This is a genomic window from Roseateles albus (assembly GCF_028595345.1).
GTDB lineage: Bacteria > Pseudomonadota > Gammaproteobacteria > Burkholderiales > Burkholderiaceae_C > Paucibacter_A > Paucibacter_A albus.
This window is the reverse complement of sequence record NZ_JAQQXT010000011.1, coordinates 56,876-113,646: the sequence shown is the minus strand read 5'-3', so window position 1 is coordinate 113,646 and position 56,771 is coordinate 56,876. Positions and strand designations below refer to the sequence as shown.

At 58.3% G+C, this 56,771-nt stretch carries 50 protein-coding genes, 2 tRNA genes and 4 pseudogenes (2 of these 56 running past the window's edge); 9 read left to right on the top strand and 47 right to left on the bottom strand.

Going from position 1 to position 56,771, the window contains the following annotated elements; genetic code table 11:
• Positions 1–155, top strand: partial view of a hypothetical protein gene (locus PRZ03_RS17390; protein WP_263534862.1) — the final stretch only. Its footprint begins 397 nt before the window's first position; the window shows 155 of its 552 coding nt (coding positions 398–552); the start codon falls outside the window, past its left edge; its stop codon occupies positions 153–155.
• 418 nt (positions 156–573) lie between these two features.
• Complete coding sequence (gene truD, locus PRZ03_RS17385) at positions 574–1,593, top strand: tRNA pseudouridine(13) synthase TruD (RefSeq protein WP_273601495.1); 1,020 nt, start codon at positions 574–576, stop codon at positions 1,591–1,593.
• A 5-nt stretch (positions 1,594–1,598) separates the two neighbouring features.
• Here the strand turns inward: truD (PRZ03_RS17385) and PRZ03_RS17380 are convergent, their stop codons facing one another.
• The 3 genes from PRZ03_RS17380 to PRZ03_RS17370 are packed head-to-tail and all read right to left on the bottom strand — an operon-like array spanning position 1,599 to position 4,208.
• A complete protein-coding gene (locus tag PRZ03_RS17380) occupies positions 1,599–2,126 on the bottom strand; it encodes a DUF2894 domain-containing protein (protein ID WP_273601494.1) in 528 nt (175 codons plus the stop codon).
• Positions 2,123–2,779 carry an OmpA family protein gene (locus PRZ03_RS17375; RefSeq protein ID WP_273601493.1) on the bottom strand — a complete coding sequence of 219 codons (657 nt, stop codon included), beginning with the start codon at positions 2,777–2,779 and terminating at the stop codon, positions 2,123–2,125. Before PRZ03_RS17375 ends, PRZ03_RS17380 begins: the two co-directional genes overlap by 4 nt.
• Positions 2,772–4,208 (bottom strand): coiled-coil domain-containing protein, encoded by a 1,437-nt coding sequence (locus PRZ03_RS17370; protein ID WP_273601492.1) that lies wholly within the window; start codon positions 4,206–4,208, stop codon positions 2,772–2,774. The genes PRZ03_RS17375 and PRZ03_RS17370 overlap by 8 nt, the downstream gene beginning before the upstream one ends.
• Positions 4,209–4,380: 172 nt before the next feature.
• Here PRZ03_RS17370 and PRZ03_RS17365 point away from each other — a divergent pair, with 172 nt between their 5' ends.
• The gene (locus PRZ03_RS17365; protein ID WP_273601491.1) at positions 4,381–9,897 is read left to right on the top strand and encodes a site-specific integrase; all 5,517 of its coding nucleotides are present in this window, start codon (positions 4,381–4,383) and stop codon (positions 9,895–9,897) included.
• On the opposite strand, the gene PRZ03_RS17360 is transcribed toward PRZ03_RS17365, so the two are convergent.
• The 22 genes and pseudogenes from PRZ03_RS17360 to PRZ03_RS17260 form a co-directional block, all read right to left on the bottom strand.
• A complete protein-coding gene (locus tag PRZ03_RS17360) occupies positions 9,891–10,679 on the bottom strand; it encodes a hypothetical protein (protein WP_273601490.1) in 789 nt (262 codons plus the stop codon). The genes PRZ03_RS17365 and PRZ03_RS17360 overlap by 7 nt on opposite strands.
• Before the next feature lie 937 nt (positions 10,680–11,616).
• A pseudogene (locus tag PRZ03_RS24120) lies at positions 11,617–12,603 on the bottom strand (DUF3387 domain-containing protein); the annotation flags it as partial.
• Between the two features lie 66 nt (positions 12,604–12,669).
• Positions 12,670–14,820, bottom strand: a pseudogene (locus PRZ03_RS17355) (type I restriction endonuclease subunit R); the annotation flags it as partial.
• A gap of 35 nt (positions 14,821–14,855) precedes the next feature.
• Entirely contained in the window at positions 14,856–16,013 is a 1,158-nt protein-coding gene (locus PRZ03_RS17350) for a Fic family protein (protein ID WP_273601488.1), read from the bottom strand.
• Between the two features lie 168 nt (positions 16,014–16,181).
• A complete protein-coding gene (locus PRZ03_RS17345) occupies positions 16,182–17,540 on the bottom strand; it encodes an McrC family protein (RefSeq protein WP_273601487.1) in 1,359 nt (452 codons plus the stop codon).
• A gap of 11 nt (positions 17,541–17,551) precedes the next feature.
• Positions 17,552–20,161 carry an AAA family ATPase gene (locus PRZ03_RS17340; RefSeq protein ID WP_273601486.1) on the bottom strand — a complete coding sequence of 870 codons (2,610 nt, stop codon included), beginning with the start codon at positions 20,159–20,161 and terminating at the stop codon, positions 17,552–17,554.
• Positions 20,162–20,330: 169 nt separating this feature from the next.
• Positions 20,331–21,560, bottom strand: coding sequence for a restriction endonuclease subunit S (locus PRZ03_RS17335; protein WP_273601485.1), 1,230 nt, complete (start codon positions 21,558–21,560; stop codon positions 20,331–20,333).
• Positions 21,550–23,121 carry a class I SAM-dependent DNA methyltransferase gene (locus tag PRZ03_RS17330; RefSeq protein ID WP_273601484.1) on the bottom strand — a complete coding sequence of 524 codons (1,572 nt, stop codon included), beginning with the start codon at positions 23,119–23,121 and terminating at the stop codon, positions 21,550–21,552. Before PRZ03_RS17330 ends, PRZ03_RS17335 begins: the two co-directional genes overlap by 11 nt.
• A gap of 62 nt (positions 23,122–23,183) precedes the next feature.
• Positions 23,184–23,939: an NYN domain-containing protein gene (locus PRZ03_RS17325; protein ID WP_273601483.1), complete on the bottom strand. Its 756-nt coding sequence runs from the start codon at positions 23,937–23,939 to the stop codon at positions 23,184–23,186.
• Positions 23,940–24,028: 89 nt separating this feature from the next.
• On the bottom strand, positions 24,029–24,226 hold the full coding sequence (locus PRZ03_RS17320) for a hypothetical protein (RefSeq protein ID WP_273601482.1): 198 nt from the start codon (positions 24,224–24,226) through the stop codon (positions 24,029–24,031).
• Positions 24,227–24,806: 580 nt separating this feature from the next.
• Positions 24,807–25,667: pseudogene (locus PRZ03_RS24115) on the bottom strand (restriction endonuclease).
• Positions 25,668–25,926: 259 nt separating this feature from the next.
• Positions 25,927–26,280 (bottom strand): hypothetical protein, encoded by a 354-nt coding sequence (locus tag PRZ03_RS17310; protein WP_273601481.1) that lies wholly within the window; start codon positions 26,278–26,280, stop codon positions 25,927–25,929.
• A 62-nt stretch (positions 26,281–26,342) separates the two neighbouring features.
• Positions 26,343–26,720, bottom strand: a complete 378-nt coding sequence (locus PRZ03_RS17305) for an antitoxin Xre/MbcA/ParS toxin-binding domain-containing protein (RefSeq protein WP_273601480.1) — start codon at positions 26,718–26,720, stop codon at positions 26,343–26,345.
• Between the two features lie 109 nt (positions 26,721–26,829).
• Positions 26,830–27,204 (bottom strand): BPSL0761 family protein, encoded by a 375-nt coding sequence (locus PRZ03_RS17300; protein WP_273601479.1) that lies wholly within the window; start codon positions 27,202–27,204, stop codon positions 26,830–26,832.
• 420 nt (positions 27,205–27,624) lie between these two features.
• Entirely contained in the window at positions 27,625–28,446 is an 822-nt protein-coding gene (locus tag PRZ03_RS17295) for a hypothetical protein (protein ID WP_273601478.1), read from the bottom strand.
• Positions 28,447–28,897: 451 nt separating this feature from the next.
• Complete coding sequence (locus PRZ03_RS17290) at positions 28,898–29,218, bottom strand: hypothetical protein (protein WP_273601477.1); 321 nt, start codon at positions 29,216–29,218, stop codon at positions 28,898–28,900.
• A 510-nt stretch (positions 29,219–29,728) separates the two neighbouring features.
• Positions 29,729–30,322, bottom strand: coding sequence for a hypothetical protein (locus PRZ03_RS17285; protein WP_273601475.1), 594 nt, complete (start codon positions 30,320–30,322; stop codon positions 29,729–29,731).
• An 8-nt stretch (positions 30,323–30,330) separates the two neighbouring features.
• Complete coding sequence (locus tag PRZ03_RS17280; RefSeq protein ID WP_273601474.1) at positions 30,331–30,774, bottom strand: hypothetical protein; 444 nt, start codon at positions 30,772–30,774, stop codon at positions 30,331–30,333.
• Positions 30,767–31,312, bottom strand: a complete 546-nt coding sequence (locus tag PRZ03_RS17275; RefSeq protein ID WP_273601472.1) for a hypothetical protein — start codon at positions 31,310–31,312, stop codon at positions 30,767–30,769. Before PRZ03_RS17275 ends, PRZ03_RS17280 begins: the two co-directional genes overlap by 8 nt.
• Before the next feature lie 220 nt (positions 31,313–31,532).
• Positions 31,533–31,991, bottom strand: coding sequence for a hypothetical protein (locus PRZ03_RS17270; protein ID WP_273601471.1), 459 nt, complete (start codon positions 31,989–31,991; stop codon positions 31,533–31,535).
• Positions 31,992–32,081: 90 nt separating this feature from the next.
• Positions 32,082–33,383, bottom strand: a complete 1,302-nt coding sequence (locus PRZ03_RS17265; protein WP_273601563.1) for an Arm DNA-binding domain-containing protein — start codon at positions 33,381–33,383, stop codon at positions 32,082–32,084.
• On the bottom strand, positions 33,376–33,615 hold the full coding sequence (locus tag PRZ03_RS17260) for a hypothetical protein (protein WP_273601470.1): 240 nt from the start codon (positions 33,613–33,615) through the stop codon (positions 33,376–33,378). Before PRZ03_RS17260 ends, PRZ03_RS17265 begins: the two co-directional genes overlap by 8 nt.
• A gap of 99 nt (positions 33,616–33,714) precedes the next feature.
• On the opposite strand from PRZ03_RS17260, the gene PRZ03_RS17255 reads away from it, so the two are divergent.
• Together PRZ03_RS17255 and PRZ03_RS17250 are read left to right on the top strand one after the other, a co-directional pair.
• On the top strand, positions 33,715–34,002 hold the full coding sequence (locus PRZ03_RS17255; protein ID WP_338109621.1) for a helix-turn-helix transcriptional regulator: 288 nt from the start codon (positions 33,715–33,717) through the stop codon (positions 34,000–34,002).
• A gap of 90 nt (positions 34,003–34,092) precedes the next feature.
• Positions 34,093–34,533, top strand: a complete 441-nt coding sequence (locus tag PRZ03_RS17250) for a hypothetical protein (protein ID WP_273601468.1) — start codon at positions 34,093–34,095, stop codon at positions 34,531–34,533.
• Positions 34,534–35,024: 491 nt separating this feature from the next.
• Here PRZ03_RS17250 and PRZ03_RS17245 read toward each other — a convergent pair whose 3' ends face one another.
• From PRZ03_RS17245 to PRZ03_RS17225, 5 genes and pseudogenes are all read right to left on the bottom strand, one after another.
• On the bottom strand, positions 35,025–35,822 hold the full coding sequence (locus tag PRZ03_RS17245; protein WP_273601466.1) for a hypothetical protein: 798 nt from the start codon (positions 35,820–35,822) through the stop codon (positions 35,025–35,027).
• A gap of 111 nt (positions 35,823–35,933) precedes the next feature.
• A complete protein-coding gene (locus PRZ03_RS17240; protein ID WP_273601465.1) occupies positions 35,934–37,742 on the bottom strand; it encodes an amidohydrolase in 1,809 nt (602 codons plus the stop codon).
• Positions 37,743–38,318: 576 nt separating this feature from the next.
• Positions 38,319–39,653: an amidohydrolase gene (locus PRZ03_RS17235; RefSeq protein WP_273601561.1), complete on the bottom strand. Its 1,335-nt coding sequence runs from the start codon at positions 39,651–39,653 to the stop codon at positions 38,319–38,321.
• A gap of 11 nt (positions 39,654–39,664) precedes the next feature.
• Positions 39,665–40,219 (bottom strand): imidazolonepropionase-like domain-containing protein, encoded by a 555-nt coding sequence (locus tag PRZ03_RS17230; RefSeq protein WP_273601463.1) that lies wholly within the window; start codon positions 40,217–40,219, stop codon positions 39,665–39,667.
• Between the two features lie 318 nt (positions 40,220–40,537).
• Positions 40,538–40,885 (bottom strand): annotated as a pseudogene (locus PRZ03_RS17225) (integrase core domain-containing protein); the annotation flags it as partial.
• Positions 40,886–41,617: 732 nt separating this feature from the next.
• On the opposite strand from PRZ03_RS17225, the gene PRZ03_RS17220 reads away from it, so the two are divergent.
• The 4 genes from PRZ03_RS17220 to PRZ03_RS17205 are packed head-to-tail and all read left to right on the top strand — an operon-like array spanning position 41,618 to position 45,876.
• A complete protein-coding gene (locus PRZ03_RS17220) occupies positions 41,618–42,382 on the top strand; it encodes a DUF3348 family protein (protein ID WP_338109620.1) in 765 nt (254 codons plus the stop codon).
• A complete protein-coding gene (locus PRZ03_RS17215) occupies positions 42,379–44,703 on the top strand; it encodes a coiled-coil domain-containing protein (protein ID WP_273601461.1) in 2,325 nt (774 codons plus the stop codon). The genes PRZ03_RS17220 and PRZ03_RS17215 overlap by 4 nt, the downstream gene beginning before the upstream one ends.
• Positions 44,696–45,352: an OmpA family protein gene (locus tag PRZ03_RS17210; RefSeq protein WP_273601460.1), complete on the top strand. Its 657-nt coding sequence runs from the start codon at positions 44,696–44,698 to the stop codon at positions 45,350–45,352. The genes PRZ03_RS17215 and PRZ03_RS17210 overlap by 8 nt, the downstream gene beginning before the upstream one ends.
• Positions 45,349–45,876 (top strand): DUF2894 domain-containing protein, encoded by a 528-nt coding sequence (locus PRZ03_RS17205; RefSeq protein ID WP_273601458.1) that lies wholly within the window; start codon positions 45,349–45,351, stop codon positions 45,874–45,876. The genes PRZ03_RS17210 and PRZ03_RS17205 overlap by 4 nt, the downstream gene beginning before the upstream one ends.
• Positions 45,877–45,881: 5 nt before the next feature.
• Here PRZ03_RS17205 and truD (PRZ03_RS17200) read toward each other — a convergent pair whose 3' ends face one another.
• From truD (PRZ03_RS17200) to rplF, 17 genes are all read right to left on the bottom strand, one after another.
• Complete coding sequence (gene truD / locus PRZ03_RS17200) at positions 45,882–46,748, bottom strand: tRNA pseudouridine(13) synthase TruD (protein WP_273601457.1); 867 nt, start codon at positions 46,746–46,748, stop codon at positions 45,882–45,884.
• Positions 46,749–47,408: 660 nt separating this feature from the next.
• A tRNA-Met gene (locus PRZ03_RS17195) sits at positions 47,409–47,485 on the bottom strand.
• Between the two features lie 85 nt (positions 47,486–47,570).
• A tRNA-Met gene (locus PRZ03_RS17190) sits at positions 47,571–47,647 on the bottom strand.
• A 38-nt stretch (positions 47,648–47,685) separates the two neighbouring features.
• Entirely contained in the window at positions 47,686–49,563 is a 1,878-nt protein-coding gene (gene dsbD, locus PRZ03_RS17185) for a protein-disulfide reductase DsbD (protein ID WP_273601456.1), read from the bottom strand.
• A gap of 217 nt (positions 49,564–49,780) precedes the next feature.
• Positions 49,781–50,170, bottom strand: coding sequence for a 50S ribosomal protein L17 (gene rplQ / locus PRZ03_RS17180; RefSeq protein WP_263535968.1), 390 nt, complete (start codon positions 50,168–50,170; stop codon positions 49,781–49,783).
• A gap of 104 nt (positions 50,171–50,274) precedes the next feature.
• Positions 50,275–51,270 (bottom strand): DNA-directed RNA polymerase subunit alpha, encoded by a 996-nt coding sequence (locus PRZ03_RS17175; protein WP_263535969.1) that lies wholly within the window; start codon positions 51,268–51,270, stop codon positions 50,275–50,277.
• A 139-nt stretch (positions 51,271–51,409) separates the two neighbouring features.
• A complete protein-coding gene (gene rpsD / locus PRZ03_RS17170; RefSeq protein ID WP_263535970.1) occupies positions 51,410–52,033 on the bottom strand; it encodes a 30S ribosomal protein S4 in 624 nt (207 codons plus the stop codon).
• A 203-nt stretch (positions 52,034–52,236) separates the two neighbouring features.
• Positions 52,237–52,641 carry a 30S ribosomal protein S11 gene (gene rpsK, locus PRZ03_RS17165; protein ID WP_058721926.1) on the bottom strand — a complete coding sequence of 135 codons (405 nt, stop codon included), beginning with the start codon at positions 52,639–52,641 and terminating at the stop codon, positions 52,237–52,239.
• Between the two features lie 29 nt (positions 52,642–52,670).
• Positions 52,671–53,036: a 30S ribosomal protein S13 gene (gene rpsM, locus PRZ03_RS17160; RefSeq protein ID WP_263535971.1), complete on the bottom strand. Its 366-nt coding sequence runs from the start codon at positions 53,034–53,036 to the stop codon at positions 52,671–52,673.
• Positions 53,037–53,070: 34 nt separating this feature from the next.
• A complete protein-coding gene (gene rpmJ, locus PRZ03_RS17155) occupies positions 53,071–53,184 on the bottom strand; it encodes a 50S ribosomal protein L36 (RefSeq protein WP_056194202.1) in 114 nt (37 codons plus the stop codon).
• A 59-nt stretch (positions 53,185–53,243) separates the two neighbouring features.
• Positions 53,244–53,462 carry a translation initiation factor IF-1 gene (gene infA, locus PRZ03_RS17150; RefSeq protein ID WP_009855680.1) on the bottom strand — a complete coding sequence of 73 codons (219 nt, stop codon included), beginning with the start codon at positions 53,460–53,462 and terminating at the stop codon, positions 53,244–53,246.
• 49 nt (positions 53,463–53,511) lie between these two features.
• Positions 53,512–54,822 carry a preprotein translocase subunit SecY gene (gene secY, locus PRZ03_RS17145; RefSeq protein ID WP_263535972.1) on the bottom strand — a complete coding sequence of 437 codons (1,311 nt, stop codon included), beginning with the start codon at positions 54,820–54,822 and terminating at the stop codon, positions 53,512–53,514.
• Positions 54,823–54,841: 19 nt separating this feature from the next.
• Entirely contained in the window at positions 54,842–55,273 is a 432-nt protein-coding gene (gene rplO, locus PRZ03_RS17140) for a 50S ribosomal protein L15 (protein WP_263535973.1), read from the bottom strand.
• 27 nt (positions 55,274–55,300) lie between these two features.
• A complete protein-coding gene (rpmD, locus tag PRZ03_RS17135; protein WP_263535974.1) occupies positions 55,301–55,483 on the bottom strand; it encodes a 50S ribosomal protein L30 in 183 nt (60 codons plus the stop codon).
• Between the two features lie 19 nt (positions 55,484–55,502).
• Positions 55,503–56,021, bottom strand: a complete 519-nt coding sequence (rpsE, locus tag PRZ03_RS17130; protein ID WP_263535975.1) for a 30S ribosomal protein S5 — start codon at positions 56,019–56,021, stop codon at positions 55,503–55,505.
• An 18-nt stretch (positions 56,022–56,039) separates the two neighbouring features.
• Positions 56,040–56,405, bottom strand: coding sequence for a 50S ribosomal protein L18 (gene rplR / locus PRZ03_RS17125; protein ID WP_263535976.1), 366 nt, complete (start codon positions 56,403–56,405; stop codon positions 56,040–56,042).
• A gap of 11 nt (positions 56,406–56,416) precedes the next feature.
• A protein-coding gene (gene rplF, locus PRZ03_RS17120; RefSeq protein ID WP_273601454.1) for a 50S ribosomal protein L6 crosses the window boundary here: on the bottom strand, positions 56,417–56,771 show its 3' portion. 179 nt of this gene lie beyond the right edge of the window; 355 of the gene's 534 nt are visible here — the last part of the coding sequence; the start codon falls outside the window, past its right edge — the gene reads right to left on this strand; it ends in the stop codon at positions 56,417–56,419.

Here is a 56,771-nt window from a genome sequence, read left to right as displayed (position 1 = left end):
AGTTGAGCAAGAAGATCAACAGCGCCGTCAAGGACGATGTGCAGACCAAGCGCGACGCCGACTACAAAGTCAGCATCGAAAAATGCGACTCCATGTCGGGCGACGCCAAGAGCAACTGTGTGGCCAGCGCCAAAGCAACTTTTGGCAAGAGTTGATGTGTAGCGGGGGCGGCAACTCGCTGCCCCAGCACGATTGACTGCATGACTCGCGCCTGCCTCGATGCAGGCGCTCTTGTTTGAGCACCAACAAGCCGCACTCGGCACTGCGCGGATCACATGCGCAGATTCAACCCCTCGGTGCACCGTGCGTGATAGGGCACGAAGACGTCGGCCGCCTGCGCCGATCGCGCTGCCGCCAGACTCGAAGCCGAACACCCGCCCGGTGCGGAGCAGGCTGGCCAAGCTGGCCGCGCCGCCGACTTGGTGTTCGTTTAGCAAACGGTCCACGATCTCGGCCCACGCGCTTGGCGCCTAGTTTTTCAAGTAAGGTTCAATAGTTTTCAGCTGCCAGCGTCCTGCCACTGGTCGGCGAGACAGCCCGACCCTCTCTACACTTGCTGCCATCAGACCGCTCATGACCAACGCTTCCCAGTACACGACCTTGCCGCAGTGGCCCACCGCTTATCCGGCCAGCGGCGCCAGCGCCACCCTGAAAAGCCTCAACGAGGATTTCATCGTGACCGAACTGCCGCTGCAACTGCCCTCCGGTGCGGGCGAACACATCTGGCTGGACATCGAAAAGAACGGCGCCAACACCGCCTTCGTCGCTAAAGCGCTGGCCTTGGCCGCTGGCGTGCAGGAATGGGACGTGGGCTATGCCGGCCTGAAGGACCGCTACGCCATCACCCGTCAGTGGTTCAGCATCTATTTCCCGAAAGGCGAGACGCCCGATCTGACCCAGCTTCAGCACCCGGAGTTCAAGGTGCTGAGTCAGAGCCGCCACGTGAAGAAGCTGCGCCCCGGTGATCTGCAGGGCAACCGATTCCGCATCGTGCTGCGCGAGCTAGCCGGCAATCGCGATGCCGTCGAGGCCAATCTGCAGGCCGCTGCCTCACAGGGCGTGCCCAACTACTTCGGCGCTCAGCGTTTCGGCCATGACGGGGGCAACGTGGAACAGGGCCGCGCCATGCTGGCGCGCGAAATCCGCGTACGCCACCCGAAGAAAAAGGGCATCTACCTGTCGGCGGTGCGCTCCTTTGTCTTCAATGAGGTGCTGGGGCTGCGCATTCAGCAGGGACTCTGGGGCAAGACTCTGCCCGGTGACGCGATGACTGATGCGGGCCAGCCCACCGGACCACTCTGGGGACGGGGCCGGGTGAGCACTACAGATGAGGCGCATGCCCTGGAAATGGGCGTGGCTGAGCGCCACGCCACCTTGTGCGACGGCATGGAGCACGCCGGTCTGGATCAGCAGCGCCGCGCCCTGGTGGCCAGGCCGATGGACATGTCATGGGAATGGCCGCTAGCCGATCAACTGGTGCTCACCTTCTCTTTGCCCGCCGGGAATTACGCCACGTCCGTGCTGAACGAAATCCTCCGCACCACGGAGCCTGAGCGGCTCACAGAGAACAACGAGCCTGCGGCGGGCGAATGACGCTGTCACCGACGCCGCTCGGTTGCCTTCTTCTTGCTTGTTCGCGCTGGTGCCTCACCGGCAGCCTGCACCAGCTCCAATGCGGCGATCGCGTCCATCTGCGTGAGCAGCCTGTGTAAATAGGCCGGAGCCAGCCCCTGAATTTGCTGGAGCATGCGCGTCGCCAGCGCCTGGCCATTGAGTGGCCCCAGATGCCCGGTGACCGGCGCATGGAGCTCGGCAATGTTTCGCGCCACGCGCAGCTGCCGCCAAGTGCTTTCGTGGAGGCGCACCTGGCGCAACTCTTGGCTCGCATCAAGCTGCAGCAAGGCGTGCAATTCGGCCAAGGGATTGCCGAGGGCAGGATAGGTCTGCTTCTGCTGCGCCAGCGGCTCTCGCGACGCGCGCTCCCTCAGTCTCGCAATCAGTTTGTCTCGCAGAGCGCCCGCTGGCTGAGCTGCCGCACGCAGGGCGAGTGCGTGCAGCATGCGCCGGCGCACCGGGTCAGCACGCTGCGCAGCGACCCAATTGACAGGATCGTCAATGCTGCTCACGGTGCGGACGCTGCAGAAGCTGCAGCCGCTCGCCGTGGCCGCGGTGTGGGTGCGATTTCTACGCGGCGATTGAGCGCACGCCCTGCCGCGGTGTCGTTGGGTGCTACCGGCTGCTGCGCGCCGAATGCAGCAGAAAAGATCGCATCCGGTGGCAGACCGTCCGCCAACAAGGCCCGCGTCACGTTCAGCGCCCGCCTGGCAGACAGATCCCAGTTGTCGGCGAACTGCATGCCCGCCACGACCCCCCGGTCATCGGTGAAGCCGCTGACCATCAGGATTTCGTCGCGTTGCGCGAGGTAGGTGCGCAGCGGCGTTGCCAATGCGCCGAGCAGCGTGCGGCCCTCGGCAAGCAGCTGGTCCGAGCCGGTCGCAAAGAGCACCGCACTGTTGATGCCAATTCGACCTTCCACCAGCGTGATGCGACCATCCGCCAGTGGGCCGGCCAAGGCGCGCTCCAAGGCTTCCCGGCGACTCTGCTCGGCCATGCGCTGCTGCACTTCGGCTTGCAATTGGGTGGCGAGATCCAGCTGCCCAACCAGGGCCGCGGCAAGCACCAGCACAAAGGCGCCCAGCACGCCGGCCATCAAGTCGCCAAAAGCTGCCCAAGCGGGAGCGGCAGTGCTTTCGTGCTCAATCTCCAGCTGGTCATCCATTTGTCGCTGCGCCTTGCAGCGCATCCAGGATTTGCTTTTGCGAGCCCAGGCAGAGGTCGATGACTTCGCGCGCCTGGGCCACGTAGTAACCCAGTTGGTCGTCGCTTCGCGTGATCGATGCCGACAGGCGTTCCTCAAGCGCAGCCAGATGCTGCACGAGTTGGGCATTAGCCCCCTGGAATTGCTCAATGGCCTCGCCAAACCCTTCGCCCACGCTGGCGACGTCGGCGGCGCTGGCCGCCAAATTGGTGGCCGCATCGGCAAGGGCGTGACCAGAGGCTTCTGCAAGCGATGTGAATCGCTGGCCCAAGGCTTCGATCTGAATGGCCGATCTATCCACCAGCGAATCAATCGCGACGCGCTGCTCGCCAGCGGCTTGCTGCAACGAGGCGAGCAGCGTCGATACCGTCCCCATCAGCTCGGCCCGCTCAAGCAGAGCCGCGCGGTCCTGGGCCTGGCTTTGGGCGAGCTGCTCGCGCAGTGCGACGACGACCTCGACGGCAGCGCGTGGCGCTTCACCAGCGGCTTGCAGAACTGCGCCGGCCTCAGCCAGCGTCCGTTGAGAAGTGGCCTCGGCCTGGGTTACCAGACTGCGCGTGTTCGCCAACAGGTCATCGGCCAGCACTTGCTGCTGCTGCAACTGCGTGGCTCCAATCGAGGCCAGCTCATTGCGCCATGCCGCCAGCTGCTGCGCGTCATGGGCTTGCTGGTTTGCCTGCAAGCGCGTGAATGCATCGGCCAGGCAGGTGACGCCGGCCTGCGTCTGCTCGGCGCACAGGCTGGTGATCTCGGTCAGGGCCTGCTGTGCGCGGCTTGCGCTGTCGCGCTGCAATTGCAGGGCTTCTTCGCGCTGCGTGGCCAGCACCTGCTCGACGCCTTCTCGCCGTTGGCTCATGGCATTCGCATCGGCCAAGGCCTCGGCGCGGCGCTGCGCGTCGCGCTCAGCCAGCAAGCTGAGATGATGGGTATGGCCATCCGAGACTCGGTCCAGCAGGGCCTGCGTCTGCGTGGCGAACTGCTGGGCGGCGTGCGCAACAAGCTCTCGTGCGGCAGCCTGTTGCTCGGCGAGCGCACCGAGGTGATCTTGCAGCGAGGCCCAGCGTGCTTGATCGGCATGGGCCTGGGCAGCTTGGTGGCGGGTGGCCATCGTGTCCAGTGCCGTGAGCATCGCTTGCGAATCCGAGGCCCAGCGCTGCCCCTGGAGTTCCACGGCGCGCTGCGACGCCGCGCCGGCGTCTTCCAGCAGCTGCAGCGCGAGCTCTCGCTGCTGGTGCAGTGCCGCGGATTGCGCCTGGGCGGCTTCGACATGCTGATGTGCTATGCGCTCGGCACCCGCCTCGAAGCGGCTGCTGAGTGCGCTCAGTTGATCGCTCACCGTGTTGCCGACCCGCTCATGCAGGGATGCGGCCTCGCGTGCAATGGCTGCCATCGCCGCCGTTGCGGCGGGTTGAATTGCGGCGCCCGCCTCCCGCGCCGCTTCTGCAAGGCTGTTTTATGAGCCCAGCCAAAATCTTAGAACTTAATTAGTTTTAACTGGCGTCGAAAGCGCATTATTTGTTGTCTATCATGCACTTAGGGTAAAAAACGCGACAGGCATTTGGATGACAGAAATTTCTCTCGACCCCAACAAAGGCCAAACAAGCCCGGTCGACATCGACACCGGTTTTTTGACCATTGGGCAGCCTGGGCTAAAAATACCTCCCGAGTTAGTTAGGGTGGCCAAGTCTACAAATTCGGAGCGCGCGCTCGAATCGCTGCTCCAACTGACAGGACACAAAAATAGCCTCACCCATCTTGGTTCGATCGTTAGCCTTCTCTCACAAAAAGAAATAATTCTTATTCTTAGCCGCTGGTCGGATTGCGACCCATACGCCGCGGCCTTAGAGATCTTTGGCCGAGGTACCTGGATGTACCCCGGCCTCGCAGATCAACTTCGCCCATTCGAAGACGACCAAAAGGCAACTCGCCGCCTTCAAGGCGACCTAACCGAACAGTACCTCGCGGCAATGGCTGCAGCGCGCCGTCCGGTCCAAAAGGACCAAGCCATGGTTCTATTCATCCAACGGTTGCGCTCACTTTGTGTCGTCCGCGCATTCTCCGCGCAGGATCAATTTCAGATTTCCCGAGAAAAGTCGCTCCAGCAAGTTTGCGCGGCCCTCAGGTTAGCCTGCGACCACCCGGTCAGCGACCAACTCGACTGGCTAAGGTCAATATTGAGTTTGGAGACTCAACTAGATGATCTAGCTTCAGACGTCCAAATTCGCTGTACCGAAAGACTAAAGCAGACGACGGGGACCAGCAGCCAAAAACAGTTCTACAGGGCACTAATCAAGGTAGCGGCCGATGGTCCCTGGCGCTCCACACATGATTTTGATTCGTCTTCCAGTTTGCCGGCAAATTTGCAGCTCCGGCCTCCACTGACTTTTCGAGGTGAAGTCTCGCACCAGCCTTTTTTGGACCTTCTAGATCCAGTCTACGAGGAAAGCGACGATGGTGAGGCCGGACCAATCCAGCCCTATCTGACGGATCAGAAGAACACTGCCGCCAGAAACACGCAGCGCGGCCGAGGATTGATGCTGGAACACATTGAGGATGTCCAGTTCCTTCGACAAACTTGGCATCACTTGAGCGTTGAGGAAGAACATTTGTTCTTGCGCCGGATAGAAGCCCTCCTCGCTAGTAACCGCCGCTTGGATCGGATTGGCGCGACCATGGTGCTGATTGGCTGCATCACCAGCAGATCAATGACCTCCGTCGGCCAACTGCAGATTTGCAAGCAACCTTCTGATGATTGGGCTATCGACCCCCACTCTTGTGAGCTCCACCGACGCCCGCCGAGGTTCATGCGCCGATGGCGGGCTGAGTCGCTGGGGCAAGATCAATTGCATTGGTTGAATCCTATGGCCGGGGAATACCGAATACGCCTCTGCGAACGCGCGGCCAGTGAACTGGCAAAAATTCTGCCCGGGGCCGACAGATCAGATATCTCCGAAATTTGGAATGCTGTGTCAAACAGCGTTCGCCTTGAGACTTGGTTCAATGAGTGCTTTTTGGGCGATTCGAAACTAGTCCACTTAGGCGCGCCAAGCTCAGCGAGAGTTTTGCAAGTGCACGCCTTTGACAAGACTTTCAACCACTCGTTTGTTCGCTTGCTTGGTGCACAGAATCGGACGGCGCTGCCTTCAGCCTGCACGTATGGCGCATATGGGCCGTCGGACATACACAACGGCCTTTCCATCGGCACCGCCCAAACCCTATTCACTATCGTTGAGCCGCCGACGGACCGATATCTGAATTGCTGTGGCAGCGAGCTAGATGTTCTTCCCCATCGTATTCACGAAGCAATCTCAGGCCTCATTGCGCGTGTAAATGCGGCGGCAATAGATCAAGCCAATTGGGTGGAATCTCACAATCTGCTAACCAGTCTGTGTGTGATCTCTTTGCTCGCCAGCACTGGTGCTCGACCGGTGCACTCGCCTTTTGAGTCCTTGGCGGGCATCGATATGGAGCGGCGCCTCCTCCTGGTTGAAGACAAGGTTAGTGGCCCCACCCGCGGGAGTCGGCTCTGTGTTCTCAGTGACTTCGCGCACGATTTGCTGAATCGGACATACCTGCCGCATTTGAGAATGCTTGCGGAGAGCCTGAGTCATGCTGTGCCCATCTTCGCTGGCCAACTGCGTCGAGTACTCGCCCAGGATACCGAGGCTCAAGTCCCCCTATTCCTTTTTCTTCGCGATACGCCAACCCTGGAGTGGCTCGAAGTTACCGAAACGCAGTTACAACTCGAAAGCGGCGTGGATTGGCCGTTGCCCTGGAACGTCTTTCGTCATCTGCACTCAACAGAGCTAGTGCGACGAGGCATAGATCAAGAGGTCGTTGATGCCATGCTGGCTCATGCTGATGGACAGTCACAGAGCCATGGAAACTATTCTGTACGAGTTCCGTTGGACGATCTGAAGTCGGCGCGCGCTGCTGTAAATGCGCTTCAAATGGAATGGGGGCTTGACTCCTTCCAAGTAATGGGCGCACCGAGTCCACCCAGAGTTCAATCCGTCCCAGAGCCTTCCATGATGGCAAGCCGCGCCTTCGGCAGAACTGCTCGGGCTCTGGATCGAGCCGCGAAAAGAGATGCTGCAATCTTTCGGGCTGAAACCGAGATCAAGTCCATGGTGGGGGCACGTCCACCCTCGACGCTCTCTCCTGACGACTGGCATGCCGTCGCCCTAACGATGCTGTTTCGAGAGGACAAAGTTCGTCACCCCTTTGCGTCGCTGCGGTACGAAGTATTTGAAAAGTACTTGAATTCGATCTGGCAGGAACAACGCGTCCTCACACGCATGCGGCGCGGCTTCAACGTCAATCCGCCCTGCGAAGCTTTCTTTAATGAAGATGTGATTGGGGCACAAAGAAAGCTGGAGGAATTGCAGGCCGCTTTCGAAGTTGCGCAGGCAGCACTCGACGGGCCACGAATCGGGGCGAGGCATGCAGGGATGCTCGCCGCCATCGAACTTATCTTGCATTGCGGTGTGGCGCACATTAGGGCGTTGCTTGATGTCCTTTGCCTAAGACCCTCAGTGAAATTGGTGAAATTCCAAAACAAGTACTGGCTGGAGCGCTCCTACAGTGAAACTTGGAAGGACGGACGGCCCGTATTCAGGGTTCAGGTTTCCGGGCGTGCTGCGCGTTGGCTAGCCATTTCAACTCAAGGCCCCAATCAACTTAAGACAATTCCAGACATTCCGGCCGAGCTCGAGCAACTTCTGACCCAGCAGGCTGGCCGTTCAATGAAGCAACTGATCGCGCCAATTGCGGCGCTTCAAGATCAGTTGAATGCCCTCACGTTGCCCGGGACAGATGCCGCCTATTTGGGAGGCCGCCTGATCTTTTCCGCGATTCCGCATCGCGACTGGTATCGACTTCACAGCGGGAAAGCACCGATCTGCGATAGCGGACCGGGCGCAGAGAAGGGAGAAGACGATCAAGGCCCACCAGACGAAGTGCCCTATGTGATCGCTATCGAAAGCAAGGCGAAGCAGGCAGCTACCTCCGGAACCTCCACACCGGAAAAGTGCGCTGAGCTGTTCGAGGCAATTCGAAGTGCGATTTCAAAAGACACCGACCATCCAAAGACGTCAATCACCGCCATTGAGGCTGCAACTGCGACCTCTATCTACGGTCACGGCGATTTTCCATACGTAGCGGCAAGCTTCATCTGCCACCTTTTGGCCCGGCGCCCTAAGAAGGGTCAGAGGGACAATTTGCGAACCAGCACGGTGCGGCGGATTTGGTATGCGCTGTTTCAACCAATCTGCGATCTAGCTCACGATAAAAACATCTACGACCTTGAAGACGATGAGTGGACAGACTTGTACAGCGAAATGGTCGAATGGTGGCAGAAGTACTTTCAGCGGAGCAAAGAAGTGCTCGACGCAAAGCATCAACTGGATCAATTCGAGAACGCGGGCTCTGCGAGACTTTCAGATGAAGAGCGCGCTGCAGGGGCTGGCAAGAGAACCCTAGATGCGCTACGCGAGTTTCACGCGTACTTGGAACTAGCATTTGGTGCAGATTCCCCGGAGTGGTCCGAAATCTCAGATGAGGCGTCCGGAATTGTCGGGCGGCCTGGACTGGTCCTACTGCGCGACTACCTGTTTGGCCTCGATGGCCTGGTCGGCGGACTCCCCATGAGTGAGGTTTCAGACGACTCCCTACGGAGCGCGTTTGTTTGGTTTCTTTGCGCAAGATTTGGAGTGCGGCTTGGCGAAGCCGTTGGGCTGTACCGGCAGGACTGGATTGAAATCGATGGGGCAATAGTGATAGTGATCCAGGCCAACCACGTTCGGCCGCTGAAAACGCCTCGCTCAAGAAGGAAGATCCCGCTTTTAGAAACCTTAACAGCTCTTGAACGTAGCCTCATCGGTGAGGTGCTGCGCCGCTGGCTGATCGCCGGCAAAGGAGATCAACGGACCCCCCTTTTTGAGGGCCTTGATCGAAACAGTTATCGAAAGTTCAGGTCTGCAATCGGACAGGAACTGGGTGCACGTGTTAAGGACGCGACCCGCAATATCACTGCATCCTTGCACATGCTGCGACACAGCTATGCCAGCCGCGTGTTTGGGCTGCTGCGCGGGCAGTCTTTGGGGAGCGCAGATAGCTATACGCTGGGAGGAAGCGAACACGTGCGACGGCTACTCTTGGGTCGCAATGAATCGGATCGAAGGGTACTTTGGTCAATCAGCCGACTCCTCGGACATTCCAGTCCTGCGGTGTCCGCTCGCTGCTACCTTCATGGACTTGACCAATGGACGCATTTGGTGGGTGCCACAGAATTCAGAGACATCCACATCCGCAAGTTCAGCCGCGTAATTGATCTTGACGTAGTTGACGTGGATGGCACCTATGGTGAGGTCCGACTGAATGCCCACTCAGTCCAGCAGGAAGCACAGGAAGGCATAGGTAAGTTAATCACCTATGTACGCTTGCGAGTTCAGGGACATCGGGCTGATTCGGCCTTCAGTAATTCAATGGCGGGACCAGACTCTGTGACCGCCTTTGAAGGCCTCCTCAACCGCGTTTGCGCGAAGACTGGCAATTCAATAAGGAAATCAGACCCCTATGAAATTCCAAACTCAATTTCGATCAATCAGTGGTTAGCGCTACAAAAGAGAGTCAAACATATACAAATATCACAACATCCAACGCTAGCTTTTGATGCACTTGAGACAGTCGGCCGGCGGCGACAAATCGTATTATTTCGTGCTGTTCATTTTGAAGAATTCGCCAAGTTCTTAAGCAGCACGAATATATTTCAAGACGACATAGGACTAATTGAAAGCCGCAATCTAAGCAAAAAATTAGCCGACTGGGTTCAGGAATCAAAGCTTATCAACTATAAGGCGCCAGCATCGGAATTTGGACCCACTTTTCAGTTGGATAAGGCCGAATTTGGCGATCCTCTAGCTTGCCAAAAAGATCGGGTAATTGCCGTACCTCGCCGCCAAGGCGGCAGCATTCACACGACTCAGGTACTCTTAGTTTTATGGCTTGGCTGGATGGCTATTCGCTCGACAGCACCAATAAATATGGCGAAAGAGCCTATTTACACCCCATTTCATTGATCGTCACCAATCATATCCTCCTGAAACAATAACAATTCCGTCATTTTTGAATATTCAGGCTTACCAATTGGGAATTTAGTTTTGAACTTCACCGCGTACAAATTATGCCTATTTTTTCGAGCCGACTCCACTTTATCGCCAAATTCTTCCTCGTCGTAATTAATGAATATTGGTCGGCGGCGCCCTTTCAGTAGCACAAAGCAAGTTCGGTCGTACCAATCGCTGCCAGTGACCCGACCTACACCTTCCCCTTCGGCATCTGGAATTGGCTCGCGCGGCTCCTCTCCTATTTTTTTTGGGAGTGCTACTTCAGTATTCCACTCATCACAACATATTCGCGCTCCGCTTGGCATCTCTCTATTATTTGATGACGTAGTTCGCATAAGCCTGCCGATACTCAGATGCGGAGGCTCGTCTTCGCCGCCAATTGGGGGCCCAATTGGACGATCCGATGAAATAGCCTGCATAAGTTCATCGATTCCCAGCAAAAATTCCGCTGATTTTATTTTTTCGAGACAGGAAACTGGAAGGACAATGTGCAATTCCAATTGAGCCAACCCGCTGGCACGATCAATATTTAGGACACGCTCAATTAAAACTTGCTCAGGCGGCAATTTTATTAACACGACACAAAGCTGACGAATTCCATGAGAAGTCTGGTCAAGTAGCTTAGATGACAGCTTCGAAAGATCGCCTTTTATTTTTATTGAATCGCCACCCAAACTCGCTTGTACTTGGGCTGAGATCGAAGAAATGATGCGCAAAGTTAAATTATTTGTCATGGCTAAAATTTCGTCCGGTGGGAAAATTAGTCAACGCAAGAAACATCACGCCTAAGCACAAAAGAGGAATTTAGGTAGTGAACGCTTGGCGCGCCGAGATTCAAAAAATCAACACTGCCAAATTTATTTTCTGCGAGGAATCGCGGCCTTGAAGACGAAACACCGCCATTTTTTGGCCAAGAATAATGTCTTGAGCAATTTATTTTCGAACTCGATGTAGGCGCCAACCCAAGACTTATGCTGGTCTAATCTTCCCGGACACGAGACCCCTGCATAACTTCCCTAATGCGCGCAACTCGAAGATGCGACAGTTTCTTCCTGATGGGTGCCAAGCCCCTGGTTTAAGACTCGCCGACGATGAAGTTGTACAAGTTGCTGAACAGGGCCGAGATCGCGCGAAAGCTCAAAGGCCTTTACAAACGGGAATCCAGCAATGGCGGCGGGCCTGAGCCCTCCTTTGGCGGTGCAGGCGGGCCGGCATCTGCACGGGAACGAAGCTTGGGCAGTTGCTTGCCAGCGTCGTCGCGCTCTTTGCGACGACGCGCTGACCAAGGGCCGCCGCAGACGGGGCCACACGCCCAGCCTCAACAATCCAGCGTCTGAGCATGTTCGCGTTCAGGCCATTGACCAGCGCCAGCCCAGCGACCGACACGCCCGGGTGACGGCAAGCCAGGACAACTAGCGCCTTGAAATCTGCGCCGTGGTGCCTGTTTGTACGCCGTCCGGGCGACTCGACAATAACCGAATTGTCCATGTGTCCGCGATGAAGTTACGTGGACGCGCGCTTCTTATGCCGGCCGCTTAGATTCAAGATGCCACGGCTGGACGCTTAGCGGCAACGCATTCAGCTCCTTGAGCGCCTCCCGCCACTGCGGCCAATGCAGATCCAGCAATGCCACGAACTGGTCGCTGTACCCTCATCATTCGTCAATAGAGGTCAAGCCCAACTCTCCCCCAACGCCTGCGCCTGCTGCAACACCAGTTCCACCGCCGCGTCCTGCAAGTCAGGTGGGTACTTGTACTTGCGCAAAATCCGCTTAACCATCAGCCGCAGGCTGGCACGCACACTCTCCCGCTCCGACCAGTCCACGCTCAGGTTCTTGCGCAAGTTCTCGGTCAGCTCATGGGCGATCTTCTTGAGGATTTCGTCACTCAGCTCCCGCACGGCTGACTCGTTATTTGCCAGCGCGTCGTAAAAGCGCACCTCGTCCTCGCTCAGCCCCAGCTTCTCACCGCGCCCCGCCGCCTCACGGAACTTCTTGGCCATCTCGATCAGCTCCTCCATCACCTGCGCCGTCTCAATTGAACGGTTCTGGTAGCGGCTGATCACCTGGCTGAGCATGTCCGAAAACTTCTTTTGCTGGACGATATTGGTCCCGAACTTTGCCTTGACCTCGCCCTCCAGCAGCCGCTCCAACAGCTCCACCGCCAGGTTGCGCTCCGGCATGTTTTTGACCTGTGCCAGGAACTCATCGTCCAGCAGGCCGATATTGGGCTTGTCCAGGCCGACCGCATCAAAGATATCGACCACGCTGTCCGACACTACCGCCTGGTTGATGATGGTCCGGATCGCCTGCTCGCGCTGCTCGTCGGTCTTCTTCTGCTGCGAGATTTCGCGCTTGGTCAGAATGACTTTGACCGCCTGCATAAAGGCCACTTCCTCGCGCACGGCCTTGGCTTCGTCGAGCGTGCAGCAAAGGCTGAATGCCTTGCTCATCGCCAGCGCTGCATCGGCAAAGCGCTGCTTGCCATCCCGCTTGCCCTCGGACTTCAGCCCGAGCACATGGTTAGCAGCGCCAGCTAGGGTCTTGTGCCCGCCGGTCAAAAAGTTGCTGTAGTCATAGCCATGCAGCAGCGCACGCAGCACGTCGAGCTTCTCGGCCAGCAGGCTGTAGGCCTCATGCGCATCCACCGTCGGCCGGCCACGGCCTTGTGAGGCCGAGTACTCCTTCATCGCTGCCTTCAACTCGCTGCCGATGCCGATGTAATCCACCACCAGGCCGCCCTGCTTGTCCTTGAAGACCCGGTTCACCCGTGCGATGGCCTGCATCAGGTTGTGGCCCTTCATGGGCTTGTCCACGTACATCGTGTGTACACAGGGCGCGTCAAAGCCGGTCAACCACATATCCCGCACGATCACCAGCTTCAACTCATCGGCCGGGTCCTTGAAGCGCTTCTCCAGCCGTTTCTTGACCTGGCCGCTGTAGATGTGCGGGATCAGCAAGGCCTTGTCGCTGGCCGAGCCGGTCATCACCACTTTGATCGCGCCGCGCTCGGGATCCTCGTCATGCCAGTCTGGCCTGAGCTTGACGATCTCGTTATACAGATGCACACAGATGTCGCGGCTCATCGCCACGACCATCGCCTTGCCGGCCTGTGCCGCCTCGCGCGCCTCGAAATGCGCCACCAAGTCGGCCGCCACGCTGGCCACCCTCGGCTCGGAGCCCACCACCTTTTCAAGCGCCGCCCAGCGGCTCTTCAGCTTGGCCTGGGTACTCTCTTCTTCGTCCTCGGCCAACTCGTCCACTTCATCGTCGATGCTGGCCAGCTCTTCGTCCTTCAAACGCAGCTTGGCCAGCCGGCTCTCGTAGTAGATGGCCACGGTGGCGCCATCTTCCTTGGCCTGCTGCATGTCATAGACATGGATGTAATCGCCAAACACTGCCCGTGTGTCACGGTCGGTCGCCGACACCGGCGTGCCGGTGAAGGCCACAAAGGTCGCATGCGGCAGCGCATCGCGCAAGTGTTGCGCATAGCCGACCTGGTACTTGGTCTGATACTCCGCTTCGCTGTCGGCCACCAACAAGGCTGGCGATGCTACCGAGTCTTCGGCGTGAACCAGGCCCTTGGCCGGCGCCGCTGACTTGAACTTCACCGTCTTCAGCTTCGCCTCAAAGCCGTACTGCGTGCGGTGCGCTTCATCGGCGATCACGACAATATTGCGCCGGTCCGACAACACTGGGAAGAAGTCCTCATCCTCCCCCGGCATGAACTTCTGGATGGTCGCGAACACGATGCCGCCCGACGGCCTGTTACTCAGCAAGGCGCGCAACTCTTGCCGCGTCGTCGCCTGTGCCGGTTGCTCGCGCAAGAGGTCTTGCGCCAGGCAGAACACGCCGAACAACTGCCCGTCCAGGTCATTGCGGTCGGTGATCACAACAATCGTCGGGTTCTGCATCAAAGGCTCTTGCATCACCCGCGCTGCAAAGCAGGTCATCGTGATGCTCTTACCGCTGCCCTGCGTGTGCCAAACCACCCCACCCTTGCCGCGCACGTTGTCTGCGCTGTCCGGGCGCGAGGCCAGCACCACATGCTCAATCGCCGAACGCACCGCATGGAACTGGTGATAGCCGGCAATCTTCTTGATCAGCGCACCGTCATCCTCGAAGAGTACAAAGTAGCGCAGGTAATCAAGCAGATAAGCGGGTGACAACGCACCGCGCACCAGCGTCTCCAACTCATTGAACTGGCCCAGCGGGTCCAGGTCCACGCCGTTGATGGTGCGCCATTGCTGGAAGCGCTCACCGTTGGCCGACAGCGAGCCCATGCGCGCCTCGCTGCCGTCCGAAATCACCAGCACCTCGTTGTACTGGAAAAGGTCAGGGATCTGCGCCTTGTAAGTCTGAATCTGGTCGTAGGCCTTCCAGATGTCGGCCTGCGTGTCGGCCGGGTTCTTCAGCTCAATCAGCGCCAGCGGCAGCCCGTTTACGAACAAGATGATGTCCGGCCGGCGCGTGTGGTGCGCGCCCTTGACGGTGAACTGATTGACCGCCCACCATTCGTTATTGGCCGGCTCGGCCCAATCCAGCAGACGCACAAAGTCGCCCCGGGTCTCACCGTCCTTTTGATACTGGACCGGCACGCCCGCCACCAATAACTTGTGAAACGCACGGTTGGCCGACAGCAAGGACGGGATGCCCAGATTGAGCACCTGCTGCAGCCCATCCTCTCGGGCCGCCGCCGGGATGCCGGGGTTCAGCTTGTGGATGGCCTGAGCCAGCCGCTCACGCAGCAGCACTTGGCGGTAGTCGCTGCGCTGAGGTGCGCCGCTCTCGGGCGCGATATTGGCGCCATGGTGGTGCTCGTAGCCCACATCTACCAGCCAGCCCAGCGCTTCACTTTCGAGTTGATCTTCTGTCATCACAGCAGCCTCCCCAGGCACTTTGTTTGTTCTTGCTAAAGCGCCAGCAGCTCGATGTAGCGCTGATAGCTGAAACTGCGGTTCGTCTTCTGGCCCGTGATCTCGGTCACGATGCCCAAGGACTCCAATACCTTCACCGCCGCATTGGCCGTCGGGAAGGTAGTGTCCAGGCTTTGCCGCACTCGCTCAATAGTAAAGCGCGGCATCATCGGCAGCATCTCAAAAAGCCGGTAGCTGGCGGGGCCGGCCTTCGGGTTCGCCAACAAGCGCCGCCGATCTGCTGCCACCAGGCTGGCAATCGCCACGATGCCCCGCTCCGCCTGTGTCGCCGCCGCTTCCACGCCTTCAAGAAAGAACGCCACCCAGCCCTCCCAGTCGCCATCAGTGCGAACGCAGGACAAGCGCCGGTAATACTCGGACTGGTGCTGCTTCAAATAGCCGCTGACGTACATCAAGGGCTCGGGCAACAAACCCCAATGCTCTAGCAAGGCGGCGATCAGCAAGCGCCCGATGCGCCCGTTGCCATCCAGAAAAGGGTGGATGGTCTCGAACTGCACATGAGCCAAGGCAATCTTCACCAGCGGCGGCAAGTTCTGCCCTTGCGCTGCAGGCTCATGGATAAAGCGCTCCAGGTCCGCCAGCAAGGCGGCCACCTGCTCGGGCGGCGGCGGCACAAACGCGGCATTGCCCGGCCGCGTACCACCTATCCAGTTCTGCGAGCGGCGCAGCTCCCCAGGCTGCTTGCCCGTCCCACGCGCGCCATTCAGCAGCAGCCGGTGGGCATCGCACAGCAGGCGTACGCTGATGGGCAGGCCGCCCGGGTCACGCAGATTCTCTTGAACCAACCGAAAGGCGCCCAGGTAGTTCGTTACTTCCTCAACGTCATCGGTATTGCTGACCGCGAAGCCCGCCTCGTTGTCGAACAGATCTGTCAGCGTGGCTTGCGTGCCTTCGATCTGCGAAGTCAGCAAAGCCTCCTTGCGGATGGCGCTGTACAGCAGCCAGTCCACCGAGGGCACCAGGCCCGAAACCCCTGACAGCCGAGCCAACGCCAGCTCGGCGGCGTGGTTCAGCGCCGCGAGTGATTCAGCCGCCAGGTCGGGGCTGCGAGGCGGCAAGGGATGCGGCACAAAGGCCTGGACGACTTCGCCCAGGGTGCTTGAGTTGATGTAAGTGCCCGTGCTGCGCATCATGGGTATGAAAGCGGACTTGAATTGAAAACAGGCTTATTAAAGCATTCTTTAATGGCAATGCGGAGGATAAAGGTGTTCTTTCATCGATGCGTCTGCTTCAGCGCCGTCCGCGTCACCAACTCGGCGGCCTAAGGTAGGAAGGGCAAGTCGTTAAACGGCTGATCTCGCTCAAATGGCATGACTGAGGCACCGTTCAAGTTGCTCACTTTCATCATTCAGCGTGGCTGCACCGGCCAGCCGTACCGTCCGATGCGGGAGCCCCAGTCTCTCTGCCCCCAGCAACCGTTCCTGGTCCAGATCAAACGGCAAGACCTCCAAGCTCAGCCCCCCACCAAATTCAAAGCGGTCAAGCGGCAACTGAAAAACTTCCGTTCTTGGATAGATCAGCGCCATGCGCCCCTTGCCGTCCAAGTACTTCTGTCCATAGGCAAAGAGTTGGTAGAAGTCGGACTGACTCAGACCGTACTTTTCTGCGCGATTGGTCGCGTCCAGCAACTTCCACTTGGTGTCCAGCACCCAGCGCTGCTGCCCGTTTGCGACGTAGATATCCGGCTCCAAGCGGAAGATCGGCCGCCCCTGGTGCTCGGCCAGCGACTTGCTTCGCGCCGGTGTTCGCATGTCCACACCGGGTGCCAACGATGAACGCAACCACCTCGCCACGAAACGCTCAAACAGCTTCTCCATCGGGAACAGCAAGCTCATCCCTTGATGGTCGCCCGCCACCGCCATCGGCATATGCTGGTTCAAGATCAGCTCGCACCAAGGCTTCACGCCTCGGTAATGGGCCATCAAGCGATCTTGCCCCCACGCTCTGAAGTCATCAGCAACCTTGTTGCTCAGCGGAACTTCCGCCAAGCGAAAGCTCAATTCCTGCGCCAGGCGCCAGCTCTCTGGCTGCTGAGTGGCCCGACGAACTTTATCCAGCGCCAGCCTGAGTAACCGGTTCTCCGCACGGTCCGGCAAGTACACATCGTGCCGAACGTGGAAGCGATGCCCCTTTCCCGGTGGCTGCTGCAGCTGTGCCTTCAGATTCAACTGCCCACGCAAGAAAGGCAGTTCTTCTTCGACGCGGTGATAGTCAAAGCGCAGGCCTCGCTTCACCACGCTGTCCAGCTCAGCTAAAAACCGACTCATCACCCATTCCGACAAGGGTGCATCGAACAACTGCAACGGCGCCTGGCCAACATTCCGGGTTGGCAGATCCAACATCGACTTGATCAATTTGCACAGCAGCGCTCGCGCCTCACCGAGGCTGCCGCCAATGGCGTGATGCTTGGGCACGATCTCCAACACCGTGCCGCAAGGTGTTTGCACCACGCCCACAAAGCCATCGAGCTTCAAGCTGCGCCGCCCCTCTACTTGGGCCAAGCGTGCGCCACCGCGCGAGAAGGTTTCGCTCAAGCGGCACAAATGGTCAAACGCCGACTCACTGACCTGCGCTCGGTCCAACGACGGCGCCACTGCCTCCGTCGTCAGCCAGGCATGCTCGCGCACGCTGACCAGAACGCGGCCCTTTCCATGGCGCATTGCTTGAACCATTACTCGGCGGCATCCAGATGGTCGATCACCCCCAGATAGCTTTCCTCGCAGCGGAAGGCATCTTCATTGACGCGCCATGTCTGCGGCTTGAGGCTGACATTGACCTCATTGCCGAACAGCGCATCGCTCTCCAATGGATCCGCCGACACGAACTGAAAGTCTTCCGGCTTGCGGTGATCATTCAACACCCACTGAATGCGCTGCCAGTCCTCGAAGAAATACTCCTGCAGCAGCGGCAGCACTTGGTGGCGGAATATCTCAGCCAGCTTCGCCAAGGTCGGCGTCGCACGCAAGGGCATGAAATAAGCATGGCCCAAGCTGTGGTCGCGGTCCAGCAGCGCTTCAATGCGCTGGTTCATGACCGTCAGCAATTCGTCGATAGCGATCCCGCCCACCCGAATGCCGGCCAGCAGTTGAGGCTGAGGTGACATTTCCTTGAACACGAAACGCCGCCGCAGCGCCACATCCATGCCTGTCAATGAGCGATCCGCAGTATTCATCGTGCCAATCAAATACACATTGCTCGGCACACTGAACCGCCCCTTTGAATAAGGTAGCACCGCCTCTAGCGCTTCGTCTGCGCCGGCCCGTTTAGATGGCTCGATCAGCGTGATCAGCTCGCCGAAAATTCTTGAGACATTGCCACGATTGATCTCGTCGATGATGAGCACTCGCGCAGCATTAGACTGACCTGGCCCAAACCCAGCTCCAGCGCCAGCCTCCGGCGTAGCTTTCGTCGCTGCCCCCACATCGCCAAGCAAGGCCTGCAACTTTTCTAAATTGACCACGGCCGGCTGCAATTGATACAGCGTCATCTGGCTAAACTTGCTATTGAGCACCTCGCCATGAGGCAATGACGGTTGATACCGCCGCAGCCATTTCATCGGCCGCATCTGGGAGAAATCGTCGTCGTAATCCTGGTGCTTTTTGAATTGGTAGTCCCCAGCCACCTCACCAATGGCACGGAACTTCAGATTGCCATCGCTGACCACCATCAAGTCGCCGGCCTTCATCTTGGTCACGAAGTTGGTGACGCTGGTCACGCTGTATTCGTTGCCCGGATTTGGGAACGTAATGCCCTCCGAAGTAAATCGGTCAATAACATCCTGCCGAGTTTTGCAGCCACCAAAATCAACGCCCCCCCCATAGCCTAGCAAGGCGTAGTTCTGCGTCATGCACTCCTCGAAAACGTCCGCCTCACTCTGCGCATTGCCCAGCGACATCTTCCAAATGCTGCGCCCCTTGATGTCGATAGGCGCGGCCTCGCTTCGTGTCACCTTGACCGCAGCCGTCTGGCAAATGGTTTTGAACACGCCATCCGTAACGTCGTACCTCAGCTGACCCGTTGCGGCGTCCGTGTCCGCACGAAGACCCTCGACAAAATCCTCGTAACTGAAGCTTTGATGGAAGGTCACGAATTGCACTCGGCCTTCATGCGCCAAGGCGTCGAAGCGTCGCTTCAGAGCTGCGCGGTCGACACGGTGCGCGGCTAAGTGCAATGGATCCAATATCTCCAGCGCCGCCTCAATCGTGCCGTAGGTCTTTCCTGTGCCCGGCGGCCCGTAAAGGATCTGATTCAAAGGCAACTCAACGCGGTTTGCCTCCACAGTTACGACAGGTACGGCAAGGGTCGTAGATGCAAGTAATTCCATCGGGTATTCCACGCCCTCGTCATAGGCCTCGCAGAGTTCTACCAACTGCGCCAGGTTTCTAACCGTGACAGAAACAGCATGATGCGGTATGTCCAAGGATGGCGCGTTAGCCGCGAGGCCAGCGCTGCGATTTTTTTCCGGACCATAGGCCTGGTGCTTCAAAGCAGCTCTTGACACGCGGGCCTCCCAGTCGCCCGGGGACAAAAACAGCACCGGCTTTTCTCTGCGCCGAATCAGAGCTAGTTCTTGGCCGTTACGACAACGGAAACCGGCCACGGCTATCGTCGGTGGCTTGATGGCCTCTAACTGGCCGCAGGTCTGCAAATAGCGCAACGCATCATCATTGCTAAGTGGCGCTGTTTCCCTTTCCGCATCCAGCACCTGGTTCCATAGCTGCTCTCCGTACTGCATCAAATCCACATCGCCGCGCTGGGCCATCAGTTTTTGATGCATTGCAGAACAAGGTGTCTTCGCATCCATGCAGGAAAGCTGATTGAGCCACTGCCGTTTGTAGACAGGCATGATGGTAGGCGCAGTACGGTCCTGGTACAGGAAAGCAATCTTCCACTTCACTGCGTCACCCAAGTCGGCAGCATCGATGGCTTGTAAATTGCCGGTTCGCGCTGCCTGCGCCACACCAACGATGATCGAGCGGACCAACTCAAACGCTGAAGCGGCGCTATTCCCATACTTTCGCAACCAGGCATGCGTGCCACTGTACTGAGCACTTCCGGCCGAGTCCTTCTCGCTTTGGTCTTTGCGCGAGTAGACGCCAAACTTAAAGGCCGAGCCGCCCCAAATCGAGCCCAAGTCGTCAGTCATAGACTCCAACCAATAGACGAAGCAGTCCTTGTTTCCGGCTGTCGCGTATTCATCTAATGTCATCGTTGGCAAGGCCTCAATAGGCCACCGGGCGACAAAGCTGTCCCAAATCTGGGTAGTGCGGGCAAGGGTCATAGCAATAGTCAAATTCAAATGTTTATTAAGGGCGGGATTTGCACCGGGAGCACGTCAGACAGGCAATTAGCTCTGCTAGCCAAACGCCGGGTGCACCGCCATGCTTGCCCCGCTCCCCAACAAAAGTCCGTCTTGAAAACGATCCTTGATCGCACACCATTGAACAATTTCAAGCATTGGGTGCCTCCATTTCAGGCAGCCGCAGTTGGCCGGAGATCAGGCGGGGGAGCAAGGTGTCGCGAAGGGTAGACAGGGTCAATTCCTTCTCCCGATTGGCCTGGACCCGGTCGAAAAGCACTCTTGTCACTGATTCAAATGCTTTGGCGACCGAAGATGAAGGCACCACGGCATTCATCAAGGCGACCTGATCCGGCTTGATTCTCTGATGGCTATTCGACGTACCAGTGACCAACTGTTGGAGCCGGGATACGAAGTCCGGTGAACTAAATAGCGAATAGATTAGCTCTCTGGAGCCAACACCAATAGACTGAAAGACCAAGAACTCGGTTGAACATACAGCCGTCGGCCCGCAAGCCCCTGGAAGCCAAACGCGCGGAATGTGCGGATTGAGCTTAGAAAGAAGCACCGCATCGGGAGGCACCGGTGTCTTGTTGCTCTTTATCATTTCGCCACGCTCCAGCATCGGACGTTGCCCCTTGTCAAAAGCGGGAAGGCTGTAGTGATCGAACAGCTTGTCGGGGTGATTCCCGGGATTGACCGTGCCTTTTGTCAGTTGAGCAAAGTCGCCAATCGAACCAGCCCGCCACCCCTTCGGCACCAAGCCCAGCGCCGACTCCTCGAAGCTGTCCGGGAACAGCGCGGCGGTTGCTTCATCCAGGCCTTCGGGCACGAGGCCTTGGCTCTTGGCGCGCACGGGGTCGAAGTCCACAAACCAGGACTTGAACAACGCTTGGGAGATGGCTTCCAACGTGACGTTGGTTTCGCGCAGGAGGGTGATGCGGTCGTCGAGCGAACCAAGGAACTTTGCTATTGCAACCTGCTCTTCCAAATCGCCAGGCCAAGAGACCGCAATGGGGTGAACATGATTCCTATTCAGGGTTGGGTTTGCCGATCCGACATCCAATGCGCTGAGTACTTTTGCATGGGCAAGAAAGAAGTAGTAGACGAATGATTCATCGTTTCCGTGAAAGTCTTTGACCCAAAGCGATGTGTCGTGCGGCCAGTAGTCTTGCCTTACGAAATGGACACTACCTACGACCCCTTTTCGACCAAGCACAACGCCTGGTCCACGAACCATTGCCGTGTCGTGCCAACTACTTATGCCCGCCGATGAAACTACAGGGACCTGGCCTGCCCGCTGAGCAGCCTTTGTAATATCGAATCCCCTTTGAAGCGTGGCCTGTTCACCGACTGTCGTTTGCTTCCACTCAGAACTCATACCCAAGCCCCCCCAGCTTGGCCCGAATCAAGGCGTCCAGCTCCGCGCCCTTGGCCATCTGCTCGCCCAGCCTCTCGGTGAGCTTGCTCATCTTTTCGGCAAAGGCCTCGTCGTCGTCCTCGACTTCTTCGGCGCCTACATAGCGCCCCGGCGTCAGCACATGGCCGTGCTGGGCGATCTCAGCCAGAGGCACGCTGCGGCAAAAGCCCGGCACATCGGCATATTCACCCACCACCTCGCCCACGGAAACCGCTTCACCACGCCAAGCCGCCACCACAGCCGCGATCCGCTCAATCTCTTCGTCAGCAAACTCGCATTGCACCCGCGAGATCATGCGACTGGACTTGCGGGCGTCAATGAACAAGACCCGACCCTTGCGCTCCGCAGGCTTGCGCTTGACCAGGAACCACAGACAAGCGGGGATTTGCGTATTGAAGAACAGTTGGCCCGGCAGGGCAATCATCACCTCCACCACATCGGCCTCGACCATGGCGGCGCGGATCACGCCTTCGTTGTTCTGGCTGCTGGACATGGAACCATTGGCCAGCACGATGCCGGCGCGGCCGCTGGGCTTCAAGTGGTGCAGCATGTGCTGCAGCCAGGCGTAGTTGGCATTACCTTGCGGCGGGTCGCCGTATTGCCAGCGGGCATCGCCTTCCAGGCTGCCATGCCACCAGTCGCTGATATTGAAGGGCGGGTTGGCAAGGATGAAATCGGCGCGGAGGTCGGGATGCTGATTGCGTGTAAAAGTGTCGCCGGGCTCGCGGCCAAGGTTGAAGTCGATGCCGCGAATAGCCAGGTTCATCGCTGCCAAGCGCCAAGTGGTGGGGTTGGCTTCCTGGCCGTAGATGGACACATCGCCGAGCTTGCCGCCGTGGGCCTCGATGAAGCGCTCGGACTGCACGAACATGCCGCCCGAGCCGCAGCAGGGGTCATAGACCTGGCCCTGGTGCGGGCTGAGCACGGCGACCAAGGTTTTGACAATGCTGGCCGGAGTGTAGAACTGCCCGCCCCGCTTGCCCTCGGCGCTGGCGAACATGCCGAGGAAGTATTCGTACACCTGGCCCAGCACATCGCGGGCGCTGCTCGGGTTCTCGCCAAAGCCCATGGTGGAGACCAAGTCCACCAGCTCGCCCAGCTTGCCGTCAGGCAGCTGCGCACGGGCATAGCGCTTGTCCAGAATGCCCTTGAGCTTGGGGTTCTCGGCCTCGATCAGGCTCAAGGCCTCGTCGATCAGCTTGCCGATCTCCGGCTTCTTGGCCTGGGCTCGCAGGCTCTCCCAGCGGGCGTCTTCCGGCACCCAGAACACATTGACGGCGGTGTAGTAGTCGCGGTCATCGGCCTCGGCGGCCAAGTCCTCGGCACTGGCATCGCCATAGAAATACTCGTCATCCGGATCGGCCAGCCGGGCCACAACCTCGGCGCGGCGTGCGGCAAAGGTGTCGGAGATGTACTTCACGAAGATCAGGCCGAGCACCAAGTGCTTGTATTCGGCCGCGTCCATATTGGCGCGCAGCTTGTCGGCCGTGGCCCAGAGGGTCTTCTTGATGTCGTCGAGCATGGTGAGTGGCTTTTGAATTCTGTTGTTCTTGTGTTTTTGGACCTAGGCTCAGGCGTCAGGCGTCAGGCGTCAGGCTTCGGCTTAAGCCCTACCCAGAAGGCGCCGCCCTCTTTCACCATCAGCAGTTCAGGGTAGGTGCCCACCATATCCGACAAGCCCGAATGACCGAAAGACTTGGGAGTGAATGCCGGGTTGGTACGTTTCAAGTACTGACCCAAAGCACCTAAGCCCACCCGACCATCGGTGGTGTCCCCCGCCAGCATGCTGACTGCGCCGATCACTGCCTTGGGGCGACTTTTCTTGACGGCGGGCTTTGGCGCAGCGGCCGGCTTGGGCTTAGCGGGAGTGGTGGCGTCCACAGGCTCGGCCGGCAGCTCGGGCGGCAGCCATTCAAAAAACTGATCGCTCGCATTGCGCAGAGCATCCGGCGTCTTGGCTTCGCCAACGATGCACACCGTAGCGCCTCGCTCCCGAAGCTTGCGGCAAAGATACGAAAAGTCGGAATCGCTGGTGACCAGGCAAAACGTGTCGGCGCGCTGATCGAACAAGGACTCGAAAGCATCCAAGGCCAGCGCGATATCGGCAGTGTTCTTGCCGGCTGCGTACTGATACTGCAGATGCGGCGTAAACGCCAAGCGCACAAGTGCCTCTTGCCACTTGTTGGCCAGAGTGCTGTGGTTGCCATAGCCCCGGCGCACGACCACGCGCCCGAACTGAGCGACTACGCGGAGTGCGTATTCAAGAATTTCAGGCGTTGTGTTGTCGCAGTCAACCAGCACCGCGACCCGAGAGTCAGTGCCCGAATCGTTAGGAATCATTTTTTATCTCTCCCTTTTGGGTAGGGATGATATGCGGGCCTGGGCGCCGGTCTAGGCCCCTCATCTTCCATCACTTCTTGACCGTGCCATCAGAATCCCCAGGCCAGTTCCGCATCGCACACCCGCATCTGGCCGGATAGTGCGCCGATAGCTTTTTCGCCGAGCAACTGCATTAAATACTGAGATGCCTTCTGGCGCAGCCGTTGGAGGACAAGTGCCGCAAGCTCTGCGGCCGCACGCGCTATGACAAGTATTTGCCCATCCCTGCGATTCTGCTTCAGCGCCATGACGACTGGGAGCCGGCCTATGAGGTGCTCAATCTCGACGGATTGATCTGGGCTGTAGAGTAGACGCCGGCTCTCGGCAGCCCCCCCAAAAAAGAGATCGCGAGCCGGCTGAAGGCTTCGTCAGCGGATGAGTCTTTTCTAAAGAACTCGATCAACATGAAGACGATCTTTGGCCTAGGATCAAACTCATGAAGGGTTTGCCAACCAGGCCTCGAACATCAACCGGCGCTACTCTCCGCGCTCAATGCGATCCGCTAAACGGTCCAGAGCTGACCCTGCAAGCCATGCCAGCACCACGATGATGGTGATTCCAATTGGCCAGATGTATGCCCAGATATCCATTTCAGTCGGATTCAAGTTTTTTCAGATCTTGCTCGTGCGTTTGACAAATCTGGCAGTCCCGAGACCCCTCGGTCACTTTGGCCTCGTTGTCCACTTGGTCCCGCAGGTAACTTCCCAGGAGCCACATCAGCACTATTGCGGCAGAAACAATCCACCAAAATGGGTGGGTCCAGATTGATGCATCGTCCATTGTTGAATGCTACTGCCCTAATCTCGCTGTTGCAACGAAAAGCATTCCTCACAACTTCATCGTTACTCTGCAAGCTGGAAACGCCGAGCAGCCCAAAAACTGCGTGCCTGCATGGCTACCCTTCTTCGCAGTTCTGAGAACCATGGGTGACCCACAGTCTGGGCAAGTGCTTCCAGTGGCCGAAGTAGGCGCTGCGGTCGCTTGTGCACTTGGCGACGAACTTGAACCAGCTACAGCCAGCGACTGTTTAGCTTGCTTGAGCAAACCAAAGAGCCGTTCACCGTCAACGAGCTTCACGTTCCTGCCATCTGAAAACGCCACTGCATCCGCCGTAAATCGCCCGGATGTCACAACGAAGCCGCCAGCAGCGCCCTGGGCTGCCATGACGCCATAGAGTTCACGCACCACATCCACGCCAACTTTCAGAGCCTTCCATTGCTTGCATTGCACCAGGAACTTTTCCTAGCCTTTGGACAGGACCAAGTCAACGCCGCCGTCGGGCCCGCCGCCGCCAACCTCCGAGACAAAGAACCCCTGGAGGCGAAATGCCTCGCCGACAAGTACTTCGAACTCACGCCAAGACATGCCGCTCAAGGCGTCAGCACTTCGTGACTGGGTCACATTGGTCACCAGCCCTTGCCTGCGACGACGCTGCAAAAGCGAGATTAAGGCGCCGGCACCGAATATCAAGGGCAACAAGTACTGTCCGAAGTTTGCGGCAGTCATGACCAACGAAGCTGTCACCATTGCGCCAAGGTGCTCCGGTGCGGCTGAGACCCCTACCGGGGGTGCAGCAAATCGGTGAAGCACGAAGTAGCTGGAAACGCCAAGTGCCAAACAGGCCCACCACGGCAGTTTCGCCGCCAACAACATCAGCTCTTCGCCAGCACTTGTTTTCTTCTTAGCCATTGGTCAAACTCCCCGGGATACATAGTCTTTCCATCGATGATACTGAGAGGAATGAGGCGCTATCCTACGCCGACCTAACTTCAAGGTCGATTGGCTTTGCCAGTCTCAAGAACTGCCAACTACGTCATGATCTGCGCTTGCTATTTCATGCGCAGCGCAAGCGTTGCCCTCGCCTCTATGGGAGCCGCCGCACGGATTCAGAGTACCTGAGTGCAAAGTCACCCATCGATAGAGCGCAAAGAACCCCTCCGAGTTGACCTCAGATTTGATCCGTTGGGGGCAACTTCAGTCTCTGTGCAAGTTTGGACATGATCCAATCTAGTTCGGCAGGTGTTACATCCCAGCCTTTTTGACCAACGGACTTGCGCACGCCCGACAAAAGAGCGCTGAGCTCCATTTGCGGCCGTGTCAACAGCTTACGGCAACAGTACGCGTCGAGTTGCTCCACCAAATCGCGGCAGTTGTCGAACCGCTCAAATAATTCGTCATTTGTTTCGCCTTCAATGTACTTGCCATCGATCAGTCGGACACAAATTTTTGATTGCGCCCCGCTCACAGATCCGAGAGATGGGTGTCGAGGAAAGTCGTCAGGGATCGAATTGAAGTCATGCATCATGTGGGTCCTGGTGAGGGATGCTGCGGATGAAGAAGTCCTTGTAGTGCCGTCGTCAAGTCTCACATAACGCCATCCAAATACGCATGCAAGGACTCCAGGTCTTCCATTCGTCCCGAGCGCATCAACTCAAGTGCTGAGCGCCCGCCAAAAATAGGTGCGTTGTTTGGCAACTTGATCCAGCTATCGGCAGCTTCACGATCTGGCAAGAGCGTTTGCAAGATTTGGAAGATGTTCAGCAAATGCGAAAGCCGGAACTGCGCTTCTGAGCTGAGGCCAAGCTCGGGGTCAGGGGTCTCAAACCCCAGCAGGCAGTGCCGGTCAGCGGCATCGAGCCCCCAAACGTCGGCCAGGCGGTTAAAGATTTTCACGCCCGTGACTGCGGAGGCCACTGGAGGATCTCCGGTGGAGGTTGAGGATATAGGCTTAGTGTTTTCCATCTTGAGTCCTCATTTGATCGACAATGGCTCGCCATGCCGCAGTAGCCAATGGGGTCGGCGAACCCAGCCGACTCCAGCCGCGATTACGCTTCTCTCACTCTCCCGCCCGTCACGGTTCAAGCAGCAACCAAGTTTGTATCGAGTTGCCCGGGTCGGTGATGGTCCAATCTCTAAGCAAGTGAGGCTGAGCAAAGTGCCGCAGTGCGTAGCGCAGCAGGTTGCGTGTCTCTTCACTACCCACGTTTGGCGATTGCAACTGCAAGAACAACAGATGCGCTTCAAAAATGGCCTTCGCCCAGGTCAAAGGCATGGTCGGTGCGTTTTCCAGCACAAGCTCAATCAGTTGCGAAGGCTCGGGATAGCTGCCCCGAAGTAGCGCCGCGCGTTGCCTAAGTTCGGCCGGCACCAATCCGTCTTGCTCGATCAGGGGCAGCAGCTCCGCGCCCCAGCGCAGCGCGCGCATTCGTTCGTGCGGCACGGTCATGGGTGGGTCTCCCTGGTCGGGGCAATAGCGCAACCTATTGGAATGCGTTGGTACATTTGGATTTCTCTTTAGGTGATGCAAAGATTCGAGAGGCGACAGGTGTCAATACGATTTCGAATTCATGCGCAATGCAATCCTTTTCACACTGACCTTGCAGTACTCAGGCGGAAGGCGGGCTCTCTTTCGATTCTGCTCACCAGGTGACCAGCCGAGGAAGAGGCCGGCTTCACCTTAATGACTGCCTGGCGCTGCTCGGCGGTCCAGTCCAGTGGTTGAACTCAGTTGAGTTCATGGTGTTATGAACGTTTTACCTTCGAACTAGCTCATAGCATGAGCTAGTTCGTGGCTAGCAGTCAACTATGCCGACTAGAGAAAGCTCCAACGCCAGGGCTTGATCCAACAACAGCGCAAAGGCACGCCTCAGTCAAGGATAGGGATCGGCGATGTGGCTGCTGCGGAGCGTGGTGGTAACTTCTTGAGCAAGACTAAGCTCTCGTGCAACATATAGGAAAGTAGTTTTTCACCAGGGTTTTCGTCATTCGAAGACGTCAGTTCTATTTCCAATTTAATTACGTTATCACAGGAGTTGGAAATCAAATATAGATTACGTTGCATGCAACCATCAATCGTCTCTACTCTAATGCTCCGGTAGCGATGAAGGGCGGAAATCAAAGATTTTATCTGACACCAGCTTTTATCCGGCATGCTGAGACGGAAATACACAAATCTCTCGTCGATATTGTACGAGTACGCGATACTAGCCTGTCTTCTGAGTAATATTATAAGAAGGCGATTAAGCCATGAAAACGTTTCTGAAATTTGCAGAACACTCTGTGTGACACTATTCGCCTTTCGAGCCAATTTTGCATATTTATTGCAACGGCGAGGAGTCGGCGATTTTATCAAAGGAAGTGGAATACCCCTCCTTATCTCCAGAACTTCAGCAGCCGACGAACAATACAGATCAATGTACCTGAGGGCGATCTCGAGGGCGTTTACGGTGAATACTTCCGTCCATCCATCCCCCTCCCGAAACGGAGCCGCATATTTCGAAAGCGAGAATTTAAGCCAGCTCTCGATTTTAAATACAACGTCTTCTGATGCCAAAACGTAATAAGAGGCGTCATAATCAACCCTCCCCCATGATAGCCGAAGCGCTGCAATTCTATTTGCGATATCGTTTGCCTTACCAACCTTGATAATTCCTTTTTGCGGAAAAAGTAAAATGTATAAATTCGTCATGCCGATTATCTATTTTATATATTTACGAACCTATTGACCGATGAAATACCTACGTCGGCTTGTAGAAGTAAAAAATTTTCGGGTCTTCGGATTAGCGCGTTGAATCTGCAGCCGAGCTTGTGCCGGTCTCAGTCGGCAGCAGGCCGAGCTCGCGTGCTACTCCACGCGGCAGCACTACGGCTACGGACGCACCGCCGCTGTCCATCGTTTGCAGCGTGGCTGCAACCCCGTCAAGGCAAAGATAAACAGGCGACTCACATTTATCATCGGAACAGAAGCCGTCAAGCAAATCGTTGTAAAGATGAAACCCTGGCTGCCCTGCGCTCTGGTGTCGATATTTGATGGTTTCCTTGGCACTCACTCTCGAGTTCCTTTCAACACGTTGCTCCGGATAGCCCCATTGAATCTTGCGCTCGGGATTAGGCTATCCGACGGTTTTATTGATGCGCTTTTAAACTGACAGATTCTTGGGCGGGGAGTGCTCTGTTTCAGCCGCTGTCGGAAACTCGCCCCCATGCTGAGTTGGATCGAATCGCTCAAGTTGCAAGGGATCGACGATCCGAAGCCATCGGCCGAGCGTTAGATATAGGCAATGCTGGCAGAGGTCTATCTGCACCTTCTTGCCATCTCCAAAAATAGATCCATATCCTGCCGTCACTTCAATGGATACGGTTTCGTGGAACTCCACCTCTCCGTCCTGAGTCAAGCGATCACATCGATCACATCGGATTTGTTTCACGAAGGACTGCGGACGAACATCTTTGATTTTCATTAGATTTGGGCCTTAAAATTCGTATTTACCGCTGAAAGTCTAGATGTTCTTTTGGGCTACGGTCAAGAGATTTTTGTGTCTTCCATTATTTCCGGAAAACATTCCTCTCTTGGTGCCATATTTAGCGAACGCATTACTAAGATATTCCGAAAGAGTGACGGAGTAACAATAATTGGTGCGCCTACAGGAATGATTTTGTTTTTTATCGGAATTTTCACCATAAATACCCCTTAACGTACCCAACTTTAAAAGTCAACTAATAGTTGACTAGCTTTCAAATTCGACGTATGGGAGCAGTTTTCCCAGCACAGCTGCTCAGCCACAGGACCCCTGCCGTTTCATTGGTACGGCGAAAGGGAGCAGGTCACCCAAGCGCAGCGCGCGCATTCGTTCATGCGGCACGGTCGCGGTTGGACCTCCCCAATCGGGGCATGAGAGCAGTCCATTGGGGTGAATTAATTCATCTGAATTTCTTGCTAGGTGATGTTCTGACTCGAGATTCGACCGACCTCAATGTGCGTTCGAATTCCCACACCTGCGCCATTCATTCATCAATTCCTTGATCAAACAATTGAGCGCATCGCCCTGCGGTGCCCGAGCAATTTGCCGGTAAGGCGTCAGAGTCAGCTTCATGCTGTCGCCCTCGTAATCCAGTAGACGGACCAGCGAACCTCGGGCGGCAGGACGATAGCCACATTCGCCACTTCCGCTGACTTGCCAGGCATAAAGTTCGGTGTCAAAAAGTCGCTGGCGGAGTTCGCTTGCATCGTGGCCAACCCAATGCCTGAATTTGTGAAATAGCAGTTGCGAGTCGCCACTTTCGTCAACGCGGACCTCAACAGCGAGGTGCTGCCTTATTCGCCGCCAGAGGTCCTCGATTGCCCACCAAGCGTCCAGCGGCGCCAAGTCGGAAGGATGGGTCTTCGCTGTCACGGGCTGCATCTGGGGTCGGGCAAGCTCAGCAAGTGAGCGTCTCGATGGGCAGCTGATGCGCAGGCGTCTTTGAATGCGGCCGCAATCCGACTTGACGAGCCCGTGAGCGTTGATGGCCGAACGATGACCCGCATCGCTTGCAGGTAGGTTTCGCGATGAACGTGTTTGCATGCAGCCTCCTATTGATGAACTTGGGTGACGGCGCCGCGCGCCAGAATCCGGAAGAACATGCCAGCGTCTATGCGGTCCCAGCGGTACAGCCAGTTGATTGCCGCCACCGCCAAGTCCTGCCGGTTTGCCAGCAGCCAGGCACTGTCCTCGTTCAGATCGTCGGCCACGCAGCGGGTCAACGGGCTGATGGCGGCCGACGCACCGATTTCGTCTTCGAGAATCCAGTTCAGGATTTCGACCTGGTCGGCCACGGTGAGATCACGGCTGTCCGAGCGCACGACGAAGAGCCAGGGGCTGCCACCGAAGTACAAGTCGGCTTGCGCCAAGAATTCATCGAAGCGTCCGACGAACTGGCGCATGACTGCTGCGTCGGCACCCCGGGTCGGTGTGATGCGGACCGCGAAGCGAAGAAACGGCTGCGCGGCTTGGGTTGTCGTGGGCAACTTACTCATGAGCGTCCTCCTTCACGCAAGTCCACAGGGTTTGCCAGCGATACAGGGTCTGCAACAGGACGCCTTCAATCACCCGACGCAACAAAGCTTGGCCACTGCACTTTTGGCCGCGCTCATCACTGCTTTTGCCCTCTTCGCCCGCTTTGCCCGCCTTGTCATCCTCGCCCTTGACTGAGTCGGTCATGGAAGACTCAAGCAGTTGCCCATGCAGGCTTGGGTTGAATTCACCAAAAATTAGCCCTTTAAGTTCTATAGGTGAGAAAACTCTGGCGCGAATGTCCGTGTCCTGATCCAACAGCCAATTGACCACTTCGTGTCGGGCCAGACGGGACCCCTGTCCTTTGAGCGGAATGACGGCACAGATGCCGCTGCTGTGGCCCATCAAATAGCCTGCGTTCACCAAATGCCGCCGCATTCGCCGAAAGAAGCGACGGCGTTCGCCGCGCGATGGGGCGCCGTTGAGACGGATAAGAAAAGCCAAAGCGTGCTGCGCTTGGAGGTTAGTCAGCACGGTTCGCAGTGCGGGGATGTCGGTCATGGGAATTCCTTGTGAATTGGTTTCGCTGACCGTTGGCAAGAAGCGCGGGCGGAGTTCGGCCCTGCCCTGGCCAACGGGGCATTGACGGTCTTTGCTGGCGCCGGTACTTGGATGCAGCCAGGCCAACAAACGGTGTAGTGGGGTCGATCAGTTCAATGCGGCCCGGCGCGGACCGGCGGGCGCAAGCGCAGTTGCGGGCGCAGGCTTGACGCTTTGGCGCTCATGGCGTGGCCCCTTCTCCCTCGCCGCCCTTGCGCGACAAAGTGCCCAGGACATGGCGCCGATGCAGCAGGGCACCGACCAAAGCTTGGCGCACGGCATTGCGGCAGTCCGCAGCGAGCTCCGCCTCTAATGGTTTGTCATCGTCCGCGTCATGGACGGGGAACTCAGTGAGGTAGTCGTGCAGTGGCCTGGGCACGTGCATGTGAACTTGGCTGAGTTCTTGCTGGTCAATCAACCAGTTCAGCGTTGCATGGCGGGCTGCGGTGCTTTGAGCTGGGTCACTGGCCACCAGGCACAGGCCGTACCTGCTGCCGCTCCAGTAACCCTTGGGGCGCAGAGCTCGGCGCATCTGGCCGAAGAATCGGCGCTGCTGCGCTTTGCTCAGCTGCGGGCGCAGCTCAACCGCGACCAAGAAGGCGTGGAGGCCCGTCGGAACAACAATTGGGGTCCATGTCATGACGCTGTCCTTTGTGTTTTTGGGCGTGGCTCCGCCCTGCCCTGCTTGCGGGCATATTTCAGATTTATCGGGATTTACTGGGGGGCTTGCTCAGGGGTTGAGCTGCACGCCCGGTGACTTGGTTGACGGCACAAGGCCTGCTGAGCCTGGTGATGTCTTTGGCGGCGCAGAGTTGCTGGGTGCCGCCGGCTCACTTGCCACGCCCCCGGTCGCAAAGCGCGAGGCCAGCAAGCGCTCGATCGCTGAGCCGTCCTGCCGGGTCAGGTTGGGCACATAGCGGCTGTAAACCCGAAACAGCATCTCGGTGCTGCTGTGGCCGAGCTGACGCGCGATCCACTCGGGCGCTTCGCCGGAGGCCAGCCACAGGGTGGCGGCGGTATGGCGCATTTGGTACGGCCTTCGCAGCTCAAGCCCCAGGTTGCGCAGCAAGGGGTACCAAATTCGGTCCGTGAAGTTCTTGTTGTCGAGTGGCTTGCCTTCACGGTTGCAGAACACGTACTCGGACAATTTGAAGGTGGCCGCATGCATACGCTGCAAGGCTTCGACCACGGGTTGGCTCATCTGGATCTCGCGTTGTGAGCCATCGGTTTTGGTGTATTCATCTTCACCGAGGACAAAGGTCTCGCGGATCAGAATCAAGCGATTGGCGAAGTCCACATACTTCCACTTGAGGCCATGGGCCTCGCCGGTGCGCATGCCGGTGAAAAATCGGATCAGAAAGTAATCATGGAAATCCGGCCGTGCATTGCTCAAAATGGCCTGGACCTGATCAAGCGTGAACGGATTGACGTCCGTCTTGCGAATGCGCAGAGGCTTGTAGTTCTGCATCGGCGAGGGAAAGCCAAAACGATCCGCCGCCTCCTCCATGATCTGACGCAGCGGCTGCAAGATGCCGTTGATGCGCTTGTTTGACAAGACGGATTTTTCGCACTTGCCGGGCATTGATGCGAGGTGATTCCGGAATGCCAGGATGTCGGCCTTGCTGATTGAGCCCACCGGCTTGGCGGCGAAGTACTTGATGATGTGGCCGTCAAGCGTCGACCTCAACACCGCAATGTGTGACCGCCGCCATTCAACCTTGTGCTCGGTGAACCATTGCTCGGCGAAGGTGCTGAAGGCGGAGGTGGCTTCAGACGATGCAGTCACCGCCTGTTCCTTCGCTACTTGAACCGGGCTGGTCGGGCTAGGCGGCGCCTTTGAATTTGGAAAGTATTTGGCGTAGTCAAACAAACCACTTGCGATCTCCTGCTCCAAGTTCTGGAGCAGTTTTTCTAGCCGTTTTCTATTTGCAGGACTGTCCTCAAGGAGAGTTTGCTCCCGGCACCGTTGCCCTCGAAATCTAAAGTCGAGAAACAGGAGGCCATTTTCCTTTCTTGCACGAATGCTACCCATGGAGAACACCTCCATTTGCCATAGGGATTGCGATGCGATCGACACTGGACTTCAAACCCATGTCACGACAGATGGCCTCCCAGATAAAAAGGATCTTGCGACCACCAAACGGGCGGATGTAGTGCGTTCCTTCCAGCAGCACGCTGTCCTTCAGGCGTTCGCGAATAGTCCGTACGTCGTACTTGATGCGAGCCGAAAGCTCGTCCGTTGTTAGAAAGGTTGTTTCAGACACTTCTCTCTCCTTGCGATATTTGTGACAATGAGAGCGACAAATGTTCGATCTAGTCGTCTATTTGTCGTCCTGAATGAATATTAGCGTAATTTTTGCTAGATGCAAGCGTTTTTTGTCGTTCTAAATGACTTTTCTTCTTTGGGGAACGATTTGATCAAGTGCCACCTATCCCGCCTCATGGGGGAGCGCAAGTTGAAAGTGATAGACGTAGCCCGTGCAACCGGTTTGCACCGGAACACGATTACGCTGCTTTACGACGAAACGGCCGTCCGTGTGGAGCTAGAAGCCATGGACAAGTTGTGCGAGTTTTTTGGCGTTGAGGTAGGTGGTTTGTTCGAGAGAACGGCAGACTCAAGCGGCGTCGCGAAAACTGGCCCGCAGCCTTGACTCAAATGAGGAACTCCCCGAACAGGCCTAGTGTTCTTGCACCGACCATCGCCGATTCAAATTTCTAGCCATAAGAAAGGAGCAGCATCAATGGCACTGTCGAAGAAAGGCGAGTTCTGGTACGGGACGACGTCCGGCGACACCCAAGCCGAGCTGCGCAGCTATAACGTTGCGAATCGCCACAAGGCCGTCCGGTTTGCCTCGTCCAAATGCGATTGCGGGTGTCGGACCTTTTCGCTGCAGTCCGATGAAGAAGCCGGCGTGGCGATCCGCACCTGCACCGACTGCGGGCAGGAACACCTGATGGGCGACAGCGCGGACCACGTTGAAGAAGCTGCGCCCGAGGCGCACGAGTGCGAGTGCGAGAACGAGGTGTTCGAGCTGATGTCCGGCGTCTCCGTGTATGAGGGCACACATGACGTGCGCAGGTACTACATCGCTTGCCGCTGCGTGGAATGCAATCTGGTCGGGGTCTTCGCAGACTGGAAGTGTGAAGCGGGTGATGCGGCGGCCTTCCTCGCCAAGGTATGAGTGGCCGAGCCCCTCAGAGATCAGGCTCGCAGGCTCGGGGTCACGCAAAGCTCAGAGCCAGGGGCTCAAGTTCCAGGTGAGCTCAGGCAATCCACGTGGCGCTGATAGAGCGCGGCTCAATGTCTGCTGCTCGATCGGTCGAATAGTGCTGCCGACCCTATAGGCGTCGCTCGATCCTTCATCGTCAGCGGCAGCAGCGTGCCCGAAGCGGAAGTTCACTTACAGGCTGTCTGCGGCCATTCTCCTTTGCCTGAAGCGGCAATACCAACAGGCGGACCTGGCGTTCAAACGCACGGGAATGATCACAGCCGGCCATTGGCCGTGACCAATGATCTTGGCGCTCGGCCCCTTCAAGTATTTACAGCCCAACCTACCAAAGATTGATCCGCGCATGCTCGGATGTTTGCGGCGAGGGTTCAGCAATCGGTATCAACGCCACAATTTCGGAAGTTTTCCTGCCCGTTCCACTTCGGACACTTAAAACCGCTTGTTCAGAAGCCCAGCACCTTGAAGCCAAGCTCAACACCCCATTTGCCGGGTCGGTCGCCGCCAGCAAAGACTGTAGGCTTGATGCTGATGATGCCATTGCCCCCGAACATAGGACCAATCACCCGGCCTGCGGTAATGGCCAGACTGCCAAAGCGCTTCTTGCTCTCCCAATCGAAACTCAAGGCCGGGTCGATGGTGATCAGGTTGCGAGAATCGGCCAATTTGGGCACGTAGTAAAAGTCGAACACGGTGGCGTTGACCCTGGCGCGATTCGAATCACCGCCCAAGCTCAGGCTTTGCTTGATCGCCGGAGCAAAGATGGCACCGCCTTCCAAGAAGCGGGCATAGATCAAGGTCGGGCTGAGTACATGCTTGCCAGCGCCCAACTCGGGCCGAGCAGCGGTGTTGAAGCTAAGTTCGGCCTGCCAGACAAAGGCTTGCTGCCTTGTCAGACCAAACACATGTTGCAGCATGAGCGACACATCGCCCAAGGCATGGCTCTTGCGGCCAAAGGCATCGTTCATGACCACCGGCGCACGCAACCTCAAGCTGTAGTCCTTGTCCTGACCCAAAGGGGTGAGGTAATTCAATCGAAGCGTGCCGCTTTGAACGCCATGATGAAGATCGAGATACTCATAGGTCGCAAATGCTGCAGTCGAGAACTTGGTCGGATCGGTGCCGTTGTCCACGGCCGCCTCGGCGGTCTGCTGGGCTTGGGCATTCGCGCTCAGCATCAGCAGCGCCAAAAGCACCACGCCAGCCGCGGCGCGGCCTGTGCCTGAATCATGGTTTTGCTTCAAATTCAAACTTTCAATCTTTAACGAATACATTCGTCTTGAAGCCCTGGTTCGAGGGCTCGTCAGCGGAGGGCCAGCGTCAGGCTAGGGGGAACGCCGCCCTCCGCCAGCGCATCAGCGTGCGCTCTCGCCAGCCGCCATCAGTGACACCATGCGGAACATGGCGTCATGGGCACAGGCTTCGCCCTCTTGTCCGCGATGCGCGCCATGCCCGCCGAAGGCCGCCACCAAGGGGCTGATATCGGGCGCCGTCCCAGCAGTCTTGGCACCAGATTCCAGGCGGAAGATGCTCTTGCCTTCCTTGATGGTCTCGGTCACTTTGATCTCCGCAATCGTCGCGGGCTTGACGGCCGTCGGGTCCTTGGAAAGTACGGCAAAGTCCGCCAGCTTGCCCACTTCCAGGCTGCCCTTAGTTTTCTCTTCAAAGTGATGGTAAGCCGGCCAAATCGTCATGGCCTTCAGCGCAGTGATGACGTCTACGCGCTGATCGGGACCGACGATCCGACCGGTGCCGCGAGCCCGGCGCGTGACGGTGGCGTCCAGCACTCGCATCGAATCCGGGAAGGCCACCGGCGCATCGTGGTGGCTGGAGAAGATCATGCCGCGCTTCCTGGCCCAGCCGGTGGGCGAGATATTCAAACCCGCCTGTGGGCCAACCGTGTGGTCCAAATGCCAGTCACCCCAATAAAAGGTGTGCATGGGGAAGAGGGAGGGAATCACACCCAAGGACTTGTAGCTATCGAGCTGGTCCTCGCGCAGGAATTGGCCATGGATGAGCACCGGACGTAAAGCCTTGGCTTGTGGGAAGCGAGCCTGCGCAGAGCGGTGCGCTGCGATCAAAAGGTCGGACGCGCGCTCGCCATTGGAGTGGGTGATGACCTGAATGCCGTTCTCCGCCGCCCACTGCACTGCCCCCATCACATCCTCAGCCGATGCCGCCGCATAACCCGAATAACCCTCGGGATAGTTGCCAACCGGCTTGTAGTAGGGCTGGTCGCGCCAGGCTGTGAAACCCTGCGGGCTGCCGTCGATGGTGAGCTTGGCGCCAGCCACGCGAAAACGGTTCGTATAGGTCTGACTCTGATTGGCCTTGATGAAAGCGCGGTCCACCAGCACATCGGCGTAGGTGTTGACGTCGTTGGCGAAGCCGCCTTCGGCCGCCACTTGCTTCATGATTGCAACCACCTGTGGCGTCGAGCGGCCTTCTTCGGCCGTCGTGTAGCCAAAGCGGGCCCAGAGTTTGGCGCCTTCACGTGCAAAAGTCTTCATGCCCTCTTGCCCGATGCGCCCCAACACTGCCGGCATGCCATTGAAAAACGCAGTTTCTTCCAGCGTGCCATTCGGCTCGTTGGTGCCCGGCTTGCGCTGGATCACGCCGCCGGCTGGGTTTTTGCTGTTGGCGTCATAGCCCATCGCCTTCAGCATCGCTGAATTGACGGTTGCCAGATGCCCGGACTGGTGAACAATCAGCACCGGAATGTCCTTGGAAATCTCGTCCAACTCTTCCTTGCTCGGGTGACGCAGTTCCTTCAGTTGGGCGTTGTCATAGCCGAAGCCGACGATGAGTTGCGTCTTTTGAACAGCGGCTGCATTCTTCTCCATCCAATCGCGCAAAGTCTGCTGCAGCGAGGCAATGTCCTTGACCTCGCCATCAGGCGGGGCCAGCAAATTGGCGGAGAGCGCCTGCAAACCGCCAACCACGATATGGCCGTGGGCATCAACGAATCCAGGGACGAGGGTTTGACCTTTGAGATCCAGCAACTGCGAGTTCGGACCCTTGAACTTCATCACCTCACGGCTCTTGCCCACGGCAATGATCTTGCCGCCCGCCACCGCCACCGCCTCGGCCCGCATGGCCTTGTCATTCATGGTCAGGATGGGGCCGCCCGACCAAATGAAGTCGGCACTTTGGGGGGCTGCCATCGCTGACCCAGAGATCGCAAGAGCTGCCAAAACGGCGGCTGTAACTAAGGAGTCGCGGCGTGCCGCGAACGGCAACGCTTGAAAACTTGCTTGATTCACTGTGTTTCTCCTTGCTTGGGTGCGCGGTTGATTCGCTTGAGTTTGGCCCAAGCATCCCTCACTGGTGAGCTGTATTCACCAAAGTTTAAACCCTACAGATTCGCAGATATGTATAACAAAGGCGCGGCAACGAATTGGAATGCGGTGCCGCTTGCCCAGTCACAGCGCGGGCCTACTGCTGAACGAATGGATGATGGTCCCGAAGCCGCGCAAGGCAGCCGCAATAGTCAGGAGCATTTAGACGATTGGCCAACGGGGCACCACGATGACAATGCTCAGCGCCCTGACCAGCAGCACGCCCGCGCCGCAACCCGGTGCAGTCAGCCCAATCGAGCAGTAACCTGGGGCAATCACGTAAACCTCGGCGCCATTTCAGATCAAGGGCTGGATGGCCCAGGCCAAGGTGCCACGTAGCGAATCCGTCATCCATCCCGGGCTGTGGGCGGGCTGCCAACGAGCTAGACCCACTTCACATCATCAATGCTCATGCTTGTGCGCGATTAACTCGACGAGGCGCTCACTCGCAATCCGGGTCAATTCCGAATCCGCCGACAGCGCCGACGTAGCGCGCATTTCAGCGGTACTGACAGGTGCTTTTATTGCCTCGACTTTCTTGACCGGCAGCACCCGACCTTCGTGAACCGTGCCCCACACGGCGATGTCCTTGATCTTCAGCGGATCGGAGGTCAGCGGGTTCTCCGCGAGGATGGTGAAGTTCGCCAGCTTGCCCGGAACGATGCTGCCCACGTCCTTCTCCTGCTGCAGCGAATAGGCGGCATCCAGCGTGACAGCCTTCAGCGCACCAAGCCGACTGACACGCTGCTCTGGCCCACGGACATTGCCGTCATTGGTGACGCGGTTGACACCCGCCCACATCAGCAAGAGCGGTTGCCCGGGGGCCATGGGCATGTCGGAGTGATACGAGAACGAGATGCCGGCTCTTTCAACGTCGCCCATTCGCACCAGGTTGTCGGCACGCGCAGGGTCCAGGCCATTGCCTCGGTAGTTGTCAGCCAATGCGACCGGGTAGTACGGGTTCCCGCTCACAATCGCCCCCAAACGCTTGATACGCGCCACCTGATCCGGCATTGAGACCGCGAAATGGATGATGACGGTACGGTGATCCGCGCGCGGATGGCGCCGCATATTGAGCTCCAACTGGTCAAGCACCATGTCCAGCCCGGCGTCGCCGTTGACGTGAACGTGCAACTGGTAACCCGCTTCCCAATAGACCTTCATCGTGCGGGCAAAGAAGTCGGGGTCCATCATCCACTCGCCCTTGTGGCCGTCCTTGTAGCCGTCACGCACCTGCATGGCCTGCGAGAAGATGGCACCGTCAGCAAAGAGTTTGACCTGCTTCGGCAAATAGGCAGTCATGCCCTGACCCCAGGACAGGAACTTCTCGCTTTCGGCAATCACTTGTTCGTCTTTGAACGCACCGGTCACCGACTTGCCGTCAACGATGAAATAGAAGCGAAAAGGCGACGAGGGGTCACTCAGCACTGCGTTCTGCGCGTCCTGCAGCTTCTTAGATGCCAGACCGCCGGGCTCACTGCCCAGCGTCACGCCGTTAGCGTGGTAGTAGTTTCTGACGAACTCCAAGCCCGCCCGCAGACGCTCAGGCGTTGCGATGGCCGAAGCGATCAGGGGCATCACGCCGAAAGCCCCTTGCTCCCAGTAGTGGGCATTGGCGAAGTCTGATTGCTTCTTGACGCTGTCGCTTTGTTTGTCAAACCAAGCCTTGGTGATGCCGTACTTCTTTTCTGCCGCCGAGTTGAGATAGAACTCATGTGCGGAACGGTGCCAAACGATGATGGGCCGAGTCAGACTGATCTTGTCGAGATCGGCCTTCTTAAGCCGTATTGGTGATAGCCCCAGGTCAGCAAGACTTCATTCGGGTCCTTCAGGTTCGCGTGAGCCTCGGCCAGCCGCTTGAGGTAGTCTTCACGACTTTTCGCGGCTTTCGACGTGCCTTGGGGAAGTACCCAGTCCTCGATGGCAATGATCGTCGAAGTCATTGTCAGCGCGGCCAACAGCGGGTGATCGTGCTGGGCAACAAAGCCCGGCACGATGACCTGATTGGTAAAGGTTGGATTCACCGAGTACGGCTGCTTGCCGGCGGCAGCTTTGAGTTCTTCGAGGTCGCCAACGGCGAGGATTCGGTCGCCCACGACGGCTACGGCTTGGGCGGTGGGCTTAGCTGGGTCCAGGGTGACGATTTCCCGGGCGGGATAAATCACAATCTCAGGAAGGCCGCGCATGGCAGACGCAATGTCTTGCAGCGAAGCTTCCTGAGCGCAAGCGCTGCCGACGAGCAGAGCCATCGCGCTTGAAACCTGAAAGGCCGCCGTAGCAAGCCCACGCAAATTCATCGTCATGTTTTCTCCCTATGGGCGCAGCGCCCTAACCAAAATTCGGGCGAGTGCATTGTCAGCGTGCATTGTTATTGTGACAAGCGAGCCAACCTCAGCGTCATCCCCGAATCGCTCTACGTCAAACACGATACGTCGTGCTGCAATCGAATCGGCCAAATGGTCTATGAGTTGCAAGCCGGAAGGAACCTTAGCCCTCTAGGACCCCTCGCATTCTGGAGTGTAAGGTTGCCCTTCGACACGCCAGCCGACATCGTGCTGTTAAGTATTTGACCTGCCCCCTTTCGCCGTACCAATGAATCGGCAGGGGTCCAGGGTTGAAGGTTAATGGATTTCTGTGGGGATCAGATGTCGCGCAGCGTCTCCAGTACTTCGGCGATGCTGCTCAGCGAACTGAGCGGGTGGCATTCGCCCAATGCTGCTGTGCGGTCTGACCTCGTTGTAGTCACGCCGCCAAGCGGCAATCTCAGTCCTGGCTTGAGGCAAGGTTTGGAACCAGTGTTCGTTCAAGCACTCGTCCCTGAACTTGCCGTTGAAGCTCTCGATATAGCCGTTCTGCATGAGGCGGCCTGGCTCGATCAAGATGTGCTTGATGCCATGCTCCTGCGCCCATGCGATGAACACGCGGCTTGTGAACTCCGGGCCGTTGTCGGTTCGCACCGCAGCGGGATACCTGCAGCGACGTGTCTGACCCTTGTGTGGGTTAGCGTACAGACGCTGAGTGTCGAAAGTGCCAACATGGTTTCATGAAAAAAGTCCCGTCTGAGATCAGCAAGTTGATTCAACCGGCTCTGGCTGACTGGTCAGTTGCAGTTGATGCCCTCTTGCAAGACGTTGAACGGATTGCGGAGGGTGGGCAGCTAGACCCGACGGAGACGGTCCAATTGATTGCCGCACTTGAATCAGCACGCCTGCGATGCGAAGCGGCACTACCGTTGAAAGCTCAGGCCCAGACGGGCCCACATGACACATAGCAACAGGTTGCAACGCCAAACAAAGCTGCCAACGACTTTCCGCTTTGGGCACCCTGTTGCCGCTCACTTTGGGCACCTGAATGACCGGAACTGACCCGCAGGGTGAATCCGAGGTCGATCCAGCTGGCTGACTCGCGAAGCATCGGGGCACGTCCCCCGTCAAATTCAGCTGTCATCGGCGGCGGTGAAGTGCAAATGCTGGCCAAGATTAATTCATCTCGACGGGCCGCCCTATCGCCGCTCGTCAAAGTCGCATGATGTTGGATCCGCGCAGCCTGGACGTTGCAAACCCCGATATATGGCCTTCGCGCTGTTGACGAAGACGACCGCACCAACAGTCGCAGCTGAGCTGCTGCGATATGGCCCTTCAGTCGTGCAAGGTCCGGCGATCCTGGTACGAATCTAGCCTTCGGCTGACCGAGAACGGGCAATGCAGAGGTCCTTCTCTAAAATCCCCCCTTTTTCGCAACAAAAGCACAGGCGTCGGCTTCACCGAATGCAAGCTATTTCCAAGCCCGTACCTCCTTTCTCGCCAGTCCCGCCATTCCCGCCCGAGTCGCTGTCTCGCTTGCTGCGGCAATGGTGCATCGCGCCAGGCTCCCCGCCGCCGGCAGCTGCACGTCTGGGGGCTTGGTTCGGCTGGGCGGATGCCATCGAGATTGCCCAAGTTTTGACCACGACCCCTGGTAAAGCCGCATCTGAGGTCGCTCGAATCGAGTCAATGCATTGGGCGAGTACTGAACTGCAGCGGCTCCAGGCCGAATTGGCGTCAAGCTTCCTTCACACCGAGCTGGCAGGCAAGTCCAATTCGATCTCCGATGGCGCAACGCTCAAGGATTTGCTGGTTCCCTATTTGCAGCATTTCGGGCAGCAGCAGCGCGTGATCGAGAGTCGCACCTCCACGTTCCGAGCGCTCCTGCGGGCCCGCCTCACGCGCGCCTCCGACGAACTCGCACGGTTGGCAAAGTTGGACGAGTACATCGAACGAGCGATGGCCGCGCCCCAATTGCGCGCCATGGCTGGAGTCTCTGCCTTGCTGGAGGCCCGAGCGCAGAAACACTACGCCGCCGATCCACGTCAATGGCGCGCCCGCCTCTGCTCAGACCTGCAGCGATTGCTGCGCGCCGAGCTGGACCACAAACTTCAAGCTGTGCTGGGCCTCATCGAGGCCTTGAGCACCCACAATCCCCCATGAACCGATCTCTCAACGCCCTCTACCCCATTGCCATGGCTGCCGGCCTGGCCGGCATCGCCGGCGCCGGCATGGCCGCCTCCAGGAATCACCCCGTTGCGCTGGCCATGGCGGGGCTGATTGCTGTCTTCTTTGCCATCGGCGTGTGGGAGCTGGCGACTTTTCGCCGGGACAGCCGTGGTTTGGCCGTGGCCACAGAGCGCGAACTGCCCGAAGGTCCTGACGTTCCCGACGATTGGATTGCCTCAGTGCCGGCCGCTTTGCGCGGCGCTGTGCAGATGCGTCTGGATGGCCAGCGCGTCGGCCTCCCAGGCTTGGCATTGGCGCCGGCGCTTGCAGGTTTGCTGGTGCTGCTGGGCATGCTCGGCACTTTCATTGGCTTGGTCATCACCTTGAGCAGCACGGCCAGCGCGCTTGGCGCCTCCGCTGACCTGGCCGCTTTGCGCAATGCGCTGGGGGCCCCGATCCAGGGCCTTGGCCTGGCCTTCAGTGCCAGCGTGGCAGGGGTCGCCGGCTCAGCCATGTTGGGTCTGATGGTGGCCCTCGCCCGCAGGGAACGTTCGGCCGCCGGCGCTCTCCTGGATGCCGCAATTTTGGGGCGGCTGCGCCATCTGACGGCTGCCCATCGGCGGGAGATCGAGCAGCAGGCTATTGCTTCGGCTGCGATCGAGCGCGACAAGGCAAAGCAGCTGGAGATGGTCGCCCAGCTCCAGCAATTCACCGAGCGCATTGCGGAACAACTGACCGCACAAAACAGCCAATTCCACGGCGAAACCAGCAAAGCCTATGCCGCCTTGGCCAGCAGCGTCGACGACACCCTGCGCAACAGTCTTGCAGACGCTGCGCGGGAGGCAGGTGCCGCCATTCAACCCGCCGCAACGGCGGCGATGGGGGCAATAGCCCGCGAGGCCGCAGCCCTGCATGAGCGCGTCGGCAACACGGTGACCGATCAGCTGAGCGCGCTCAGCAGCCGCTTCGAGGCGGGGGCAGAGCGCATCGCACTTCAGCATGTCGAAGCTTCCCAGGCGCAATCCGCGGCACTGCACCAGCAGCGCGAGCTTGCTCTACAACTCCTCGAAGACGCCGGCGCGGCCTCACAGCGCGCCATGGAACTCCAGGGGCGGCGCTCGGCCTCGGATTCGCAAGCGATGCTCACAGCGCTGGACACGATGGCCTCCCGCCATCAGGCTGCGCAGGCCCATGCAGATCAAGCACGCTGGGCCTCGCTGCAAGATCACCTCGGCGCGCTCGCCGAGCAACAGGCCTCTGCTCGAGAGCTTGTTGCGCAAGCTGCACAGCAGTTCGCCATGCAGACGCAGGTCCTGCTGGAGCAAGTCTCGGATGGCCATACCCGTCATCTCAGCTTGCTGGCTGAGCGCGACGCGCAGCGCCGCGCCGAGGCCTTGGCCGATGCGAATGCCATGAGCCAACGGCGAGAAGGCGTCGAGCAGTTGCTGGCCACGCAGCGCGAAGAAGCCCTGCAATTGCAGCGCGACAGCGCAAGCCGCGCACAGCAGGCCCTGACCGAGATCACCAGCCTGTGCGGCGAGCAGACGCAGGCCGGCGTCACCTGCCTGGCCGATGCATTCACGCGCTTGCAGGCAAACCAGGCGGCCCATGACGCGCAGCAGCTTGCGGCATGGCGCAATGAGCTGGCCTCGATTGGAGCCACGCAGTTGCAGCAGCAGCAATTGCTGGCAGATGACCTGTTGGCGAACACGCGCAGTCTGGTGGCACAGGCCGAGGCCACTTCTCAACGGACGCTGGCTGAGGCCGGCGCTGTTCTGCAAGCCGCTGGTGAAGCGCCACGTGCTGCCGTCGAGGTCGTAGTCGCACTGCGAGAACAGCTCGCCCAAAGCCAGGCTCAGGACGGCGCGGCTCTGCTTGAGCGGGCCGAGCTGATGGGGACGGTATCGACGCTGCTCGCCTCGCTGCAGCAAGCCGCGGGCGAGCAGCGCGTCGCGATTGATTCGCTGGTGGATAGATCTGCATTGCAGATCGAGGCCTTGGGCCAGCGCTTCACAAGGCTTGCTGAAGCGTCCGGTCACGCCCTTGCCGATGCGGCCACCAATTTGGCAGCCAGCGCCGCCGACGTCGCCAGCGTGGGCGAAGGCTTCGGCGCGGCCATTGAGCAGTTCCAGGGGGCCAACGCCCAACTCGTACAGCACTTGGCTGCGCTGGAAGAACGACTGTCCGCGTCGATAACGCGGAGCGATGACCAACTCGGCTACTACGTGGCCCAGGCGCGCGAAGTCATCGACCTCTGCCTGGGCTCGCAGAAGCAAATCCTGGATGCGCTGCAAGGCGCCGCGACAAATGGATGAGCAACTGGAGATTGAGCACGAAGGCACTGCCGCTCCCGCTTGGGCGGCTTTTGGCGACTTGATGGCCGGCGTGTTGGGCGCGTTTGTGCTGGTGCTTGCCGCGGCCCTGGTGGGGCAGCTGGATCTCGCCACCCAATTGCAAGCCGAAGTGCAGCAGCGCATGGCCGAGCAGAGTCGCCGGGAAGCCTTGGAGCGCGCCCTGGCAGGCCCGCTTGCGGATGGCCGGATCACGCTGGTGGAAGGTCGAATTGGCATCAACAGTGCGGTGCTCTTTGCGACGGGCTCGGACCAGCTGCTCGCCGAGGGCCGTGCGCTGCTCGGGGCATTGGCAACGCCGCTGCGCACCTACCTCGCGCAACGCGATGAGATCTTGATGGTCAGCGGCTTCACCGATGACCGGGGGGTCGTGGCGGGCATGCAGTTCGCCGACAACTGGGATCTGTCTGCCAAGCGGGCGCTGAACGTGACGCGGGCCTTGTTGGCGGACGGACTTCCACCCGACGCGGTTTTTTCTGCTGCATTCGGCGCGCAGCAGCCGGTAGCACCCAACGATACCGCGGCAGGGCGTGCGCTCAATCGCCGGGTAGAAATCGCACCAACACCGCGGCCACGGCGAGCGGCTGCGGCTTCTGCAGCGTCCGCACCGTGAGCAGCATTGACGATCCTGTCAATTGGGTCGCTGCGCAGCGTGCTGACCCGGTGCGCCGGCGCATGCTGCACGCACTCGCCCTGCGTGCGGCAGCTCAGCCTGCGGGCGCTCTGCGAGACAAACTGATTGCGAGACTGAGGGAGCGCGCGTCGCAAGAGCCACTGGCGCAGCAGAAGCAGGACTATCCGGCCCTAGTCAATCCGCTGGGCGAATTGCTCGCCTTGCTGCAGCTTGATGCGAGCCAAGAGTTGCGCCAGGTGCGCCTCCACGAAAGCACTTGGCGGCAGCTGCGCGTGGCACGAAACATTGCCGAGCTCCATGCGCCGGTCACCGGGCATCTGGGGCCACTCAATGGTCAGGCGCTGGCGACGCGCATGCTCCAGCAAATTCAGGGGCTGGCTCCGGCCTATTTACACAGGCTGCTCACGCAGATGGACGCGATCGCCGCCTTGGAGCTGGTGCAGGCTGCCGGTGAGGCCTCAGCCCGAACAAGCAAGAAGAAGGCAACCGAGCGGCGTCGGTGACAGAGTCATTCGCCCGCCGCAGGCTCGTTGTTCTCTGTGAGCCGCTCAGGCTCCGTGGTGCGGAGGATTTCGTTCAGCACGGACGTGGCGTAATTCCCGGCGGGCAAAGAGAAGGTGAGCACCAGTTGATCGGCTAGGGGCCATTCCCATGACATGTCCACCGGCCTGGCCACCAGGGCGCGGCGCTGCTGATCCAAACCGGCGTGCTCCATGCCGTCGCACAAGGTGGCGTGGCGCTCAGCCACGCCCATTTCCAGGGCATGCGCCTCATCTGTAGTGCTCACCCGGCCCCGTCCCCAGAGTGGTCCGGTGGGCTGGCCCGCATCAGTCATCGCGTCACCGGGCAGAGTCTTGCCCCAGAGTCCCTGCTGAATGCGCAGTCCCAGCACCTCATTGAAGACAAAGGAGCGCACCGCCGACAGGTAGATGCCCTTTTTCTTCGGGTGGCGTACGCGGATTTCGCGCGCCAGCATGGCGCGGCCCTGTTCCACGTTGCCCCCGTCATGGCCGAAACGCTGAGCGCCGAAGTAGTTGGGCACGCCCTGTGAGGCAGCGGCCTGCAGATTGGCCTCGACGGCATCGCGATTGCCGGCTAGCTCACGCAGCACGATGCGGAATCGGTTGCCCTGCAGATCACCGGGGCGCAGCTTCTTCACGTGGCGGCTCTGACTCAGCACCTTGAACTCCGGGTGCTGAAGCTGGGTCAGATCGGGCGTCTCGCCTTTCGGGAAATAGATGCTGAACCACTGACGGGTGATGGCGTAGCGGTCCTTCAGGCCGGCATAGCCCACGTCCCATTCCTGCACGCCGGCGGCCGCGGCCAGCTCTTTAGCGACGAAGGCGGTGTTAGCGCCGTTCTTTTCGATGTCCATCCAGTGGCTGGCGCGCGCGCGGCGCGCATCAACTTCCTACTGGGCGCCGCCTGTTTGAAGAAAACGAGCCCAGCGAGTGCAGTGAGTTCGGCGCCGGCCCCAAGTTACGAGCAGCGCAAGGCAGGCGGCCCGCCAGGGCCGGCCTCCGAACCTTGAGCCCGGCCGACGGCTCGGGCTGCCGTGCTTCAGCGGACAAGCCAAGGTCAGCTGCGGGCACCGAGTTGCCACGCAGTAAGTCCCCTCGAAATGTCCGGGCTTGCTCCAGGCCGACAGTTCGAACAGGCGCCGCAACGCTGAAGTTCGGTTCGCCGACCGTTTCGGTCAAGGTCGGGTTACGGGCGATGATGCGGCCTCACGGTCACGGCCAGTTCTTACCATTCGGATGCGTAGAGCGGGCGCCGGCACGGTGCCCATAGCCCGCAGACGCTGCAATCCTGTCACGGCGCGCATTCCGATTGGATTGCAAATGGTTTGGCAACGGATGGCACAAATCTACAGACCTGTTTAACCCTCGATTAGCCAATCAAGCACTACAAAAAGTAGCCCAATGGTCAAAAGCCGCCTTTAGCAAAAGAGAGCGGGCACAAGATGGGCACGATTTGGGCACAGGATGGGCACAAACGAAAAAAGCCGCTCAAGCTGAGCGGCTTTTCAAGGACTTGGTTGCGGGGGCAGGATTTGAACCTACGACCTTCGGGTTATGAGCCCGACGAGCTACCAGACTGCTCCACCCCGCGCCAGATATGGTGTTCCGGGCGATCTCGTCACAGCGAGCCCGAAAGGAAAGTGGTCATTCAGACCGGCGACAACTTCCCAAATTTTTGGTTGCGGGGGCAGGATTTGAACCTACGACCTTTGGGTTATGAGCCCAACGAGCTACCAGACTGCTCCACCCCGCGACTGAAGCTAGCAGTATAGCGCACTTTTGACTGTACCGTCAAAGTCCCGCAGCAGTGAGGGATGATTGGAAGCGCTCGGCGTCTTGAAATCCGATCACCCGCGCGCCATTCAGCTCCTGACCCGCAGGATCAAAAAAGATCGTGCCAGGGGGACCGAATAGCTTGAAACGCTTGAGTAATTCACGATCGGCCGGGCTGTTTGCTGTGACATCGGCCTTCAGCAACAAGGCGCCTGCCAGCCGGCGCCGAACCTGCGGATCGGTGAAGGTGTAGCGTTCCATTTCTTTACAGGACACACACCAGTCCGCGTAGAAGTCGAGCATCACCGGGCGCCCCGCTTGCGCCAGGGCGGCATCCAGTTCGGCGACGCTGGCAATACGCTGAAAAGACAGGCCCGCAGCGGTGCTGCCGCCACTGGAGGCTACCGTGCCGGCCTCCACGCGAAAGAGCCCTGCCAGGGGCTTGAGTGTGTCGGTGCCGCCGCTGGCAGCCCCCACAAGCTGCAACAAGCCATAGCTGACCGCCAGCAAGGCTGCGGTCTTGCGCAGCCAGGTGCGCGGCCTATGGACGGCATGAGGTGCTTGGAACAAGCCCAGCATGGCCGCAGTCCCGATTAACAATGCGCCCCATAGGAATTGCGCCAACGCTGGCGGCAAGACCGGCTGCACTGTCCACAGTGCGACGCCAAGCAAGAGCATGCCAAACAGGTGTTTGACGCCGTCCATCCAAGCGCCGGCCCTGGGCAGCAAGCTACCCGCTGAGATCCCCAGCAGCAGCAAGGGAACACTCATGCCGGTGGCCAAGGCGAACAAGGCGCTACCGCCCAGCACAACATCCCGGGTTTGGCTGAGGTAGACCAAAGCGCCTGCGAGCGGCGCTGCCACGCAAGGGCTGACGATCAGGGCGGACACCCCTCCCATGGCGAACACGCCAAGCAAATGACCGCCAGGCAACTTCTGGGATGCTTGCGAAAGCCCCCCGCTCATGCCCGATGGCAGACTCAACTCATACGCGCCAAACATGGACAAAGCGAACAGCACCAGAGCCAAGGCGAAACTGGCCAGTACCCAGGGCTTTTGCAGAACCGCCGCAAGTCCTTCGCCCGCCAACCCGGCAGCCACACCCAAAGCGGTGTAGACCAGTGCCATGCCCAACGAATAGCTTAGAGCGAGCATGAAACCACGGCCACGCGTAGCCTTCTTGGATGCGTCGCCCACAATGATGGACGACAGTATGGGCAACATGGGCAGCACGCAGGGCGTCAGCGAGAGCAAGAGACCGGCGACAAAAAACACGCCAACCACGGTCCAAAACCGTCCGGTCTGAAGCGCTGCATCTAAACGCCCCATCTCGCTCGCTGCTGCCGCTGTTTGCGAACCCGCCCCTGTGACCGAGCTAGCAGGCTCTAGGCGTGGACTGCTGCTCAGTGACTGCGCCGCAGGATCGGCCCCATCCACGCGCCTGACCGTGGTCGGCGTGGCGCCAAGCCCTGGATTGACGTCGAAGGTCGCCGTCATGGGCGGATAGCACAAGCCTTTGTCCGCGCAACCCTGACCGGCCACCGTCAACTTGAAGGAGCCGTCGGCCGCCTTTATGGGCACCACGGCGCTGAGGGCCTCCCGATGGACCTCAACCTCTTTCTGAAAGGTCTCATCAAACTTGACCTTGCCCTTGGGCACCACGATGTCGCCAAGAGTTGCGCCTTCTGCTTCGATCTTGAACTGCTCCCGGTACATATAGTAGCCAGGGGCAATTTCAAAGCGAACTTGCAAAGTCTTGCCGTCCAGCGCACTGACCGCTAACTTGAAAGCCTGCTCGGGATCCAAAAAGTCAACCGCCCACGCCGTGGCCAATGGGTTCAGGAGACAAACGAGAGTTAGAAAAAAGAAGGTCGCTGACCGTAGAGCTCGTGACATAGGCTAGTAGCGTTAGGACTGATACCGCATTGCGGACAAAAACATGACCAAGGCGGCGCGAAGCGTAATCGCAATCACGAACCGGCGCTCAAGCATGTGCAAAAGACGTAAAGAATGGAATGTACAAACAAAAGTACAGACGAAAAAAAGGCCAGCAAAAAGCTGGCCATTCGAGAGCAATGCCTAAGCTGCGTGCAGCTCAAACAAGGTTGCCTCTTTACTCGACTGTTTCGCCAGCAGTCTCGCCTTCGGCGCGATCAACCAGCTCAACATAGGCCATAGGCGCGTTGTCGCCAACACGGAAACCCATCTTCAAGATGCGTGTGTAGCCGCCTGGACGAGCCAGGAAACGTGGGCCCAGCTCATTGAAGAGCTTGGTGACGATGTCACGGTCGCGCAGGCGATCGAATGCCAGGCGACGGTTTGCCAACGTAGGCACCTTGGCCAAGGTGATCAAAGGCTCAACCACGCGGCGCAGCTCTTTGGCCTTAGGCACGGTGGTCTTGATCGCTTCGTGTTGCAGCAACGAAACGCACATATTGCGCAGCATTGCCTTACGGTGAGCGCTGGTACGGTTCAGCTTACGGAGGCCGTTACGGTGACGCATGGTGCTTATCCTTTCTTTGATTAATCGCCAGTGGCCGTATCAGGTACCACCGGGTGCACCGGACGACGCAATGAAAAAGCGCCGTCCATTTCTTTCTAAACTAATTAACGCTTGTCCAGCCCTTGAGGGGGCCAGTTTTCGAGGCGGGCGCCGAGGGTCAAGCCACGCGAAGCCAGCACTTCTTTGATCTCGTTGAGCGACTTGCGGCCCAAGTTCGGAGTCTTCAGAAGTTCTGTTTCGGTGCGCTGGATCAGGTCGCCGATGTAATAGATGTTCTCGGCCTTCAAGCAATTGGCCGAACGCACCGTCAACTCAAGCTCATCAACCGGACGCAGGAGAATCGGGTCGAAGGACGAGCTGCGTTGTTGCTGCTGCGGGTTGTCGAACATGTCGCCCACATCGGTGCCTTGCAACTGTGCGAACACGGCGAGCTGTTCGACCAAGATTTTGGCCGATGCACGGATCGCTTCCTCGGGCGAAATAGCGCCGTTGGTTTCGATTTCCATGACCAGCTTGTCCAAGTCGGTACGCTGTTCAACGCGAGCGTTTTCAACGGCGTAGCTGACGCGACGAACAGGCGCAAACGACGCGTCCAGCACGATACGGCCAATCGACTTGGTCGGCTCATCGCCATAACGGCGCATGGAGCCAGGCACATAGCCGCGACCCTTTTCGACCTTGATCTGCATATCCAGCTTGCCGCCTTGCGACAGGTGCGCAATGACGTGATCTGGATTGATGATCTCAACATCGTGAGGCGTTTGGATGTCCGCTGCAGTGACGGGACCTTCGCCCTCTTTGCGCAAGACCAGCGTAACTTCTTCGCGATTGTGCAGGCGGAAAACCACGCCCTTCAGGTTCAGCATGATGTGAACCACATCTTCCTGAACGCCGTCGATGGCCGAGTACTCGTGCAGCACACCAGCGATCGTCACTTCTGTCGGCGCATAACCCACCATCGAAGACAACAGCACCCGGCGCAGAGCATTGCCCAGCGTGTGGCCATAGCCACGCTCGAAGGGCTCCAAGGTCACCTTGGCACGGTGGCCGCCGAGCGGCTCCACATTGATCGATTTGGGTTTGAGCAGATTGGTTTGCATGAAGTCTTTCTTTCAATACCCTCGGTTCGTTACACCGATAAGGCTGAGGGACCAACCGGGCGTCGCCGCGAGAGGGCCAACCCAGACGAGGGAAAGCCGACGGCACCCGCAGGGGGTGCAGCCGGCAACTGCAAAACGATTAACGCGAGTACAACTCAACGATCAGCGATTCGTTGATCTCAGCGCCGAACTCGTCACGATCAGGAGCCTTCTTGAAGACACCTTCCAACTTAGCTGTATCAACAGTCACCCAAGCTGGCAAGCCAATCGACTCAGCCAACTTCATCGCGTCGATGATGCGCAACTGCTTCTTGGACTTCTCGCGCACGGCGACGATGTCACCGGCCTTCACCAGGTAAGAAGCAATATTGACGACTTCACCGTTGACCGTGATGCCCTTGTGCGAAACCAACTGACGGCTTTCGGCACGTGTGGAACCGAAGCCCATACGGTAAACCACGTTGTCCAGGCGCGACTCGAGCAAGGACAGCAAATTGGTGCCGGTCGAGCCCTTACGACGCTCGGCTTCAGCAAAGTAGCGACGGAACTGACGCTCCAGAATGCCGTACATGCGCTTGACCTTCTGCTTTTCACGCAGTTGCAGGCCGAAGTCGGATGTGCGCTGACCGGAGGTGCGGCCATGCTGGCCTGGCTTGGAATCAAACTTCGCCTTGTCCCCAATGGCGCGGCGTGCGCTCTTCAGGAACAGGTCCGTGCCTTCGCGACGGGAGAGTTTGCACTTGGGGCCTAGATAACGTGCCACTTTAGATGTCCTTTTTCATTCTGACGCACGGCCCGTCGGCACATGCGCGAGTCTGGCCCAATTTTTTTGTCGGCTCAGACGGTGGTGTTGAAGATCTCCATCGCAACAATGGAAATCAACGAAACGGCCGGCGCGGCACTTACGTGCCCGCCGGCGCGGGGTAACTCGCGATTATCGCATCTTTCGCATCTTTGGCAAAAGCCTTAGATACGACGACGCTTCTGGGGACGGCAACCGTTGTGCGGAACCGGAGTCACATCAGAGATCGAATTGATCCGGATGCCAAGAGCACCCAGTGCACGAACCGACGACTCGCGGCCTGGGCCTGGGCCCTTGATCTTGACATCAAGATTTTTGATGCCTTGATCTTGAGCGGCACGGCCGGCTACTTCAGCCGCGACCTGGGCTGCGAAGGGCGTCGATTTACGCGAACCCTTGAAGCCCTGACCGCCGCTGGAAGCCCAGGACAGTGCGCCGCCTTGGCGGTCAGTGATCGTAATGATCGTATTGTTGAACGACGCGTGTACGTGAGCGATGCCATCGGCAACGTTCTTACGAACCTTCTTACGGACGCGTTGTGCAGCCGAGTTATTGGGTGCTTTTGCCATCTTGATCTTCTTTCTGTGCTAGCCGCAGATCACTTTTTACCCGTAGCAGCCGACTTGCGCGGGCCTTTACGAGTGCGAGCGTTCGTACGGGTGCGCTGACCGCGCATTGGCAAACCACGACGATGACGGAAACCACGGTAGCAACCGAGATCCATCAAACGCTTGATGTTGATAGACATCTCGCGGCGCAGATCGCCTTCGATGGTCATCAAACCCACTGTTTCACGAATCTTCTCGAGATCGGAATCGGTGAGGTCTTTGACCTTCTTGTCGAATGGAATACCGCAAGAAGTACAGATCTTCTGTGCCGTCGTACGGCCAACGCCGTAGATGGAAGTCAGACCGATCTCTGTGTGCTTATGCGGCGGAATGTTAATACCAGCAATGCGTGCCATGTGGTTCCTCTAAATCGCTCGTGTCGTGCTGCAATCAGCCCTGGCGCTGTTTGTGGCGGGGATCTGTACAGATCACACGCACCACGCCCTTGCGGCGGATGATCTTGCAATTGCGGCACATCTGCTTGACGGATGCCGAAACTTTCATGGTCTACTCCTTGACCTACAAAAATGCGCTCAATGCGCGTAACCGGGGAATAGAAATGCTCACTTCGCCCGGAACACGATGCGAGCACGACTCAAGTCGTACGGGGTTAATTCAACGGTGACTTTGTCGCCGGGCAAAATGCGGATGTAATGCATACGCATCTTGCCGGAGATGTGGCCGAGAACAACATGCCCGTTCTCCAGCTTCACACGAAACGTGGCATTGGGCAGATTCTCAAGAATCTCGCCTTGCATTTGAATGACGTCGTCTTTCGCCATGCCTTCGTTTCTGTTCTGATGGATCTTGGTTAAACAATGGTTCAGCTTTTCAGCTGGCCTTGAAATTTGCCTTCTTCAGCAGCGAATCGTACTGCTGGCTCATCACGTAAGACTGTACTTGGGCCCAGAAGTCCATGGTGACCACAACAATGATCAGCAAAGATGTACCGCCAAAATAGAAAGGTACGTTGTACTTCAAGGTCAAGAACTCTGGCAACAAGCACACACCCGTAATATAGATGGCGCCAGCCAGGGTCAAACGCGACAAGATCTTGTCAATATGCTTTGCAGTTTGCTCGCCTGGTCGGATACCAGGAATGAACGCACCACTCTTCTTCAGGTTATCTGCGGTTTCGCGGCTATTGAAAACAAGCGCCGTGTAGAAAAAGCAGAAGAAGACGATAGCACTGGCGTAGAGCAACACATAAATCGGCTGCCCCGGACTGACCATACCTGCGAGGTCTTTCAACCAGCGAAGGCTATCACCCGTCGCAAACCAACTCACCACGGTTGTGGGTAGCAGGATGATGGACGAAGCGAAGATCGGTGGAATCACTCCGGACATGTTCAACTTCAGTGGCAAATGCGAGCTTTGCCCACCATAAACCTTGTTACCGACCTGCCGCTTGGCGTAATTCACCAAGATTTTCCGCTGACCGCGTTCGACAAACACCACCAAATAGGTGACGGCTACGACCACAGCCACGATAAACAGGGAAGAAACAGGGCCCATAGCGCCAGTCCGAACCAGCTCCAGCAAGCCACCAATCGCACCAGGCAATCCGGAAGCAATGCCGCCGAAGATCAGAATCGAAATTCCGTTGCCCAAGCCACGCTCGGTAATTTGCTCACCCAACCACATCAAGAACATCGTGCCGGCCACCAAGCTGGACACCGCTGTGAGGCGGAAACCAAAACCAGGGTTAATCACCAAGCCCGCCGAACTTTCCAGTGCCAGAGCAATGCTCAGGGACTGAAAGAGCGCCAAACCCAACGTGCCGTAACGCGTGTACTGCGTAATCTTGCGACGACCGGCCTCACCTTCCTTCTTCAACGACTCCAAAGCGGGCACCACATACGTCATCAACTGAATAACGATGGAGGCCGAAATGTAGGGCGTGATGCCCAGCGCGAAAACGGTGAAGCGCGAGAGCGCGCCGCCAGAGAACATATTGAACAGGCTCAGGATGCCACCTTCCTGACCCTTGAAGAACTGCTGCAACTGAGCCGGATCTATGCCCGGAACAGGGATATGAGCCCCAATCCGAAACACGACCAAGGCCAGCAACAAGAACACAAGCCGGCGACGCAAGTCGCCAAACTTGCCGCTCTTGGCCAGTTGGTTTGCGTTCGTAGCCACTGTGCCTAGTTCCTGCTTATTAGGCGACCGAGCCGCCAGCGGCCTCAATCGCTGCCTTGGCGCCAGCAGTCGCGGCAACACCCTTGAGTGTTACCTTGCGGCTGATAGAACCCGACAGAATCACCTTGACGTTCTTTGCCAGCTCAGGCACGAGACCTACAGCCTTCAAAGTCAAAACGTCGATTTCGTCGGCCACCAGCGTTTGCAGGTCGTCGAGATTGATTTCGGCATTGAACTTCAATGTCTGCGACTTGAAGCCGCGCTTTGGCAAGCGGCGCTGCAAAGGCATTTGACCGCCTTCGAAACCTACCTTGTGGTAGCCGCCAGCACGGGACTTTTGACCCTTGTGGCCGCGACCGGCAGTCTTACCAATGCCAGAACCGATGCCACGACCCACGCGACGCTTGTAGTGCGTAGCGCCGGCTGCGGGCTTAATGGTATTGAGTTGCATCTTTTTGTCCTCGGTTCGTGAAAGCGCTTAAAGCACCTGCACGAGATAGGCGATCTTATTGATCATGCCGCGAACCGCCGGCGTGTCTTCCAACACGCTGGTGCTGTTCATACGGCGCAGGCCCAGACCCACAACCGTAGCGCGGTGCGAAGTCCGCGTACCGATGGGGCTGCGAACCAGCTTGACGGTCAGAGTTTTCTTTTCAGACATATGTGTCTCCAGTGCAGCTTCAGTTGAAGATGTCTTCAACGTTCTTGCCGCGCTTGGCTGCAACTTGTGCTGCCGTCGTGGAACGCTTCAGAGCGTCCAGCGTGGCGCGAACCAAGTTGTACGGATTGGTCGAGCCATGGCTCTTTGTCACGATGTCAGTCACGCCCATCACTTCAAAGACTGCGCGCATCGGGCCGCCGGCAATGACGCCAGTACCAGGTTGCGCAGGAACCATCATGACTCGCGACGCGCCATGCTCACCCACCACATTGTGGTGAATGGAACCGTTGCGCAGATCGACCTTGACCATATTGCGGCGGGCCGACTCCATAGCCTTCTGCACGGCGACAGGCACTTCCTTGGCCTTGCCTTTGCCCATGCCGATACGGCCTGCGCCATCACCGACCACCGTCAGCGCTGCGAAACTGAGCGTACGACCGCCCTTCACAACCTTGGTGACGCGGTTGATCGCGATCATCTTTTCTTTCAGGCCGTCGTCATTTGCTTCGGTCTGGACGCGGGGTTGAAACTTTGCCATTTCGAAATCCTTTTAGCGTCAGAACTGCAAACCAGCTTCGCGAGCTGCTTCGGCGAGAGCCTTAACCCGACCGTGATAGGCAAAGCCGGCACGATCAAAGGCAACTTTCTCAACACCAGCTGCTTTCGCCTTTTCGGCGATACGCTTGCCAATCAAAGTAGCCGCAGCTACGTTGCCACCCTTGCCCGAGCCGCCGAGCTGCTCGCGGACAGCCTTTTCGGCTGTCGAGGCGCTGGCCAGGACACGAGTGCCGTCGTCTGAAATGACGCTGGCGTAGATGTGAAGGTTGGATCGGAACACCGACAAGCGCACGACGCGCTGGACTGCAATCCGAGCACGGGTCTGACGCGAGCGACGGATGCGCTGTTCTTTTTTGGTCAACATTGCGCTGCTCCTTACTTCTTCTTGGTCTCTTTGATGGAGACCTTTTCGCCGGTATAGCGGATGCCCTTGCCCTTATAGGGCTCCGGCGGACGGAAGGCGCGCACTTCAGCGGCCAACTGACCCACCACTTGGCGATCCACACCCTTGATCAGAATTTCCGTCTGGGTGGGGCACTCAATCTTGATGCCTTCGGGCATGTCTTTCACCACGGGGTGAGAGAAGCCGATTTGCAGGTTGAGCTTTTGACCCGTGGCTTGCGCCCGGAAACCCACGCCGACCAGACTCAGCTTGCGCTCGAAGCCCTTGCTCACGCCGTTGACCATATTGGCCACCAGTGCTCGCACGGTGCCGCTCATGGCGCCAGCT

What these genes read in the sequence shown, in the direction of transcription:
- PRZ03_RS17330 (WP_273601484.1), bottom strand. Translation starts at nt 23,121, where the DNA reads ATGCTCGACGACATCAAGAAGACCCTCTGGGCCACGGCCGACAAGCTG.
- PRZ03_RS17325 (WP_273601483.1), bottom strand. Translation starts at nt 23,939, where the DNA reads ATGATTCCTAACGATTCGGGCACTGACTCTCGGGTCGCGGTGCTGGTT.
- PRZ03_RS17285 (WP_273601475.1), bottom strand. Translation starts at nt 30,322, where the DNA reads ATGCAAACACGTTCATCGCGAAACCTACCTGCAAGCGATGCGGGTCAT.
- PRZ03_RS17280 (WP_273601474.1), bottom strand. Translation starts at nt 30,774, where the DNA reads ATGAGTAAGTTGCCCACGACAACCCAAGCCGCGCAGCCGTTTCTTCGC.
- PRZ03_RS17210 (WP_273601460.1), top strand. Translation starts at nt 44,696, where the DNA reads ATGGATGAGCAACTGGAGATTGAGCACGAAGGCACTGCCGCTCCCGCT.
- PRZ03_RS17240 (WP_273601465.1), bottom strand. Translation starts at nt 37,742, where the DNA reads ATGGCAGCCCCCCAAAGTGCCGACTTCATTTGGTCGGGCGGCCCCATC.
- dsbD (WP_273601456.1), bottom strand. Translation starts at nt 49,563, where the DNA reads ATGTCACGAGCTCTACGGTCAGCGACCTTCTTTTTTCTAACTCTCGTT.
- PRZ03_RS17305 (WP_273601480.1), bottom strand. Translation starts at nt 26,720, where the DNA reads ATGGAAAACACTAAGCCTATATCCTCAACCTCCACCGGAGATCCTCCA.
- PRZ03_RS17310 (WP_273601481.1), bottom strand. Translation starts at nt 26,280, where the DNA reads ATGCATGACTTCAATTCGATCCCTGACGACTTTCCTCGACACCCATCT.
- PRZ03_RS17215 (WP_273601461.1), top strand. Translation starts at nt 42,379, where the DNA reads ATGAACCGATCTCTCAACGCCCTCTACCCCATTGCCATGGCTGCCGGC.
- PRZ03_RS17250 (WP_273601468.1), top strand. Translation starts at nt 34,093, where the DNA reads ATGGCACTGTCGAAGAAAGGCGAGTTCTGGTACGGGACGACGTCCGGC.
- rpsM (WP_263535971.1), bottom strand. Translation starts at nt 53,036, where the DNA reads ATGGCACGCATTGCTGGTATTAACATTCCGCCGCATAAGCACACAGAG.
- PRZ03_RS17270 (WP_273601471.1), bottom strand. Translation starts at nt 31,991, where the DNA reads ATGACATGGACCCCAATTGTTGTTCCGACGGGCCTCCACGCCTTCTTG.
- PRZ03_RS17175 (WP_263535969.1), bottom strand. Translation starts at nt 51,270, where the DNA reads ATGCAAACCAATCTGCTCAAACCCAAATCGATCAATGTGGAGCCGCTC.
- PRZ03_RS17320 (WP_273601482.1), bottom strand. Translation starts at nt 24,226, where the DNA reads ATGGCGCTGAAGCAGAATCGCAGGGATGGGCAAATACTTGTCATAGCG.
- rpmJ (WP_056194202.1), bottom strand. Translation starts at nt 53,184, where the DNA reads ATGAAAGTTTCGGCATCCGTCAAGCAGATGTGCCGCAATTGCAAGATC.
- PRZ03_RS17295 (WP_273601478.1), bottom strand. Translation starts at nt 28,446, where the DNA reads ATGACGAATTTATACATTTTACTTTTTCCGCAAAAAGGAATTATCAAG.
- rplO (WP_263535973.1), bottom strand. Translation starts at nt 55,273, where the DNA reads ATGCAACTCAATACCATTAAGCCCGCAGCCGGCGCTACGCACTACAAG.
- PRZ03_RS17375 (WP_273601493.1), bottom strand. Translation starts at nt 2,779, where the DNA reads ATGGATGACCAGCTGGAGATTGAGCACGAAAGCACTGCCGCTCCCGCT.
- PRZ03_RS17290 (WP_273601477.1), bottom strand. Translation starts at nt 29,218, where the DNA reads ATGAAAATCAAAGATGTTCGTCCGCAGTCCTTCGTGAAACAAATCCGA.
- PRZ03_RS17265 (WP_273601563.1), bottom strand. Translation starts at nt 33,383, where the DNA reads ATGGGTAGCATTCGTGCAAGAAAGGAAAATGGCCTCCTGTTTCTCGAC.
- PRZ03_RS17275 (WP_273601472.1), bottom strand. Translation starts at nt 31,312, where the DNA reads ATGACCGACATCCCCGCACTGCGAACCGTGCTGACTAACCTCCAAGCG.
- PRZ03_RS17335 (WP_273601485.1), bottom strand. Translation starts at nt 21,560, where the DNA reads ATGAGTTCTGAGTGGAAGCAAACGACAGTCGGTGAACAGGCCACGCTT.
- PRZ03_RS17365 (WP_273601491.1), top strand. Translation starts at nt 4,381, where the DNA reads ATGACAGAAATTTCTCTCGACCCCAACAAAGGCCAAACAAGCCCGGTC.
- PRZ03_RS17300 (WP_273601479.1), bottom strand. Translation starts at nt 27,204, where the DNA reads ATGACCGTGCCGCACGAACGAATGCGCGCGCTGCGCTGGGGCGCGGAG.
- rpsK (WP_058721926.1), bottom strand. Translation starts at nt 52,641, where the DNA reads ATGGCAAAAGCACCCAATAACTCGGCTGCACAACGCGTCCGTAAGAAG.
- PRZ03_RS17255 (WP_338109621.1), top strand. Translation starts at nt 33,715, where the DNA reads ATGCAAGCGTTTTTTGTCGTTCTAAATGACTTTTCTTCTTTGGGGAAC.
- truD (WP_273601495.1), top strand. Translation starts at nt 574, where the DNA reads ATGACCAACGCTTCCCAGTACACGACCTTGCCGCAGTGGCCCACCGCT.
- infA (WP_009855680.1), bottom strand. Translation starts at nt 53,462, where the DNA reads ATGGCGAAAGACGACGTCATTCAAATGCAAGGCGAGATTCTTGAGAAT.
- rplR (WP_263535976.1), bottom strand. Translation starts at nt 56,405, where the DNA reads ATGTTGACCAAAAAAGAACAGCGCATCCGTCGCTCGCGTCAGACCCGT.
- rpmD (WP_263535974.1), bottom strand. Translation starts at nt 55,483, where the DNA reads ATGTCTGAAAAGAAAACTCTGACCGTCAAGCTGGTTCGCAGCCCCATC.
- rplQ (WP_263535968.1), bottom strand. Translation starts at nt 50,170, where the DNA reads ATGCGTCACCGTAACGGCCTCCGTAAGCTGAACCGTACCAGCGCTCAC.
- PRZ03_RS17350 (WP_273601488.1), bottom strand. Translation starts at nt 16,013, where the DNA reads ATGATGCGCAGCACGGGCACTTACATCAACTCAAGCACCCTGGGCGAA.
- PRZ03_RS17340 (WP_273601486.1), bottom strand. Translation starts at nt 20,161, where the DNA reads ATGACCCTTGCCCGCACTACCCAGATTTGGGACAGCTTTGTCGCCCGG.
- PRZ03_RS17370 (WP_273601492.1), bottom strand. Translation starts at nt 4,208, where the DNA reads ATGGCAGCCATTGCACGCGAGGCCGCATCCCTGCATGAGCGGGTCGGC.
- PRZ03_RS17230 (WP_273601463.1), bottom strand. Translation starts at nt 40,219, where the DNA reads ATGACGATGAATTTGCGTGGGCTTGCTACGGCGGCCTTTCAGGTTTCA.
- rpsE (WP_263535975.1), bottom strand. Translation starts at nt 56,021, where the DNA reads ATGGCAAAGTTTCAACCCCGCGTCCAGACCGAAGCAAATGACGACGGC.
- truD (WP_273601457.1), bottom strand. Translation starts at nt 46,748, where the DNA reads ATGGACATCGAAAAGAACGGCGCTAACACCGCCTTCGTCGCTAAAGAG.
- PRZ03_RS17220 (WP_338109620.1), top strand. Translation starts at nt 41,618, where the DNA reads ATGCAGAGGTCCTTCTCTAAAATCCCCCCTTTTTCGCAACAAAAGCAC.
- PRZ03_RS17360 (WP_273601490.1), bottom strand. Translation starts at nt 10,679, where the DNA reads ATGACAAATAATTTAACTTTGCGCATCATTTCTTCGATCTCAGCCCAA.
- PRZ03_RS17345 (WP_273601487.1), bottom strand. Translation starts at nt 17,540, where the DNA reads ATGCGCCATGGAAAGGGCCGCGTTCTGGTCAGCGTGCGCGAGCATGCC.